Origin of the sequence: Stenotrophomonas sp. YAU14A_MKIMI4_1 (assembly GCF_003086855.1) — a bacterium.
Taxonomy (GTDB): Bacteria; Pseudomonadota; Gammaproteobacteria; order Xanthomonadales; family Xanthomonadaceae; genus Stenotrophomonas.
This window is the reverse complement of sequence record NZ_CP025998.1, coordinates 2,525,917-2,582,497: the sequence shown is the minus strand read 5'-3', so window position 1 is coordinate 2,582,497 and position 56,581 is coordinate 2,525,917. Positions and strand designations below refer to the sequence as shown.

At 65.1% G+C, this 56,581-nt stretch carries 55 protein-coding genes and 1 pseudogene (1 of these 56 cut by a window edge); 38 read left to right on the top strand and 18 right to left on the bottom strand.

What is annotated here, in order from left to right:
* Positions 1–907 carry the 5' portion of an MDR family oxidoreductase gene (locus C1931_RS11905; RefSeq protein ID WP_108756500.1) on the bottom strand. It extends 83 nt beyond the left edge of the window, so only the first 907 of its 990 coding nucleotides appear in the window; its start codon is at positions 905–907; its stop codon lies beyond the left edge, outside the window.
* A gap of 101 nt (positions 908–1,008) precedes the next feature.
* Between C1931_RS11905 and C1931_RS11900 the strand changes: the two genes are divergently transcribed.
* On the top strand, positions 1,009–1,356 hold the full coding sequence (locus C1931_RS11900) for a helix-turn-helix domain-containing protein (protein ID WP_108753418.1): 348 nt from the start codon (positions 1,009–1,011) through the stop codon (positions 1,354–1,356).
* A gap of 413 nt (positions 1,357–1,769) precedes the next feature.
* Entirely contained in the window at positions 1,770–2,177 is a 408-nt protein-coding gene (locus C1931_RS11895; RefSeq protein ID WP_108756499.1) for a hypothetical protein, read from the top strand.
* A 330-nt stretch (positions 2,178–2,507) separates the two neighbouring features.
* Here the strand turns inward: C1931_RS11895 and C1931_RS11890 are convergent, their stop codons facing one another.
* The 11 genes from C1931_RS11890 to C1931_RS11840 all read right to left on the bottom strand — a co-directional run bounded on the left by C1931_RS11890 (position 2,508) and on the right by C1931_RS11840 (position 15,435).
* Entirely contained in the window at positions 2,508–4,196 is a 1,689-nt protein-coding gene (locus tag C1931_RS11890; protein ID WP_108756498.1) for a PAS domain-containing sensor histidine kinase, read from the bottom strand.
* Between the two features lie 83 nt (positions 4,197–4,279).
* The gene (locus C1931_RS11885; RefSeq protein ID WP_108756497.1) at positions 4,280–6,430 is read right to left on the bottom strand and encodes a TonB-dependent siderophore receptor; all 2,151 of its coding nucleotides are present in this window, start codon (positions 6,428–6,430) and stop codon (positions 4,280–4,282) included.
* Positions 6,431–6,518: 88 nt separating this feature from the next.
* Positions 6,519–7,712, bottom strand: a complete 1,194-nt coding sequence (locus C1931_RS11880) for a GAF domain-containing sensor histidine kinase (protein ID WP_108756496.1) — start codon at positions 7,710–7,712, stop codon at positions 6,519–6,521.
* 65 nt (positions 7,713–7,777) lie between these two features.
* Positions 7,778–9,529: an EAL domain-containing protein gene (locus tag C1931_RS11875; protein ID WP_108756495.1), complete on the bottom strand. Its 1,752-nt coding sequence runs from the start codon at positions 9,527–9,529 to the stop codon at positions 7,778–7,780.
* A gap of 171 nt (positions 9,530–9,700) precedes the next feature.
* Positions 9,701–11,827, bottom strand: a complete 2,127-nt coding sequence (locus C1931_RS11870) for a methyl-accepting chemotaxis protein (protein WP_108756494.1) — start codon at positions 11,825–11,827, stop codon at positions 9,701–9,703.
* A 145-nt stretch (positions 11,828–11,972) separates the two neighbouring features.
* On the bottom strand, positions 11,973–12,242 hold the full coding sequence (locus tag C1931_RS11865) for a hypothetical protein (protein ID WP_108756493.1): 270 nt from the start codon (positions 12,240–12,242) through the stop codon (positions 11,973–11,975).
* 137 nt (positions 12,243–12,379) lie between these two features.
* Positions 12,380–13,123 carry an SOS response-associated peptidase family protein gene (locus C1931_RS11860; RefSeq protein WP_108756492.1) on the bottom strand — a complete coding sequence of 248 codons (744 nt, stop codon included), beginning with the start codon at positions 13,121–13,123 and terminating at the stop codon, positions 12,380–12,382.
* A gap of 18 nt (positions 13,124–13,141) precedes the next feature.
* Positions 13,142–13,330, bottom strand: a complete 189-nt coding sequence (locus C1931_RS11855; RefSeq protein WP_108756491.1) for a hypothetical protein — start codon at positions 13,328–13,330, stop codon at positions 13,142–13,144.
* Positions 13,327–13,605 (bottom strand): hypothetical protein, encoded by a 279-nt coding sequence (locus C1931_RS11850; protein ID WP_234412116.1) that lies wholly within the window; start codon positions 13,603–13,605, stop codon positions 13,327–13,329. The genes C1931_RS11855 and C1931_RS11850 overlap by 4 nt, the downstream gene beginning before the upstream one ends.
* Before the next feature lie 105 nt (positions 13,606–13,710).
* Positions 13,711–14,907 carry an MFS transporter gene (locus C1931_RS11845; RefSeq protein WP_108756489.1) on the bottom strand — a complete coding sequence of 399 codons (1,197 nt, stop codon included), beginning with the start codon at positions 14,905–14,907 and terminating at the stop codon, positions 13,711–13,713.
* A 99-nt stretch (positions 14,908–15,006) separates the two neighbouring features.
* Positions 15,007–15,435 carry an HD domain-containing protein gene (locus tag C1931_RS11840; protein ID WP_108756488.1) on the bottom strand — a complete coding sequence of 143 codons (429 nt, stop codon included), beginning with the start codon at positions 15,433–15,435 and terminating at the stop codon, positions 15,007–15,009.
* Between the two features lie 123 nt (positions 15,436–15,558).
* Between C1931_RS11840 and C1931_RS11835 the strand changes: the two genes are divergently transcribed.
* The 21 genes from C1931_RS11835 (at position 15,559) to C1931_RS11720 (ending at position 38,008) form a co-directional block, all read left to right on the top strand.
* Positions 15,559–15,816, top strand: coding sequence for a hypothetical protein (locus C1931_RS11835; RefSeq protein ID WP_108753406.1), 258 nt, complete (start codon positions 15,559–15,561; stop codon positions 15,814–15,816).
* Between the two features lie 36 nt (positions 15,817–15,852).
* Positions 15,853–17,532 carry a type IV secretory system conjugative DNA transfer family protein gene (locus C1931_RS11830; protein ID WP_108756487.1) on the top strand — a complete coding sequence of 560 codons (1,680 nt, stop codon included), beginning with the start codon at positions 15,853–15,855 and terminating at the stop codon, positions 17,530–17,532.
* Positions 17,533–17,948: 416 nt separating this feature from the next.
* Complete coding sequence (locus C1931_RS11825) at positions 17,949–18,395, top strand: hypothetical protein (protein ID WP_108749944.1); 447 nt, start codon at positions 17,949–17,951, stop codon at positions 18,393–18,395.
* Between the two features lie 88 nt (positions 18,396–18,483).
* Positions 18,484–19,563, top strand: a complete 1,080-nt coding sequence (locus tag C1931_RS11820; RefSeq protein WP_108756486.1) for a type IV secretion system protein — start codon at positions 18,484–18,486, stop codon at positions 19,561–19,563.
* Between the two features lie 49 nt (positions 19,564–19,612).
* Positions 19,613–20,392: a TrbG/VirB9 family P-type conjugative transfer protein gene (locus tag C1931_RS11815; RefSeq protein WP_108756485.1), complete on the top strand. Its 780-nt coding sequence runs from the start codon at positions 19,613–19,615 to the stop codon at positions 20,390–20,392.
* On the top strand, positions 20,389–21,663 hold the full coding sequence (locus C1931_RS11810; RefSeq protein ID WP_108756484.1) for a TrbI/VirB10 family protein: 1,275 nt from the start codon (positions 20,389–20,391) through the stop codon (positions 21,661–21,663). Before C1931_RS11815 ends, C1931_RS11810 begins: the two co-directional genes overlap by 4 nt.
* Positions 21,664–21,677: 14 nt before the next feature.
* Positions 21,678–22,721 (top strand): P-type DNA transfer ATPase VirB11, encoded by a 1,044-nt coding sequence (virB11, locus tag C1931_RS11805; protein ID WP_108756483.1) that lies wholly within the window; start codon positions 21,678–21,680, stop codon positions 22,719–22,721.
* Positions 22,722–22,724: 3 nt separating this feature from the next.
* Positions 22,725–23,693 (top strand): lytic transglycosylase domain-containing protein, encoded by a 969-nt coding sequence (locus tag C1931_RS11800; protein ID WP_108756482.1) that lies wholly within the window; start codon positions 22,725–22,727, stop codon positions 23,691–23,693.
* Between the two features lie 73 nt (positions 23,694–23,766).
* Positions 23,767–24,177, top strand: a complete 411-nt coding sequence (locus C1931_RS11795; protein ID WP_108756481.1) for a TrbC/VirB2 family protein — start codon at positions 23,767–23,769, stop codon at positions 24,175–24,177.
* The gene (locus C1931_RS11790) at positions 24,170–24,478 is read left to right on the top strand and encodes a VirB3 family type IV secretion system protein (protein ID WP_108756480.1); all 309 of its coding nucleotides are present in this window, start codon (positions 24,170–24,172) and stop codon (positions 24,476–24,478) included. The genes C1931_RS11795 and C1931_RS11790 overlap by 8 nt, the downstream gene beginning before the upstream one ends.
* A gap of 81 nt (positions 24,479–24,559) precedes the next feature.
* Positions 24,560–27,007, top strand: coding sequence for a VirB4 family type IV secretion/conjugal transfer ATPase (locus C1931_RS11785; RefSeq protein WP_108756479.1), 2,448 nt, complete (start codon positions 24,560–24,562; stop codon positions 27,005–27,007).
* The gene (locus tag C1931_RS11780) at positions 27,004–27,852 is read left to right on the top strand and encodes a hypothetical protein (RefSeq protein ID WP_108756478.1); all 849 of its coding nucleotides are present in this window, start codon (positions 27,004–27,006) and stop codon (positions 27,850–27,852) included. Before C1931_RS11785 ends, C1931_RS11780 begins: the two co-directional genes overlap by 4 nt.
* Before the next feature lie 95 nt (positions 27,853–27,947).
* On the top strand, positions 27,948–29,063 hold the full coding sequence (locus C1931_RS11775) for a type IV secretion system protein (RefSeq protein ID WP_108756477.1): 1,116 nt from the start codon (positions 27,948–27,950) through the stop codon (positions 29,061–29,063).
* Between the two features lie 1,555 nt (positions 29,064–30,618).
* Positions 30,619–30,774: a hypothetical protein gene (locus C1931_RS20530; protein ID WP_234412655.1), complete on the top strand. Its 156-nt coding sequence runs from the start codon at positions 30,619–30,621 to the stop codon at positions 30,772–30,774.
* Between the two features lie 404 nt (positions 30,775–31,178).
* Entirely contained in the window at positions 31,179–31,721 is a 543-nt protein-coding gene (locus tag C1931_RS11750) for a DUF4189 domain-containing protein (RefSeq protein WP_108757745.1), read from the top strand.
* Positions 31,722–32,118: 397 nt separating this feature from the next.
* Positions 32,119–32,661, top strand: a complete 543-nt coding sequence (locus tag C1931_RS11745) for a DUF4189 domain-containing protein (protein ID WP_108757744.1) — start codon at positions 32,119–32,121, stop codon at positions 32,659–32,661.
* Between the two features lie 224 nt (positions 32,662–32,885).
* Entirely contained in the window at positions 32,886–33,425 is a 540-nt protein-coding gene (locus tag C1931_RS11740; protein WP_108756473.1) for a DUF4189 domain-containing protein, read from the top strand.
* Between the two features lie 188 nt (positions 33,426–33,613).
* On the top strand, positions 33,614–34,630 hold the full coding sequence (locus C1931_RS11735; protein WP_108756472.1) for a hypothetical protein: 1,017 nt from the start codon (positions 33,614–33,616) through the stop codon (positions 34,628–34,630).
* Between the two features lie 349 nt (positions 34,631–34,979).
* Positions 34,980–35,516: a hypothetical protein gene (locus tag C1931_RS11730; protein ID WP_108756471.1), complete on the top strand. Its 537-nt coding sequence runs from the start codon at positions 34,980–34,982 to the stop codon at positions 35,514–35,516.
* A 57-nt stretch (positions 35,517–35,573) separates the two neighbouring features.
* Complete coding sequence (locus C1931_RS11725; RefSeq protein WP_108756470.1) at positions 35,574–36,581, top strand: XVIPCD domain-containing protein; 1,008 nt, start codon at positions 35,574–35,576, stop codon at positions 36,579–36,581.
* A gap of 575 nt (positions 36,582–37,156) precedes the next feature.
* Positions 37,157–38,008: a hypothetical protein gene (locus tag C1931_RS11720; protein WP_234412654.1), complete on the top strand. Its 852-nt coding sequence runs from the start codon at positions 37,157–37,159 to the stop codon at positions 38,006–38,008.
* A gap of 69 nt (positions 38,009–38,077) precedes the next feature.
* Here C1931_RS11720 and C1931_RS11715 read toward each other — a convergent pair whose 3' ends face one another.
* A complete protein-coding gene (locus C1931_RS11715; protein ID WP_108756469.1) occupies positions 38,078–39,388 on the bottom strand; it encodes an XVIPCD domain-containing protein in 1,311 nt (436 codons plus the stop codon).
* Positions 39,385–40,038 carry a hypothetical protein gene (locus C1931_RS11710; RefSeq protein ID WP_108753390.1) on the bottom strand — a complete coding sequence of 218 codons (654 nt, stop codon included), beginning with the start codon at positions 40,036–40,038 and terminating at the stop codon, positions 39,385–39,387. The genes C1931_RS11715 and C1931_RS11710 overlap by 4 nt, the downstream gene beginning before the upstream one ends.
* A 403-nt stretch (positions 40,039–40,441) precedes the next feature.
* Between C1931_RS11710 and C1931_RS11705 the strand changes: the two genes are divergently transcribed.
* Positions 40,442–40,951, top strand: coding sequence for an N-acetyltransferase (locus C1931_RS11705; protein WP_108756468.1), 510 nt, complete (start codon positions 40,442–40,444; stop codon positions 40,949–40,951).
* Between the two features lie 46 nt (positions 40,952–40,997).
* On the opposite strand, the gene C1931_RS11700 is transcribed toward C1931_RS11705, so the two are convergent.
* The gene (locus C1931_RS11700; RefSeq protein WP_108749926.1) at positions 40,998–41,201 is read right to left on the bottom strand and encodes a hypothetical protein; all 204 of its coding nucleotides are present in this window, start codon (positions 41,199–41,201) and stop codon (positions 40,998–41,000) included.
* A 129-nt stretch (positions 41,202–41,330) separates the two neighbouring features.
* Between C1931_RS11700 and tadA the strand changes: the two genes are divergently transcribed.
* From tadA to C1931_RS11680, 4 genes are all read left to right on the top strand, one after another.
* A complete protein-coding gene (gene tadA, locus C1931_RS11695) occupies positions 41,331–41,855 on the top strand; it encodes a tRNA adenosine(34) deaminase TadA (RefSeq protein ID WP_108749925.1) in 525 nt (174 codons plus the stop codon).
* Positions 41,856–41,933: 78 nt separating this feature from the next.
* Positions 41,934–42,506 (top strand): oligoribonuclease, encoded by a 573-nt coding sequence (orn, locus tag C1931_RS11690; protein ID WP_108753387.1) that lies wholly within the window; start codon positions 41,934–41,936, stop codon positions 42,504–42,506.
* A gap of 138 nt (positions 42,507–42,644) precedes the next feature.
* Positions 42,645–43,517, top strand: a complete 873-nt coding sequence (locus C1931_RS11685) for an EcsC family protein (RefSeq protein WP_108754824.1) — start codon at positions 42,645–42,647, stop codon at positions 43,515–43,517.
* Positions 43,518–43,770: 253 nt separating this feature from the next.
* Complete coding sequence (locus C1931_RS11680; RefSeq protein WP_108756467.1) at positions 43,771–44,886, top strand: alkene reductase; 1,116 nt, start codon at positions 43,771–43,773, stop codon at positions 44,884–44,886.
* A 71-nt stretch (positions 44,887–44,957) separates the two neighbouring features.
* On the opposite strand, the gene C1931_RS11675 is transcribed toward C1931_RS11680, so the two are convergent.
* Complete coding sequence (locus C1931_RS11675) at positions 44,958–45,851, bottom strand: mechanosensitive ion channel domain-containing protein (protein ID WP_108756466.1); 894 nt, start codon at positions 45,849–45,851, stop codon at positions 44,958–44,960.
* 135 nt (positions 45,852–45,986) lie between these two features.
* A complete protein-coding gene (ppsA, locus tag C1931_RS11670; RefSeq protein ID WP_108756465.1) occupies positions 45,987–48,365 on the bottom strand; it encodes a phosphoenolpyruvate synthase in 2,379 nt (792 codons plus the stop codon).
* A gap of 144 nt (positions 48,366–48,509) precedes the next feature.
* Here ppsA and C1931_RS11665 point away from each other — a divergent pair, with 144 nt between their 5' ends.
* From C1931_RS11665 to C1931_RS11655, 3 genes are all read left to right on the top strand, one after another.
* Entirely contained in the window at positions 48,510–49,331 is an 822-nt protein-coding gene (locus C1931_RS11665) for a pyruvate, water dikinase regulatory protein (protein ID WP_108753383.1), read from the top strand.
* Between the two features lie 147 nt (positions 49,332–49,478).
* Positions 49,479–49,991, top strand: coding sequence for a DUF1249 domain-containing protein (locus tag C1931_RS11660; protein ID WP_108756464.1), 513 nt, complete (start codon positions 49,479–49,481; stop codon positions 49,989–49,991).
* A 41-nt stretch (positions 49,992–50,032) separates the two neighbouring features.
* A complete protein-coding gene (locus C1931_RS11655) occupies positions 50,033–50,521 on the top strand; it encodes an 8-oxo-dGTP diphosphatase (RefSeq protein ID WP_108753381.1) in 489 nt (162 codons plus the stop codon).
* Between the two features lie 69 nt (positions 50,522–50,590).
* Here the strand turns inward: C1931_RS11655 and C1931_RS11650 are convergent, their stop codons facing one another.
* Positions 50,591–51,241, bottom strand: a complete 651-nt coding sequence (locus C1931_RS11650) for a class I SAM-dependent methyltransferase (RefSeq protein WP_108756463.1) — start codon at positions 51,239–51,241, stop codon at positions 50,591–50,593.
* 346 nt (positions 51,242–51,587) lie between these two features.
* On the opposite strand from C1931_RS11650, the gene C1931_RS11645 reads away from it, so the two are divergent.
* The 7 genes and pseudogenes from C1931_RS11645 to C1931_RS20525 all read left to right on the top strand — a co-directional run.
* Positions 51,588–52,202 carry a CDP-alcohol phosphatidyltransferase family protein gene (locus C1931_RS11645; protein WP_108756462.1) on the top strand — a complete coding sequence of 205 codons (615 nt, stop codon included), beginning with the start codon at positions 51,588–51,590 and terminating at the stop codon, positions 52,200–52,202.
* Positions 52,203–52,224: 22 nt separating this feature from the next.
* Positions 52,225–53,304 (top strand): class III poly(R)-hydroxyalkanoic acid synthase subunit PhaE, encoded by a 1,080-nt coding sequence (gene phaE, locus C1931_RS11640; RefSeq protein ID WP_108756461.1) that lies wholly within the window; start codon positions 52,225–52,227, stop codon positions 53,302–53,304.
* On the top strand, positions 53,301–54,368 hold the full coding sequence (gene phaC / locus C1931_RS11635; RefSeq protein ID WP_108756460.1) for a class III poly(R)-hydroxyalkanoic acid synthase subunit PhaC: 1,068 nt from the start codon (positions 53,301–53,303) through the stop codon (positions 54,366–54,368). The genes phaE and phaC overlap by 4 nt, the downstream gene beginning before the upstream one ends.
* A 45-nt stretch (positions 54,369–54,413) precedes the next feature.
* Positions 54,414–54,782 carry a YfeK family protein gene (locus C1931_RS11630; RefSeq protein WP_108756459.1) on the top strand — a complete coding sequence of 123 codons (369 nt, stop codon included), beginning with the start codon at positions 54,414–54,416 and terminating at the stop codon, positions 54,780–54,782.
* A gap of 66 nt (positions 54,783–54,848) precedes the next feature.
* Positions 54,849–55,052 (top strand): PspC domain-containing protein, encoded by a 204-nt coding sequence (locus tag C1931_RS11625; protein ID WP_108749910.1) that lies wholly within the window; start codon positions 54,849–54,851, stop codon positions 55,050–55,052.
* Positions 55,049–55,504 (top strand): hypothetical protein, encoded by a 456-nt coding sequence (locus C1931_RS11620; protein WP_108756458.1) that lies wholly within the window; start codon positions 55,049–55,051, stop codon positions 55,502–55,504. The genes C1931_RS11625 and C1931_RS11620 overlap by 4 nt, the downstream gene beginning before the upstream one ends.
* 471 nt (positions 55,505–55,975) lie before the next feature.
* Positions 55,976–56,581: pseudogene (locus C1931_RS20525) on the top strand (transposase); the annotation flags it as partial.

Here is a 56,581-nt window from a genome sequence, read left to right as displayed (position 1 = left end):
CGATCTGCTGCACCGTGCTTTCCAGCTTCTTCGGGTCCAGATCGGTGGCCAGGCGATCCCAGGCGCGCTGGCGCACGTCCTGCGGTGCGTTCACCGAATCCACGCCTGCCAGGGTCACGTTGCGCAGGATGAACGGCAGCACCGAGCCGTGCAGTGCATCGCTCTGGGCCAGGCCGCAGGCGGCCACCGCGCCGCGGTACTTGGTTTCGGCCAGGGCATTGACCAGGGTGGGGCCGCCGGCCACGTCCACCACGCCGGCCCAGCGTTCGGCGCTGATTGGCTTCTTGCGCGGCTCGGACAGCTCCGCGCGGTCGATGATCTCGGCCGCGCCCAGGCTGTGCAGGTAGTCGGCATGTTCCGGGCGGCCGGTCGCGGCCACAACGCGGTAACCCAGCTTGGACAGAATGGCCACGGCAATCGAGCCGACGCCGCCATTGGCGCCGGTTACCAGCACATCGCCCTTGTCCGGGGTCACGCCCGCATCTTCCAATGCCAGCACGCACAGCATGGCGGTATAGCCGGCGGTGCCGATGGCCATGGCATCGCGGGTGGTCAGGTTGCCGGGAATCTTGTTCAGCCACTCACCACGCACGCGGGCGCGCTGGGCCAGGCCGCCATGGTGGCCCATGCTCAGGTCCCAGCCGTTCAGTACCACGCGATCACCGGTCTCGAAATCGGCATTGCTGGATTCCAGCACCACGCCGGCCAGGTCGATACCGGGAATCAGCGGGAATTTCTGGATGACCGGGCGGCTGTTGGTCAGCGCCAGCGCGTCCTTGTAATTCAGGGTCGAATAATCGACCTGCACCAGCACATCGCCGTCCATCAGGTCGGCCTCATCAAAATCGACCAGTTCAGTGACGACGCGGTCGTCGGTCTTGCTGGAAAGTAGTGCCTTGAATGTCATCGCGGGCCTCACGGTCAATGGATGCGCCCATGCTAGGCTCGCACCGTTATTGCAACAAGAACGATGGTTTTTCGTAGGTACTATGGTTTTCCGGAGTATTCATGCGTAGCAGGCGTTGGGACAACAAAAGTGGTTGTGCCGTGGAAGTCACGCTTTCGGTGATGGGGGGCGTGTGGAAGCCGATCATTCTGTTTCACCTGATCAAGGGCAGGCGCCGGTTCATGGAACTGACGCGGCGTGTGCCCAACGCCACCCAATCGATGTTGACCAGCCAATTGCGCGAGCTCGAGGCCGATGGCGTGGTGATCCGCCATGTCTATCCGGAAGTGCCGCCGAAGGTGGAGTACGAACTGTCCGAGTTTGGCCACACGCTGGTGCCGGTGCTGCTGGCCATGCGTGAGTGGGGCGAAACCTATCGTGGTTATCAGAGCGCGCGCGATGACAGTTGACGCATGAGGTGTCGCGATTGGCCTGTCGGGGCGAGTTGAATTGCGGCTGGCGTGGATGAAGGCTGCAGGCCGGCAGCGCCATTGAAGGGGGCGCCCGTCACCGCATGACGCATGTGCCTCGACCACGCCATGGCGGCGTATTTCCCTACTTTTCATCCACGAAAGACTGCGGCAATCATCGCCACGCCAAGGCACTCGCCCTGGCCGGGATTGGCGTCCCGAACTTACGAGATACACGGCGTCGGGTTTGCACTGCAACGTGCAGTCCCGACAATGCACCGCCTGCCAGTCCATGGCGGACGGTGCGTGGGGATCTTCCGATCCGCCGGCTTCTCGTATCTCGTATCCGGCACGCCAACCCGCACCGTCCGCCACCTTGCTTTCGCAGGTGGCCACACCGTGAGGTTGCTGCCATGTCCGACCTGCTTCCCGACTATCCCCGCCTGCACGCGCTGCTGGGGAATGCCACGCGCGATCTGCCCAATGCCATCGCCGAACAGCTGGAAGACGCGCTCTGCGATTCGCCCGACAGCCTTGCGCCGTCTGCCTTCTTCGCGCACCTGAAAGGCCACGGCGGGAACCTGCGTGCCGACGGCCAACCGTGGGGCGAACATCGCCTGACCCCCGCCCGCGCATTCGATCTGGCCCTGGCCACACGCTGCGCGTCGGGCATTACCGCATTGACCGCCGTGCTGCATGCCGCCCATGTGGCACGGGAAAGTGATGATCCGGCGGGCTGTCCCTCCGCGGCCGTGGTCGATGGATTGTTCGACGCCTGCGAAGCCTTGTCGCTGCAGGTAGAACGGTGTCTGGTTGCGTGACAACCCACGATCCGCGGCCTGCCCGGTAGGTGCCCACCTTGGTGGGCACGAGCGGCAAAGCGGGACCGAGCAGGGTGGCAGGCTGCTCGGTAGGTGCCCACCTTGGTGGGCACGAGCGGCAAAGCGGGACCGAGCAGGGTCGCGGGCATCTCGGTAGGTGCCCACCTTGGTGGGCACGAAGGGTAGGCAGAGAGCCATGCCCACCAAGGTGGGCATCTACCAAAGCGAGACCGCGCAGGGTATGCAGAGAGCCATGCCCACCAAGGTGGGCATCTACCAAAGCGAGACCGTGCAGGGTAGGCGGAGAGCCATGCCCACCAAGGTGGGCATCTACCGGGCGCTGCCGTGCGCCGCTTCGGTCATCACCTGGGCCAGTTGCTTCAGCGAATACGGTTTGCGCAGCAGGGTGAAGCCATGGCCCGGGTCGCGTGCCAGCAGTTCGCTGTAGCCGCTGGTCAGGATGATCGGCAGCTTCGGGAACTGCGCGCGGATCGTGCGTGCCAGTTCCAGGCCGTTGGTGCCGGGCATCACCACGTCGGTGAACACCAGCTGGAAGCGCGCGGCGTCATGTTCCAGTTCGGCCATGGCCTCGGCCGCGTTTCGCGCCAGCACCACGCCGTAGTCCAGCTCGCGCAGCGCGCCCACGGCGAAGTCGGCCACGTCCACGTTGTCTTCCACCACCAGCACGCACAGCCCGTCGCCACTGGCCAGGCCGGGGTGCGGGGCAGGGCGCGGCACGCTGTCGGTGCATTGGGTCAGCGGCAGGTACAGGGTGAAGCAGGTGCCCGCGCCCGGCCGGCTCTGCACGTCCACTTCGCCTTCGGACTGCTTCACGAAGCCGAACACCTGGCTCAGCCCCAGCCCGGTGCCGGCGCCCACGCCCTTGGTGGTGAAGAACGGTTCGAAGATGCGTTCCAGCACCGAAGGATCAATACCACTGCCCGAATCAGTCACGCTGATCGCCGCAAAATCGCCCTTCAGCGGAATCGACTGGCGCACAGATGGCACGGTGCTGACCCGTTGCACTGCCAGTGTCACCTTGCCGTGGCCTTCGATCGCATCGCGCGCGTTCACCGCAATATTGATCAGCGCGGTATCCAGTTGGTTGCGGTCCAGCAGCACCGGCAGCGGCACGTCGGGCAAGTGCAGGTCCACATCGATACGCGCGCCCACCACGGTGGTGATGATGTCCGCCAGCGCCTGCACGCTCTCGCACAGGTCGAACACTTCCGGCGACAGGCTCTGCCGCCGCGAGAACGCCAGCAGCTGGGCGGTCAGTTTGGTCGCACGCTCGGCCGCCGATTCGATCGCCTGGGCGTAGCGCCGGCGCGGGTCATCACTGGGCCAGCCGTACAGCAGCATGTCCACCGAACCGGTGATCACCTGCAGCAGGTTGTTGAAGTCGTGCGCCACGCCGCCGGTCAACTGGCCCATGGCTTCCAGTTTCTGTGCCTGGCGCAGCTGCTCGCGTGCGCGCACCAGTTCCAGGTGCGCCTCGCGTGCTTCCTGGGTAATGGCGGCCACCTGGCGGCTGTGCAGGTCGCGTTCGATCACCCGCTCGGTCTGCTCGCTCACCACGCACAGCAGGCCGGCGATCTCGCCGTTGCCCAGCCGCAGCGGCGAATACGAGAAGGTCCACCAGGTTTCCTTCATCGTGCCGTCGCGGTCCATCATCAGGCGCAGGTTCTGGAAGCTGCGCGCGGTGCCGGCGAAGGCATCGTCGATGGCCTGGCTGACGTCGGCCCAGACATCGGCCCACACCACGTCCAGTCGTGCGCCCATGGCGCCGTGCAGCTTGCCGCCCAGCAGCGGCAGGTAAGCATCGTTGAAGAAGAACGCCTTGTCCTGCGGGCCCCAGGCAATCCACATCGGCTCGGGTGAATCGAACACCATGGCCAGCACGGTGCGCAGTTCGGCCGGCATCTGCGCGGCCTGCGCGGTCTGTGCCCAGTCACTGTCCTGCAGCAGACGGTACGCCAGCTGCTCGGGCGCAGAGACCGGAAGGGAAAAGGCGTGCATGGCCGCTCAGGGCAGGAAGGTGGCACAGCGTACCCGACGGCGTGTGTGCATGCTCTACACGCCGCCGGGTGGTCACGACGGCATTAGAAACTGTACGCCGCCTGCAGGTAGACCCGGCGCGGCTCGCCGGGGAAGTGGCCATTGCGCTCGATGAAGCCGCTGGCCGCATACACCTTGTCGAAGAGGTTCTTCACGTTGGCCTGGAACTGCCACTGCTGCCACGTGGTCTTCCAGCTCATGTCGAACACGGCATAAGGCTTCACCCGCTGGCCGTCCAGGCTGACGCGCTCACCCACGTAATCGGCGCCGAAGCCGACGGCCGAATGCAGGGCGGGCAGGTCGTAGCGGGTCCACAGGCCCAGCTTGTTGCGCGGCGCATTGGCGAAGCGGTCGCCGGAGGCATTGGTGATCCCGTTCGGGCCGGCATCCTTCACCCGCGCATCGTTGTAGGCGTAGGTCAGGTTCAGCACCCAGCGTTCGGTCACGTCGGCCAGCAGGTCCATCTCCATGCCGGTGCTGCGCACCAGGCCCAGCGCGGCAAGCTGGTTCACCCCGCCCACCACTTCGCCGGTGGCCTGCACGATGTTGCTGCGGTCGATGCGGTAGGCGGCCAGGTTCAGGGTTACCCGGTCGGCCAGCAGCGATTTCATGCCCACCTCCCACTGCTTGCTGCGCTCGGCATCGAACGGACCGCCGGCGGCTGAATTCTGGTTCGCCGCGGTCTGCGGCACGAAACCACTGGCCACGTTGGCGTACAGGTTCAGGCCGTCGCGCACGATGAAGGTGCTGCCGAGGCGCCAGCTGATGTCGTTGCCATCCACGCTGCTGTGGGCGATGCGGTCTTCGTCCTTGAAGCCGTCCCAGCGCAGGCCGGCCAGCACGTACCAGCGCGGGGTCAGGGTCAGCTCGTCCTGCAGGTAGCCGCCGTAGCGCTGGCTGCGGGTGGACGTGCTGCGCCAGGGCAGGGCGGCCAGGTTGTAGTCATGCCAGGTGCTGGCGCCGTACACCGGGTTGAACAAGTCGATGCCCTGCACCGGGCCTGCGCCACGGGCCAGGTCGGCGCTGTTGGCGGTCTGCGCGGTGAAGTCCGCATCGGTCTGGTACACATCAGCGCCGAACAGCACCTTGTGCTCGATGCCGCCGGTGCGGGTGCGCCACACCGCATTGGCGTTGGCGGTCACCGCGTCGTTGTCGCGGATCTGGTTGCGCAGCTGGCGGGTCATCCACTCGGCCACGCCGTCGCCGTCACGGTCGATCAGCCCCATCGGCTCGTGGTACATCTGGTGTTCGCTGTTCTTGAACCAGCGCGCCGCCACGTCCACGTCCAGCGCGTCAGTGGGGGCGAAGCGGTACTGCGCCAGCGCCACCTTGGCACGCATGTCCAGGAAATCGCTCGCTTCGTTGTGGTTCCAGCGGCGGTCGGTCAGGAAGGTGCCGTTGTCGTCCACTGGCACGCCGCGCAGGCGGTTGCCGCCCAGGTTCTGGGTGATATCGGTGAACTGCAGCACCAGCTCGCCGCTGTCGCCCACGTCGAAGGCCAGCGAGGCATCGCCAATCACGCTTTCACTGTCGGTGTTCCAGCGCACGCCCGATTCGGTATCGCCATAGAGGCCCGCGCGGTAGCGCACGCTGCCGCTGCGGTTCAACGGGCCGGTGCCTTCGATCGAGGCGGCGCGGAAGTCCTCGTTGCCGACCTGCAGCTCGATGCGGCGCTCGGCGCTGGCCTTGGGCTTGCGGGTCACGTAGTTGATCACGCCGCCGGCATCGCCGCCGCCGTACAGCGCGCCGGCCGGGCCCTTCAGTACTTCCACCCGTTCGATGTTGAACAGCTGCGGCACCGAAAAGCCGGCGTAGGGATCGCCGCGCAGGCCGTCGTACAGCACGTTTTCCTGGCGGAAGCCGCGCAGGGTCACGCCGGCGTAGCTGAAGAAACTGATGCCGCTGATGCTGCGGTACAGATCAGTCACCTGGCGGGCGGCCTGGTCATCGATCAGTTCGCGCGGCAGCACCTGGATCGACTGCGGCACCAGGGCCAGGGGCGTGTCGGTGCGGGTGCCGACGGCGGCGTCGTCGGCCCGGTACAGGGTCTGTGCGCGGCCGCGCACCTCTACCTTGTCCAGGTCCTGGACGCTGGAAGGCGGGCTATCGGCGGCGTGGGTAGTGTGTGCGGCAATAGCCAAGGGCAGGGCGAGCGCGGCGCACAGGGCGCGGTGGCGGGGCAAATTGACGGGCATGGGCAGTGTGGGGGTGGCTGCAAATGAGAAATATTAGCAATTGCAACACTTCGACACGCATCCCCCGTTCGGGCAATGCCGTTTCGTTTCAGAGGCGCAGGGTCAGTACCGTGCCCGAATCGCTGGCGCTGGCCACCGACAGGGTGCCGCCATGGGCCTTGGCGATCTGCGAGGCGATATACAGCCCCAGGCCGAGGCCGGAATCCAGGCGCTTCTCCTGCGGGCGCGAGAACGGCTCGAACAACGCCGCCAGCTGCGCCTGCGGGATCACCCCGGCGTTGGCCACCTCGATGCACAGGCCGTCTCCCTCGCTGCGGCCGGTCACGCGAATGGGTTCCCCGGCGGTGCCATGCACGGCGGCGTTGATGACCAGGTTGGCCAGCAGCTGGCACAGGCGCGCACCGTCGCAGCGGAACACCGGCGGCAACTGCAGATCCACCTCGCAACGGCGCTGCGGATAGGCACGCATGGCCTCGCGGCAGGCCACGGCCAGTACCCCGGAAAGATCGGACCAGTCTTCCAGCTTCAGGGCAATGCCGGTGCCCAGCCGGCCCCGGGCGAAATCCAGGGTCACATCGATCAGCTCGGCAATGCGGTCGGTGCTGTCGTTGATGTGCTCCAGCACCTTCTGCTGCGCCACGCTCAGCGCGCCCAGCGAAAGCAGGTCGGCGCCGGCACGGATGGCCTGCACGGGGTTGCGCAGATCGTGGGCCAGCACCGCGATGAACTCCTCGCGCTCCTTGCCCACCCGCAGCAGCTCGGCGTTGTTGTGCTCGGATTCGGCCAACTGCGCGTCGCGGCTGGTCCCATCACGCTTTAGGCCATCGATCAGTTCCGCATCGGCGTCGTGGCTGTGCACGGCATCGATCTGCGCGGCCACCAGCCGCGCCAGCATCGTCAGCGCCGCCACATGGCTCTCGTCCACCGGCCGGGGCAGCGGATCGAGCGTGCAGAGCGTACCGAAGATGCTGCCGTCAGCCAGGGTGATCGGCACGGAGATATAGCTGCGGAAACCATACAGGCCGGGTACCGGGCTGTGCTGGAAATCCGGGTGGGCGTGTGCGTCGGCAAACCAGACCGGGCACTGCTGGGCCTTCACGTCCCTGCAGAAGGTCTTGTTGATGTCCAGCACCATGCCGTTGCTGATGCCCAGGCCGGCGCGGTCAACGCTCTGCACGGCCCGCCAGTGCGCATCGGTTATTTCGCCCACCAGCGCCACGCGCATGCCAGTCAACTGGCAGGCGAGGTCCAGCGAGGTGCGGAAGTCGATTCGTGAGGGCATCGCAGGCAATCCGGCATCGCGTCTGGGCAGGAGCAGTATAGCGACGCGCGGCGCGCGCCAGTGGTTCAACCGGCCAGGTGGGCACCCAGCAGCGGACGGCTGTGGCCGGTGAACAGCTGATCCGGATCCATCGGCCGGGCCAGGGCAAATCCCTGGATCTCATCGCAGCCCAGTGCGCGCAGGCGGCTGACCTGGTCGGCACTCTCGGCGCCTTCGGCCACCACGCTGTAGCCCAGGCGATGGGCCAGGCCGATGATCGCTTCCACCTTCACGCTGGACCGGTTGTCCAGGCACAGGCGATCGATCAGCGACTTGTCCAGCTTCAGCGTGCTGATCGGCAGTTCGGTCAGGTAACCAAAGTTGCTGTAGCCGCTGCCGAAGTCGTCCACCGCCACGCGGATGCCCGCATCGGCCATCCGCTTCAGTTGTACGCCCTGCTGCGAATCGGCACGCAGCCATTGGCTTTCTGTGATCTCCACCTCGACCTGCGTGCAGGCCAGGCCGCGCCGGTCAATCCCGGCGATCAAGCGCTCGGCCGCGCCTTCGCGGGCCATGTCGCGGGCCGAGTAGTTGATCGACAGGTTCAGCAGCAGGCCATCGGCGTGCCAGCGTGCAAGCTGGTCCAGTGCACGGTCCACCACCCAGTCGGTAATGCCGTGCATCAATGCGGTGCGTTCGAACACCGGAATGAACTCGGCCGGGCTGACCGGTCCCAGCTGCGGGTGGTTCCAGCGGATCAGCACTTCGGCCGCGACGGGCTGCAGGTCGCGGGCGCGGAAGCGGGGCTGGTAGACCAGATGGAACTCGTCCTGCTGCAGCGCCGTGCGCCCGTCGGTGGCCAGCCGGTAGCCGCGGCGGGTACTGGCATCGTGGCCCTGCGAGTACCAGCGGAAGGGCGCGCGGGCGGACACCGCCGCGCTCAGCCCGACCAGCAGGCGGCGGATCACTTCCCCAGCGCTGTGCTGGCCCAGGGTCAGCTCGCACACGCCGGCGTGGAAGCCGGGTGACATCGGCACTTCGGCGGCCATCATCGGCCGGGTCACCCGTGCCTGCAGTTCGGCCAGCAGGGCTTCCACCGCGCTGGCCTGCTCCAGCTCCAGCACGAAGGCGAAGCGCGCCACGCCCACGTGGTAGACCTGGGCCAGCCCGTCCAGTGCCACCTTCAGGCGCACGCCGGTGCGCCGTATCAGCGTTTCCAGCGGCGCCATGCCCAGCACCTGTCCCGCCTCGGTGGAAATGGCGGTATCGAACACGTCCACCAGCACCGCATGCATGAAGGTTCCCGGCTCGCGTTCGGCCAGTGCATCGTGGTCCAGCATGAACTGCTGGCGATCAGGCAGGCCGCTCACCGGGTCGCTGCGCCCGCTCATTGCGCGCAGCTCCAGTTCGTTCATGGCCGCCCGGGCCAGCGTTTCCAACTGCCGCCGCTCGGCCTCGGACAGCGTGCGCGGTGCATCGTCCATCACGCAGAACGCGCCGATGGCCACGCCGTTGCGCGCCACCAGGGGCGCCCCGGCGTAGAAACGCAGGTGCGGCTCGCCGGCCACCAGCGGATTGCTGGCATGCCGCGGGTGCTGCAGCAGATCGTCGATCACCAGCGTTTCGGCTGAACCAATCGTGCTGGCGCAGATGGAATCGCGGATATGGGTCTGCGACATGGCCAGGCCACGGCGGGAGACCAGCCGCTGGCGGTCGATCTGCAGCAGCGAAACAAACGCCACCGGCACGTTGAAGGTGTGCGTGGCCAGCTCGGTCAGGCTGTCCAGCGAGGCGCCACTGATCTCGCCCAGCGCATTGAGGCCGGCGAGGGTGGACATTCGTTCTTCATCACGGCTGGCAGGCATGTACGGGACATCGTTACGGCGGTCGGGGCGCTACACCGCCAGCATGCCGCAGGCGGCGCGAAGGCGGTGTGGCGTCGGCTTGCACGGTGCGCCCCTGCGATCCTGCCCACTGAATCCTTCAGCTGGGCAGGGCAGGGCATGTGCTTACGCTGCGCGCTGCAACGTCGCGTGCGGTGCGCCAGCGGCTGCGATCTTGAACGTCGCTGCGGCCTGGTCCAGCGCACTGGCCTGCTCGGCCATGGCGCGCGCCGATGCACTGGCTTCTTCCACCAGCGCGGCATTCTGCTGGGTGGCCTCGTCCATCTGCGCGATGGTCTGGTTCACCTGCTCGATGCCGGATGCCTGTTCGCTGCTGGCCTGGGCGATCTGCTGGATCAGCGTATCGGTCTGGGCGGCGGCGTCACGCAGCTGCTCGATGGCCTGTTCGGACTGGCGGGCGATGCCGATGCCGGCCTGCACGCTCTCGCCGGAGGTCTCGATCAGCGCCTTGATGTCCTTGGCCGACGCTGCCGCGCGCTGGGCCAGGGTACGCACCTCGCTGGCCACCACGGCGAAACCACGCCCCTGTTCCCCGGCGCGTGCCGCTTCCACGGCGGCATTCAGGGCCAGGATGTTGGTCTGGAAGGCGATGCCATCGATCAGGCCCACCATCTCGCCGATCCGCTGGGACGAGGCATCGATCTGCTGCATCACCTGCACCACATCCTGTACTGCGCGGGCGGTGCGCTGCACGGCATCACCGGCGCTGCGCGATGCGGCGTTGGCATGCTGGGCATGCTCGGCATTCTGGCGCACCGTCGACGTCAGCTCTTCCATTGACGCGGCGGTTTCCTCCAGGTTGGCCGCCTGGCTCTCGGTGCGGCGCGAAAGATCGGCATTGCCGGCGGCGATTTCGTCCGAGCCGCTGGCAATGGACGCTGCCGCCGTCTGGATGCGTTGCACGATGCCCGACAGGTTTTCAGCGGTGCGGTTGGTGTCGCGCTGCATGGCCGCGAACACACCCTGGTAGTCGCCCTGCAGGCGTCGGCTCAGGTCACCCTCGGCCATCGCGCCCAGCACCACCGACAAGGCCTTCAGGCTGCCATCGGCGGTTTCCATCAACTGGTTCAGATCCACGATCATGCGCTGGAAGTCGTGGCGATAGGCACCGGCATCGCCGCGCGCGCTGAAGTCGCCGGCCGCTGCCGCGCGGGCCAGGCGCTGGATGTCCTGGTTGATCGCATGCAGGCTGGCCTTGGCTGCATCCATCGATTCATGCAGCATCGCGCGGCTGCCGGGCAGGCGCCGGGCGTCGCGGCGCAGATCGCCCTGGGCGTATTCGTTCAGCACCTCGATCGCATCCACGATGGCGTCCAGGTGCTCGAACACCATGGTGTTCATGCCCTCGGCCAGCTCGCCATACACGCCCGGGAAGTCGGTCGGCATGCGATGGGTGATGTCCTCGGCGGCATGCTTGTCGATCATCTGCCGGGTCTGCTGGGAAAAGCGCTGCAGCAGCTGCACCATGCCATCGGTGGCGCGCAGCATCTGGCCCACCTCGTCCTGGCTGTCATCCTGGGCGCGCACGCTCAGGTCGCCACGGGTCACCGCATTGATCGAGGCCTGCACGCGTGCCAGTGGCACGGTCAGGCTGCGCGAGATCAGCCACGCGGCCAGGATGCCCAGCGCCAGGCTGGCCACGCCGAACAGGGTCAGCAGGCCGGTGGTGCGCGCGGCCAGTGACTGCATCTCCGCCGCAGCTTCCGCTACGAGCTTCTGCTGCAGATCGGCGAACTCGCTCAGTGCCGTGTTCCATTGCGCCGCCGCCGGCGCCACTTTGTCCAGCAGCAGGGTGTCGGCGGTCTCGAAATCGCCGGCACGCATGCGTGCGTCCAGCTCGGCCAATGCGGCCTGTGTGGCCTGCTGGTGCGCGGCCACCTTGTCACGCATGGTCTGTGCCAGCGGGCTGGTGGCTGGCCGCGCAGTGAAGTGCTGCCAGATCTGGTCGTAGCGCGCGGTCTGCGCCTGCACCATGGCCAGGTCGCGGTCCAGTGCCTGGCCGCGGCGCAGCAGCATATCGCGGCGCAGCAGCAACAGTTCCTTGTTGATGATCAGCATGTCGTACAGCTCGCCCATGCGGGTCACGCGTACGTTCACCGCGTTGTCGAACTGTTGCCGCTGTTTGTAGTTGCTGTGCAGGGCGATCGCAAGAATGGTGGCGATCATCAACAGCAGGATGGAAAAACCAGCGGTAAGGCGGGTGCCTACCTTGAAGCGGCGCAGTGTGTTCAATTTGTGAAGTCCGGTAGTCGTCGTAAGCCCGACTGCCGGGCGTGTCTGCACAGGAGAGAGTCCCGGCAGGCAGTAAGAGGGTAGCGGCGCTGCAAGCCGAAGCTTTAGCGCAATGGTTCGGTTTTTTTTCGAAGGCGCCTGCGCATCAAGCAATGCAGAGCACGAACACCGCCGACAGCGCGACCATCAGCACGAACACGCGTCGGCTCAGGGCCAGGCAAGCGAGGCCTGCGGCCAATGCCCATGCACCGAGCAGGACACAGGCCAGCAGCCACAGGCCCATGCCCATCAGCGAGCCGGACACTACGCCCGACAGCGCCAGCGCCTTGAACAGGCCCACGCCCAGCACGCTGCCCAACAGCCCTGCCTGCAGGGCGACGGCATCATGGCGGGCAGGGGAGGGGCGGTGCTGCATGGCTGCACTCTGCCGCAAGCCACATCCACGCCATGTGTTTTTCAAGGGGTCGGATCCCTTTCCAGCGGAAAGGACTCTGCTTTTCAAGGGGTCGGATCCCTTTCCACAGGAAAGGGCTCTGACCCCAATCCCGTAGCTCACGCATCGTCATCCAGCGCATCGCCATCCCAATCGGGCAGCGCGCTGTCGGCACGCAGCGCATCGGGGTTCACCGGCTCCAGCAGGGTGTAATCATCGCGTTGCGGGTCGCGGATACCCAGGCCGACATAGGCAGCCTCCAGCACGGCGGTATGCGCCTGTCGTCGCAGTTGCGCCGGGGTGGTCAGCTCGCCACGCAGCCAGGCCGCCGCGGCCGCGGGTTCCACAAACACCGGCCCATCGGCAGACAGCGGTGCCGGGATCGACGGATTGCCATCGGTCAGGATCGAAAACGTGTCGCGCATGTCGCCGGCCTCGTCCTGCCAGTGTTCCCACAGCCCCGCCGCCAGCAGGGCCAGGCCATCCTGGCGCTGCACGAACATGGGCCAGGGCTGTCGTCGTTGCCGGTCCCATTTGAAATAGCCCGTCATCGGCACGATGCAGCGCCGCTTGCTCCAGGCATCGGCAAAGATGCGGCTGCGCGGGGCGCGCTCCAGCCGGGCCGTGACGGTGGTGTAGGGCGTGGACCGTTGTTTCGACCAGCGCGGCACCAGGCCCCACTGCATTTCCGCAACGACTGTCGTGGTCGCGTCATCGGCGGCGCCGGCCGCCCAGACCCAGGCGTGGCCGTCCTTGCCAATGTTGTAGTGCGCATCTCCCGTTGCCAGTGCTGCGGCCACGTCACCGGGCAGGGCAGCAGGGAAGCTGTCCGCGTCCACGAAGGCCTGCACGAAACGTCGCATGACCGCTCCGTCGCTGCCTCAGCGCGGCGGATGTGCCTGCAGCACGTCGCGTCCTCGCGGGGTCAGGTCGATGTCACCGTCCTCGGCCTGTACGGCAAGGCCTGCGGCGACCGCCCAGGTTGCGGCGTCGCTGTCTACCTGTTCCGCATCGGCAATGGCCTGCAGGATCCGTCGCTGTGCGCCGGTCAGTGACGCGTCCATGTTCATACGCCGAGCACGCGCGGCTGCCAGTCGGCCACGCGTGCATTGCTCACGGCCTGATGGCAGCCGCAGTCTTCACAGCGGAACAGGGTGCCGCCCGGCAGGTGCAGTAGATTGCCTTCGGTGGACGAGGTCGTGGCTTCGCAATGGTTGCACGTCACCGTCAGCGACGTGATGCGTTCGACCCCGCCGGCCATGTTGAAGACGGCCTCGAAGGCGCGAATGGCGAAATGACCGGTGTCCGACATGAGGGGAAGGGGGGCAGGGGAAGGTGCATTCATCGTCACACTTTCACCTGTGATGACCCCGTCAGCCCGATGCGGTGGCGAGATCAAATCCAGCTGCTGGACACAGCCCTGCCAGCGGCAAGGGCTGTGTCCAGGGCCTCAGGCGGCCTTGCGGCGGCGGTCCACCATTACCGATACGCACCACAGCAGCAGGCCGCCGATGGCGGTCGCCGCGCCCACGTAACCGGTGGTGGCCGGGCTGAAGCCGGCGCTGATGGCCATGCCGCCCAGCCACGGGCCCAGTGCATTGGCCGTGTTGAACGCAGCGTGGTTGGACGCGGCGGCCAGGGTCTGCGCTTCGCCGGCCACGTCCATCAGGCGGGTCTGCAGCACGGCCGCCAGTGCGCCCATGGTGCCCACCGTCACGATCATCGGGCCGATGGACCACACCGACTGCGCTGCAACCGGGTACAGCAGCAGCATTACGATCGACCAGGCCAGCACCACGGCGGCGGCCTTGAAGTGGAACTTGTCCACCAGCCAGCCGCCGGCAATATTGCCGATGATCGCGCCGATGCCGAACACGCCTACCGCCAGCGGCATCCACGATTCGGCCACGCCGGTCACCTGCACCAGCGTCGGGGCCAGATAGGTGAACACACAGAACATGCCGGCAAAGCCGACCGCACCGATCGCCAGTGCCAGCCACACCTGGGTGGTGTTGAAGGCGCGCAGTTCACGCATGGGCGAGGTGCGCACCTCGTCCGGATCGGGCAGCAGGAAGCGGGCAATCATCACCACGGTGGCGATGGCCAGCAGGCTGACCAGGGCGAAGGCGGTGCGCCAGCTCACCTGCTGGCCCAGCCAGGTGGTCAGCGGGTTGCCGATCAGGATGGCAATCGACAGGCCCAACAGCACCCGCGACATGGCCTGGCCGCGCTGGCCGGCCGGGCTGATTGCCGCAGCCACCAGCATGGCCACGCCGAAGTAGGCGCCGTGCGGCAGGCCGGCGACGAAGCGGGCGACCAGCATGGTGGTGTAGTTGGGCGCCAGGGCGCTGGCCAGGTTGCCCACGGCGTAGAAGCCCATCAGCGCCAGCAGCAGCTTGCGCCGCGGGAAGCTGGCGCCGACGAAGGCCAGGATCGGGGCGCCGACCACCACGCCGATGGCGTAGGCACTGATCAGGTGGCCCACCTGGGTTTCGCTGATGGACAGGCCGCGGCTGATTTCCAGCATCAGGCCCATGCTGGCGAACTCACTGGTGCCGATGGCAAAGCCGCCCAGCGATAGGGCGATGATGATCAGGGTGCGCTGGCGCGGCGTCAGCCGTGCGGCCAGGGAGGAATTGGGGCTCATGCGGGCGCGCGATGGGGCAGGGGAACGGGCCATTGTACTGCTGCGCTGCAGCAGACGGCAGCGGCGTTCAGGAAAATCAGTGTTCGGCCGGTGGCGCGCCTAGACGGCCGTCGGCCCCAGCTGCGCCCGTGCGGCGCGATACTTCCCGCGCAGGGGCTCGGCGGTGGCCGCATCCAGGGCCGACAGCCGCGTTTCGTCGGCATTGTCGGCAATATCGGCCAGCTTCACTTTCAGGGCCAGCGGGTTGGCCGCGATGCCTGCATAGTAATGAGCGGTGTCGGCGCTGTGGTTGCGGCTCAGCAGCTGCACCGCGTGCTGGATCGCCGGCGGGAAGTCCTGCACCTGGGCGGCGAAGCCCGGGCAGTCCTCCAGCACGTCGTGCAGCCAGGCCACCACTTCGGCGTCGTCATCGCCGCGTACCCGTTCCGCGACGCGGGCCACATGCCCGATGTAGGGCGCACCGGCCTTGTCGATCTGCCCGGCGTGGGCGTCGGCAGCCAGTGCGCGGGCGCGTGCAATCCAATCCATGGTGGTCTCCGAAGCGCAGACGTGTATTGTCAGGGGTGGCACCCGCGCGTTGCCAGCCCTGATCGGAGCGACGCACGGGCCCGTCGTGGGAACGACATGTGAACGCCGTCACGGAGTGAAGCAATGCAGCAGTACACACACCAACTTGAACTGCGCGGGCGCTACCGATTGGTAGCGGTGACCCACGCGCCGGTGTACGCTCCCGGCGATGTGATCGGGCATGCGGTCATCGCCGATGACGGGGAGCGTCTGTCCGATCTGATGTCGCTGGCCGAGGCGCGGCACTACCTGGAAGGGCTGCTGCGGGAAGAGGGCATCGAGCCCGGGCTGGAGGATGAAAACCACCTGCGGAAGAAGGCGTCACGCTGGCGCCGCCGCTAGTTCGTCGCGCCCTTGGGCGCATCATGGAGGATTCGGGTGTTGCCCAGTAAGAAGTATCTGCTCATCGCCATCGCCACCCTGGCGACCCTGGTGCTCGGGTTTGCGCTGTCCGGTTATCTGACCCTGCTGTTGCTCGGCCTGGATACCAAGCTCTTCACCTGGAACACCTACTACCAGTATTTCAATGCCCTGGGCCAGCCGCAGGTCGCCCCGTTCGTGGGCAAGATCAAGTGGGCCGGCTACCTGGGCTTCGGCGTGCCGCTGCTGCTGCTGGCGGTGATCGCACTGGTGGCGCTGCTGAAGAAGGACAAGCGCTCGCTGCACGGCGATGCCCGCTTTGCCACCAGCGCCGACCTGGCCAAGCACGGCATGTTCAAGAAGACCGGGCAGAGCATTGTGGTCGGCAGCCACGGCGGCAAGCTGGTGCGCCTGGATGGCCAGCAGTTCGTGATCCTGGCCGCGCCCACCCGTTCGGGCAAGGGCGTGGGCGTGGTCATTCCGAACCTGCTGGAATACGGCGAATCGCTGGTGGTGCTGGACATCAAGCAGGAAAACTTCGACCTGACCAGTGGCTGGCGCGCCAGCCAGGGCCAGGAAATCTACCTGTTCAATCCCTTCGCCGAAGACCGCCGCACGCACCGCTGGAACCCGCTCAGCTATGTGTCCGACGATCCGGCCTTCCGTGTCTCGGACCTGATGAGCATCGCCGCCATGCTGTACCCCGATGGCGCCGAGGACCAGAAGTTCTGGGTCAGCCAGGCCCGCAATGCCTTCATCGCCTTCACCCTGTACCTGTTCGAGAACTGGGACGACGAGCGCGCCAGCGGCTTCCCCGGCGGCATGGGCACGCCCACGCTGGGTTCGGTCTACCGCCTGTCCTCCGGTGACGGCACCGATCTGAAGAAGTTCCTGAAGGGCCTGTCCGAGCGGCCGTTCCTGAGCAGCAACGCGCGCTCGGCGTTCGCCAACATGCTGTCCCAGGCCGATGAGACCTTCGCCTCGATCCTGGGCACCTTCAAGGAGCCGCTGAACGCCTGGATCAATCCGGTGCTGGACAAGGCCACCAGCACCAACGACTTCCTGCTCACCGACGTGCGCAAGAAGAAGATGACCATCTATATCGGCATCCAGCCCAACAAGCTGGCCGAGAGCCGCCTGATCATCAACCTGTTCTTCAGCCAGCTGATCAACCTCAACACCAAGGAACTGCCCAAGTCCAACCCGGACCTGAAGTACCAGTGCCTGCTGCTGATGGACGAATTCACATCGATCGGCAAGGTGGACATCATCGCCTCGGCCGTGTCCTACATGGCCGGCTACAACGTGCGCCTGCTGCCCATCATCCAGAGCATGTCCCAGCTCGATGCCACCTATGGCCGGGAAACCTCGCGCACCATCATCACCAACCACGCGCTGCAGATCCTGTACGCGCCGCGCGAACAGCAGGACGCCAACGACTACTCGGACATGCTGGGCTACACGACCATCCGCAAGAAGAACGTGACCCATGCCCGTGAGAAGACCCACAGCTACAGCGAAGAGCGGCGTGCGCTGATGCTGCCGCAGGAACTGAAGGCGATGGGGCCGGACCAGGAGGTATTCCTGTACGAAGGCATCCCGCATCCGGTGAAGTGCGACAAGATCCGCTATTACAAGGATCGCTATTTCACGTCGCGTCTACTTCCGAAAGTTGACGCGCCGGTGCTCGATATTTGAGTTGTCGAGTGCTGAATGTGACGCATGCACGAATTCAGGGATGTGAATTAGTGAAGCGCGTCAAAAAAACACCATACGTTGATGGAATTCAGACTTGTCTGACATGGAATTGACGTGCGGTTGTGCGACTCTATGCACGGCTTGGGAATCCTCGTGATTCAGCTTGCTTTCAGAGTGGCCAGGAGTTTCAGCCATTGGAACAGGGATGGTTCCGACGTTGGTGAGGGCGCATGAGCGCGGCTTGGAAGAGCCGTGGTCTGCGACCTGGTTGGCAGCTTTCGGGCTGCAGGGGAACCGTGACAGTTGTGCCCTGTTAAGTGCGCTTACTGTGACGTTTCTGGCGTGCGCCATGCAGCGCCGGACGACCAGGGGACCAACATCGGGACTGCTTTTTCGTACGTCAAAGTGAAGCCCGTATGAATCAGGCGTTTATCGTGAAAATGTCCATCGCCGCAGCCGCGGCGTTGATGGTGGCCGGTTGCGCCACCAAGCCCGCACCCGATTTCGGCGGACGCTGGAAGCCGGTGAACCGGTTTGCCACGGCCCCGACCGAAATCCCGCTCTATACCAGCTACGTGTACCAGGCGTCGCCGATGGACGGCACGCTGAAGGCGATGCTTGAGCGTTGGGCCAAGGATTCCGGCCGCACCCTGGATTATCGCCTCAGCTCGGATTTCACCCTGTATGGCGCGGTGTCGGACATCGACACCACCAACGCACAGCAGGCCGTGATCGACCTCACGGCAGCCTATGCGGCACAAGGTGTTTCCGTCTCCATCGTGGGCAACCAGATTGTCGTGCAGAACGCCGGATCGACGCCCACTGCGGCGGTTCCGGCGGCTGACGCCAACAGCGGCAGCTGAGCCCCACCGAAATCATCGAACGTGCCGCACCCCGCGCCCGCCGCAGGGGCGTCACGCCCATTGATGTTTCAGCAGTACGGAAGAATCCATGTTCCGCAAGAAGGATGCAGGCAACAGCCAGAAGGTCGAGCAGTCGGTCGCCAAGGCGGTCAGCTACGAGATCACCGTGGCCGACATGGCACGACGCAGCGAGCGCCGCGCCTGGTGGGTGGCCACCGGTTCGTTGCTGATGTCGCTGGCGCTGGCGGGCGGCTACTACTACATGCTGCCGCTGAAAGAGAAGGTGCCGTTCCTGGTGATGGCCGATGCCTACACCGGCACGGCCACGGTGGCGCGGCTGACGGGCACCTTCCAGGGCGAGACCATTACGTCCAACGAAGCGGTCAACCGCAGCAACGTGGCCCAATACGTGCTGGCACGTGAGTCGTTCGACTCGGCGGTCATGGGCCTGCGCGATTGGGAACTGGTGTTCGTGATGTCCAACGGACCGGTGGCGCAGAGCATGAAGCAGCGCTATGCGGGTAACAATCCGCAGAATCCGTTCCTCATGTATGGCCGCGAAAAGGCCATCCGCATCAAGATCCTCAGCATCACCCCGCTCATGCAGCAGGCCAATGGCAGCTTCCGTGGTGCCTCCGTGCGTATCCAGCGCAGTCTGCTGGACAAGCGTACGGGCGCCACCAGTTACCTGGATAACCAGCTGGTGACGATGCGCTTCGAGTACAACCAGAATCTGGCGCTGTCCGAGCAGGATCGTGTGCTGAACCCGCTGGCCTTCCAGGTCACCGAGTACCGGGTCGACAACGACTACGCACGCGGCGTCCCGGTGCCTGACGACAGTGCCATGCAGGCGCAGGCGCAGCAGGCCGCCCAACAGGCGCAGGGCATCTACGACCCGAACAATCCCGCGGCAGCCACCATGATCGACCCGGCCACCGGGCAGCCGCTGGCCGCGCCGGCCAACGGCCAGGTGCCGCCAATGCAGGGCCAGCCAATGCAGGGCCAGCCAGTGCAGGGTGCGCCGCAGATGCAGGGGCAGCCGATGCAGGGTGTGCCCCAGATGCAGGGGCAGCCCATGCAGGGACAGCAGGCCCCCGCGCCCGCCTACCCGGGCCAGCAGCCCATGCAGGCGCAGCCGCAGGCACAACCGATGCAGGGCGGCCGATGAAACGTGTAACGAACCATTCCACCGGAAATGCTGATGGAGCAAGCAACCGATGAGTAGTCGAAAAGTCAGGGGGGGCGCATTGGCGCTGCTGTCGTTGCTGTCGCTGGTGTTTTCCACCGCGGCGATGGCGCAGGCAGTAGACCATTACGAGTATGAAAAGGATCGCATCTACCCGGTTCGCACCGGCCTGGGCCTGACCACCCAGATCGAACTGAGCCCGAACGAAAAGATCCTCGACTACAGCACCGGCTTCAGCAATGGCTGGGAGCTGACCCGTCGCGAGAACGTGTTCTACATCAAGCCGAAGAACGTGGACGTGGACACCAACATGATGGTGCGCACCGAAACCCATTCGTACATCTTCGAACTGAAGGTGGTGGCTACCGACTGGCGCCAGCTGGAGCAGGCACGCAGGGCGGGTGTGCAGTACAAGATTGCCTTCAGCTATCCCAGCGATACCGAATTTGGCGTGGCCCAGTCGGCAGTGGAGGAGGAGGCCCAGCCGCTGCTGAGCACGGAGCTGGCCAAGGATCGCCAGTACAACTTCAACTATTCGTACTCGACCAGTCGGGCGAAGAAGATGGGCTGGCTGATTCCGGTCAATGCCTACGACGACGGTCGTTTCACTTACCTGAAACTGCCGAACTCGCCGGAATACAAGACCGGCATCTTCCCGGCCGTGTTTGGCCGTGAGAAGGAATACGGTGAAGACTTCGTGGTCAATACCACCGTTGAGGGCAATACGCTGATCGTGCACGGGACCTACCCGTACCTGGTCATCCGCCACGGCGATTACGTCGTCGGTCTGCGAAGGAACGTGAAGAAATGAGCCAGCAGAACACTCCCGGAAACGATCCGAACACCGGACGCGAAGAGGGCCAGAGCCCGTACGGCTCGGTGTCCGGCAGCGCGTCGGAAAACCCGTCCAATCCCTACTTCGGTGGTAATACCCAGAACGCCTCGCCGGACCTGGATGCGGGTGCGCCACAGCTGCGCTCGGCCGAAGAGCAGCGGCTGAATCGCAAGGCGCTGTTGTTCCTCGGCGGCATTGTGGTGCTGCTGGTGGCGATGGGCTTCCTGCTGTTCCGCAAGGGCAGCGACGACGCCGATACGAAGAGCAAGCCCCGTGAGGTGGCACGCGTCTCCACGCCAGACCTGCCTAATGTCGCGCCGGCTGCACCGCAGGCCGCCCCGGCCCAGGTCGCCGAGCCGATTCCGATGCTTCCGGACAGGCCGCGCGACGAGGGTCCGCAGCTGGTGCCGATCACCGCTCGCCCTGAGCCGATGCAGCCGCGCGGTCCGACGCTTCTGGAGCGCCGCATTGCCGGTGCTGATGACGCAGCGGTCGGCGCTGGTAATCGCCCGGGTGGCCCGCAGTCGCAGCGTTCGGCCATCGACGAACAGACCCGACAGGCATTGCTGGCCAACATGATGCCCAACCAGCAGGGGCCGCAGAAGGTGCGTCGTGGCCCCGACGTGGAAGACATATCTTCTGCAACCTACATCCACAGTCCGGATGCCTTGCTGGTGCGCGGTACCTACCTGCGCTGTGTGCTGGAAACCCGCATCATCACCGACCTGGCCGGCTACACCTCGTGCCTGCTGACTGAGCCGGTGTACTCCATCAATGGTCGCAGCCTGCTGCTGCCGAAGGGTTCGAAGATCTACGGTTCCTATGGTGGCGGTCCGGCTGGCAAGCGTGTGGAAGTGATCTGGGATCGCGTCACCACGCCGAACGGCATCGACGTGGCCATGTCCAGCCCGGGCATCGACGGTCTGGGTGGGGCGGGTCATCCGGGGCAGTACAGCGCGCACTGGGGCAGCCGAATCGCGTCCGCGCTGATGATCAGCCTGATCTCCGACGTGTTCAAGTACGCCGCTGCCGAACACGGCCCGGAGTCGACCACGGTGGCCAGCAACGGGTTCGCCGTGCAGTCGCCGTATGAGAGCGCGACCGCCCGCACCATGGAGCGCCTGGCCAACGAAGCGCTCAGCGAAGGTCGTCGCCCGCCGACGGTCACCATCAACCAGGGCACCGTTGTGAATGTCTACGTCGCAAAAGACGTTGATTTCACCAACGTGCTCAACCCGCGCCGGTAATTCATAGAACGATCATGGACGCCGAAGTGTCTCCCATCGCCCTTGTTTCCAGCGAATTCCTGCGCTATCAGTACGAAGTGCTGGGCATCGCGGAGTACATGAGCTCGCCCGACGTGACGGAAATCTGCATCAACCGTCCGGGCGAGTTGTACCTGGAAACCCGGGCAGGGTGGCAGCGCGTGGACGTGCCGGGCCTGACCTTCGAGCGGGCCCGGCAGTTCTGCACCGCGGTGGTGAACGAGAGCAACACCGGCCAGCGCATCACCGATGCCGATCCGGTGGTCTCGCTCACGTTCCCCACCGGGCAGCGTGCGCAGTTCGTGATCCCGCCTGCGTGCGATGCCGGCAAGGTGTCCATCACCATCCGTCTGCCGTCCAAGCACACCAAGTCGCTCACCCAGTATCACGAAGACGGGTTCTTCAACCAGATCCTGGAGCAGGACGGCAGCCTGAGCGAGCAGGACCGCGAGCTGCTGGAGCTGCGGCATTCGCGCGAATACGCCGAGTTCTTCCGGCGTGCGGTGATGTATCGCAAGAACATCGTGGTGTCCGGCGCCACCGGTAGTGGCAAGACCACCTTCATGAAGGCACTGGTCAACCACATTCCAGACAGCGAACGCCTGGTCACCATCGAGGACGCACGCGAGCTGTTCCTGACCCAGCCCAACGTGGTTCACCTGCTGTACTCCAAGGGCGGGCAGAGTGCCAGCAACGTCACCGCCAAGAGCTGCATGGAAGCCTGCCTGCGCATGAAGCCCGAGCGCATCATCCTGGCCGAGCTGCGTGGCGATGAAGCGTTCTACTTCATCCGTAACTGCGCGTCCGGTCACCCCGGTTCCATCACTAGCTGCCATGCCGGCAGCCCGGAGCAGACCTGGGACCAGCTGGCGCTGATGGTGAAGGCCTCCACGGAGGGCTCTGGCCTGGAATTCGAGGTCATCAAGCGTCTGCTGATGATGACCATCGACATCGTGGTGCATATCAAGGCGCATGCCGGTTCGCGTTACATCACCGGCATTGATTTCAATCCTGGGCGCGCCCAGGGGCAGGAGGGTTGAACGATGTTGCCAGGCCTGGAAATGATGGCATGCCCGGAAATGGCCGTGTCCATGGACGTCATGCAGCACGTCATCAACGTGGAATCCTCGCGCAACCCCTTCGCCATCGGCGTGGTGGGCGGCGCGCTGGTGCGCCAGCCCAAGGCGCTGGATGAAGCGCTGGCCACCGTGCGCATGCTGGAAGAGAAGGGTTACAACTTCTCGGTCGGCCTGGCCCAGGTGAACCGCTACAACCTGGCCAAGTACGGCCTGGATTCGTACGAAAAAGCCTTCCAGCAGTGCGCCAACCTGCAGGCGGGCTCGCGCATCCTGGCCGAATGCTACAAGCGTTCCGGCCAGGACTGGGGCAAGTCGTTCAGCTGCTACTACTCGGGTAATTTCACCACCGGCTTCCGCCATGGCTACGTGCAGAAGATCTACGATTCGATGCGCCGTGGGCAGCAGGTGGCCAGCAATGGCGCACTGCCGATCGATGTGGTCAGCCGCGGCGAGCGTCGTACGGTGAAGGTTGAACACCATCCGCAGACCCTGTCGCCGGTGCAGTCGCGCATCGTCGCCCAGGCCGACGCGCCGGTGTACGTGCCGTCCAACGATCCGGCCCGTGCCTACACGGTCTACCCGTCGGCGGGCGCGATGGCGCGCAGCAGTGCGTTGAACCTTGCCGATCAGGCGCTGTCGCGCGTGGTGCTGGGCTCGGTGGACCGCATGATGCAGCCGCAACAGGCTGCGGCACAGGGTGCGCAGGGGCAGGCTTATCCGCAGCAGCTGCCGCAGGCAGCCGGCGCCCCCGGTCCGCAGGCAATGCCGCAACAGCTGCCGGGAATGGCGGCCTCTGGCGAGCAGCCGGTCATGCTGCGCCCCTGGGGCGAGCGCGAACAGCCGACCGCCGCCCAGGAAAACGTCTATAACGCGCCGGCCCAGCAGCTGCCGGTGCAACAGATTCCCGCAGGGGATGCGGCCTTCGTGTTCTGACGAAGTCGTGGTGCGGCCAGTCCCCCGGCTGGTCGATTCAGTTCTGTTAGTCCATCAACAAGGAAATCAATCCATGAAGCGATCCAATATTGACCTCGTCCAGGCGCAGCGCACGCTGAAGTCGCTGCTGATGGCCACCCTTTTCGTCGGCGCCGTGTTCGCGCCGCAGGTGTTCGCCGGCGGTCCCGACTACGGCGGCACCGACACCAAGGTCTGTGGCTTCTTCGACAACATCAACGGCCTGCTGAACATGGCCTCGATCGCGGTGGTCACCATCGCCGTCATCTTTGCCGGTTACCAGATCGCCTTCGCTCACAAGCGCATCTCTGAAGTGGCGCCTATCCTGATCGGTGGCGTTCTGATCGGCGCTGCCAGCCAGATCGCGCGCATGCTGCTGGGTGACGGCAGCGATGGCAACTGCTCCAACTCGGGCGGCGGCACCACCTTCCTGATCCAGAACGCCATCCAGTACTACAGTGCATAAGAACGTACTGTTTCGGGGTTGCACGCGCCCGGCCATGTTTCTGGGCGTGCCCTACCTGCCTTTCTTCATGGTGGCGGGCGGGTTGCTGTTGCTGAGCGTCTACACCAATTTCTGGTTCCTGCTCACCATACCGGTGGCCATTTTCATCATGCGGCAGATGGCCAAGCGTGACGAGATGATCTTCCGGCTGCTGGGCCTGCGGCTGCTGTTCAAGCTGCGCGCCCGCAATGTGCAGGAACACGATGGGATGTGGGTGTTCAACCCGAATCACTACCGCACCAAGCCGGCCCCCAAGGATTGAGGGCCACATGCACCGGCCGGCCGACAGGCTGGCCGGTGCAGCTTCAAACCACTTCTGCAGTACCCCTTTGGAAGCCGTCGCATGTTCAGTCCAGACACCTCCATCAGCGAATTCATTCCGTTGTCATCACATGTGGCACCGAACGTGGTGAAGACCACGGGCGGCGACTATCTCATGACCTGGCATCTGGAAGGCTTGCCGTTCGTGGGCCGTGAGGAATGGGAGCTCGAGCATCGGCACAACACCTTCAACCGGCTGCTGCAGACCCTGCGCGCGCCGGATTTCGTCAACGTCGCCTTCTGGGTGCATGACATCCGTCGCCGTCGCACGCTGAAGGGCAAGAGCGAGTACAAGCAGCGGTTCAACCAGGACGTGTCCGATCAGTACATGGGCATGCTGTCGTCGCAGCGCATCATGCAGAACGAACTGTATCTGACCATGATCTTCAGGCCGGTCGTGGCCGGAAAGCGCTTCGTCGAAAAGTCCGCCAACATCGAAAAGCTGCGCGCCGAGCAGGAGCAGGCGGTCGAGAAGCTGCTGGAACTGGCGGGCAACGTTGAAGCGGTGATCCGCGACTACGCGCCTTACCGCTTGGGCATGTACGAAGCCAAGAACGGCGTGGTGTTCTCGGAAACGCTGGAGCTGTTTGGTTACCTCATCAACCGCATTGATGAGCCGGTGCCGGTGTTGTCGGCTCCCGTGAAGGACTACCTGCCGGTCAGCCGGCACATGTTCTCGGCCAAGACCGGTGACTTCGTCATCAATACGCCCAATGGCGTCAATCACTTCGGCGCCATCCTGAACATCAAGGAGTATGCCGAGGGAACCTACCCGGGCATCCTCAACGGTCTGAAGTATCTGGACTACGAATACGTCATCACCCACTCCTTCAGCCCGATGGGGCGCCAGGATGCTCTGAAGGTGCTGGACCGCACCAAGGGCATGATGATCTCGTCCGGTGACAAGGCGGTCAGTCAGATCGTGGAGCTGGACCAGGCCATGGATCAGCTCTCCTCAGGCAATTTCGTGCTGGGCGAGTACCACTTCATGATGACGGTCTACGGCGACAGCCAGGCCAAGCTCTCGCAGAACGTGGCCACCACCCGCGCCGAGCTGTCCAACGCTGGGTTCGTATCGACCAAGGAAGACCTGGCCGTCACCTCGTCGTTCTACTCGCAGCTGCCGGGCAACTGGCGCTATCGCACGCGGCTGGCCAACGTCAGCTCGCTGAACTTCCTGGGCCTGTCGCCGTTGCACAACTTCGCCACCGGCAAGCAGCACAACAACCCGTGGGGCGACTGCGTCACCACGCTGCAGACCACCAACGGCCAGCCGTACTACTTCAACTTCCACGCCACCCATCCCTCCGAGAATTCGCTGGGTGAAAAGGCCATCGCCAACACCATGGTGATCGGTAAGTCCGGTACCGGTAAGACCGCGCTGATCAATTTCCTGCTCAGCCAGGTGCAGAAGTACGACCCGTCGCCGACGATCTTCTTCTTCGACAAGGACCGCGGCGCAGAGATCTTCGTGCGTGCCTGTGGCGGCAACTACCTGGCCCTGGAGAACGGCGCGCCGACCGGCTTCAATCCGTTCCAGTGCGAAAACAGCGAAGCCAACGTGCAGTTCCTGGCCGACCTGATCAAGGTGCTGGCCGGCAAGCGCGAATACAGCGCCCGCGAAGAGGAAGACATCTACCGCGCGGTGGAAAGCATGCTGGACACGCCCATGCACCTGCGCAGCATGACCAACTTCCAGAAGAGCCTGCCCAACATGGGCGACGACGGTCTGTACGCGCGCATGCGCCGCTGGACCTCGGGCAACTCGCTGGGCTGGGTGTTCGACAACCCCGTTGATACCGTGGACCTGAGCAAGGCCAACATCATTGGCTTTGACTACACCGACATCATCGACAACCCCGAAGTGCGCGTGCCGGTCATCAACTACCTGCTGCACCGACTGGAATCGCTGATCGACGGTCGTCCGCTGATCTACGTGATGGACGAATTCTGGAAGATCCTGGACGGCGAGGGTGGCCTGAAGGAGTTCGCCAAGAACAAGCAGAAGACCATCCGTAAGCAGAATGGGCTGGGCATCTTCGCCACGCAGAGCCCGGAAGACGCGCTGAAGAGCGACATCTCCGCTGCCCTGATCGAACAGACCGCCACGCTGATCCTGCTGCCGAACCCGAACGCCAGCAAGAGCGACTACATGGACGGCCTGAAGCTGACCGAGGCCGAGTTCCGTGTCGTCACCGCGCTGGATGAGCGCTCACGCTGTTTCCTGGTCAAGCAGGGCCACGCTTCCAGCGTGTGCCAGCTCAACCTGCGCGGCATGGACGACATCCTGTCGGTGATCTCTGCATCCACCGACAACATCGACGTCATGCACCGTGTGCTGCAGAGCGCTGCCGTGCGTGCCCGCGTAACGGTCGATGAGCTGACGCCGGAGCAGTGGCTGGAAGATTTCTACAAGAACCGGAAGGGCTCTGGAAAGCCCGCATCCAACAATAAGGAGGTTGCAGCATGACTGTCGCAACGGACGTGAACGCAGCAAGCCCCTTGATTACGATGGAGAAGAACATGGAAACCGCACCTCGCGCTCTCAAGAAGAAGTCCCTGTCCTCCCGCATCCGTACCTCGCTGATGGGTGCAAGCCTGACGGCGATGCTGGCGGCGCCTGTCCAGGCCTACACGCTTCCGGTAGTCGAGATCGGCATGCAGCTGTTCAACGGCACGATGACCGAGGTCAATACCCTGACCAGTCAGGCTGAGGCCTTTATCGAGTACGGCGAGCAGTACAAGCGCTTCTATGACACAACGCAGAACTGGCTGCAGAAGCTGGCCCAGTTCCAGCAGATCATCGCCGCTCCGAACATGCCCTCGGGCATCACGTTGACGCCTGTTCCGGATGACTGGAATGTTTCCGAACGCTGTGGCTTGGGCGTGATCGGTGGGATCGGTGATCTGCTTTCGGCGATGAAGCTCAATCCCAAGGGTGATATCGCACAGCAGCAGAAGGAGATCTGCGCGGCGATCCAGCTCATCCAGAACAAGAAATACAACGAAACCATCAGTGTCGTCCAGGATACGCTTCCGGAGATTCGCGGCGTCCTTGACAAGATCAAGAGCATTCGCGAGCTGACGTCCAAGGAAGGCGGAATGACGGAAACCATGACCAATGCCCAACTGTCCGACTCGTACATGCAGGCGGACTTCACCGCATGGGAAACGCGCATCAAGATGTATGACCGGCAGATCTCGGCCCTGGAGCGCCAACAGGAGTTCCTGACTGAGCGCGCGCTCAAGGGGACACGATCGCCGTTGGGAACCGTCGTCAAGACCGCTGCACTCAAGGCGGCGTTGTCCCTCTAATGCAGACGCCGGTTGGCCAATGCTGCGTTCTTTAATCAGGTGATGTCATGAGTCTAGGGATGGTCGGTGGTGCATTTGGCTTGAATGCACTGGATATGTTGCAGAACCTTCACGTGACGTCGTCCATTGGCGACTTCATGTTCTTCAGGCTGATCCTCGACTACCTGCATAAGGAGATCGCTGAGTTTGGCGTTGATCTGCTGGGACGCGTGATGAAGTGGGTCGGCGCCATGGCGCTGACATTGATGACTCTGTGGGTTCTCATTCAGGGCTATCGCATAGCCACCGGCCAGAGCCGGGATTCCATGATGGTGCTTGTAACCAACATGGCCAAGGCAGCGCTTATCGTATCGGTCGCCACGACGATGGCCATGTTTGGTAGCAATCTTCACAGCTTCCTCAACAAGGACGTAAAGAACGAAATCACTCATGTGATTACGGGTGAGGACGAATCGCCGGAAGACCTCATTGACCGGAACCTTGGCTACATGCAGCTTGCACTGGCGTCTGTGGATACGCTGGACGTCGTGGGTGATGTCACTCTGGACAATGCGAAAACGCGGACCATGTGGTTTATCGGCATGGGTACCGGTGGTCCTGCCGTGACTGCAGGCTCGATGTTGCTGCTCTACGAAGTAGCGCTGGCCCTCTTCATTGGCCTCGGTCCGCTGTTCATCTTGTGCCTGCTATTTGAACAGACCAAGCAGCTGTTCCAGAAATGGTTGCTGTATGGCATAGGCACGATGTTCTCAATGGCGGTACTTGCCGCAATGACGGCCATTGCAATGAAGATGGTTGCCAAGGTTGCCTTCGCGTTTTGGGGGAGCACGCTAGCCGGTGCCCTGATGGGCGAGAATTTCACCGAGGGCATGTCCAGCATGGCGCTGCAGCAGGGCGGCATGGGGCTTATTCTCACGACGCTGATCCTGACTGCGCCCCCAATGGCGGCGATGTTCTTCCAGGGCACCCTGGGTAGCTTCATGGCATATTCGCAGATAGGCGGGAGTGCCGTACCTGCATCGCCGGGCCCGAATGGGCAGCCGCCGGGTTCGCATGGGTCAGGTAGCGGCGGGACTGCAATCGCGCCCACTCCCATTGCGCACGATACCGGGCAGAGAATGAACGATTCCAGCGGGCAGCGTTCCGGTTTCGGTAGTGACTCAACTACTGGCACGGGGCAGCGAGGTGTCGCTAACAACGATAGGGGGTGAGGTCTGCTATGTCACATCGTTTGATCTGTTTTGCACTGGTAATGTTTGGGTTCTTTGCCGCTCCAGTGGTGCGGGCGGAAGGCGGATGCCCTCCGGGGATGTATCCCATTGGCGGACAGGGCGTGAGAGGCTGTGCGCCGATCCCTGGTGCACAGCAGCCTTCAGGGACGAGTGCGTCTCCTTCCGCGCCGGCGTCCGAGCGACTGACAGGAGAATGGGTCAAGACGTGGGGAGCTCTGGCCGGTGCAATTGAGGGAAAGGAGGGCGGCGCTGCAGTCGGTGCGTTCAGCGAACGCACAGCGCGGAGCAGGGCGATTGAGAACTGTGAGAAGAGGGCTGGCGGTCCATGCAAGGTTGAGTTCGTCTATCAGAATCAGTGCGTGGCGGCAGTTGTTTCAGAACTGGCTTCAACTGGAACAAACTACGTCAGCGCTGCGACCGTAAAGGAAGCGACTCAGTCTGCCCTGCAGAACTGCCGAAACAAAGGAGGATCTCAATGCAGATCGATTTATTCGGCTTGTAGTGAGCCTTTCTTCAAGCGCTATTGATGGTGGTCCCGCTCGTTCGGGGGCAGGCTGGCGCGCGTGACATTAGTAATGCCGGCGGTTAGCTCAGTTTCGTGTTCCCATGGCGGAATTTGTACTTGATCAACTCCGCGGGGCGCGAACAAACGTGCGAGGTGATGTCGGTAGGATCGATTCCGGAGGGCATGTGGGAACGCGTTTCAGTTTGAATCTGTTGGTGGCCCTCATGACGTTGTCCTCAGTGGCTCTTGCCGAGGGCAATTGTCCGGCCGGGTTCTATCCCATCGGGGGGCAGGGTGTCCAAGGCTGCGCACCGATCCCCGGCCGAGCAGTGCCGCAGGCGCAGAGCCAGCCTCGCGCAACCCCTGGCGTGTGGGAAGATCGCTGGGGGGCCATCGCAGATGACAGCGCTGATCGCCTCGGCGCGACGCTGGTGACAGGTGTCGTACGGTCCCGCGGGTCCGAAGCAGAGGCCAAACGCATGGCTTTGGCAGAGTGCGTTCGGTTGGGGGGCATGGACTGTGCTGTGCGAATGACCTATTACAATCAGTGTGTCGCAATTGCGGACCCGATGAACGTGAAGGGAGGCTCGCCGGTGGGTCAGGCGGTAATCGCGCGCGCGCCGTCTGAAGCGAAGGCCCGTGCCAACGCGGTTTCCAGTTGTTCGCGATTGAGGAATGGACAGGTTTGTGAGATTGCCTACTCCGCATGCAGTTTCGCGGAGTTCCGCGCTTACTGACTGCATGTTCGGCTCGTTCCGGCACCACAGCCGTGAAGGGGGGGCGCGTGTTGCGCGTGTCCGCCGCCCTGATCTGCCTGAGCATGTACGGCATGAATCCAGTTCAGGCTGAGGGTGACTGTCCATCCGGCATGTATCCCACAGGAGGAGAGGGCGTACGGGGTTGTGCGCCTTTCCAGGTGGATCTTCGGGTAGTAGCGGCCAGACTGAAGTCCCCGCCAACTCTCCGACCGGGCATTGGATAGAAACGTTGGGATCCATATCGGAGTCCACTACTTCAGATGATGCTGGTGTGTCTGATGGTAAGCGAACGAAGGCTCAGGCCGAGGCGGCGGCTGCTGCGCGGTGTGCGAGCGTAGGTGCCAAGAACCGTAAGATCACCATGAGCTACTACATTCAGTGCGTCTCTTGGGTGATTCCTCGTGGGCGCAGTGGGCAGGGCGCTTAGGGAACAGGGCGGGGGGGCGACGCCAGAAGATGGTCGATTTTCAGCGCAGGCGCACTGAAAGAACGACGGTCCGGGTCCCTGTGAGCAGATCTACGCGAATTGCACCACGCCGATTTCCAAGGCACGCTGGGCAGCTTCATGGCATATTCCCAGATAGGCGGCAGCCCGGTGCCTGTATCGCAAGGCCCGAACGGTCAGCCTCCGGGCTCCAGCGGTGGGCAGGGTTATAGGCCTGAAGCGCCGGCCAATAGTGGTGCTCGACCAGGTTTTGGTGGTGAGGGCTTAGCTCCTCGAATTCACGCAGGTACTGATTTGCAGCAGGGGCAGTCGGGCATGCGTGGAAACGCAAACACTAACACCGCATGACTTCGGCTTGCTGATTGAAAATCCCCAAGGTGATTGAGATGAAGTGGATGTTGGCCGTGGTGACGTGTATTGGCTCAATGTTCCTTGGAAGCGTCGGCACTGCGTCTGCAGAGGGCGGAAGCTGTCCTCCTGGCTACTACCCTATCGGTGGGCAGGGGGTTCAGGGTTGCGCTCCTATTCCTGGCGGGGCCTCGGGTGGGGCGTCTCAGTCTGAGGTCCCAGCCAATTCACCGACTGGTCGATGGATAAAGACGTGGGGATCCATATCTGAGTCCACTACTTCAGATGATGCTGGCGTGTCCGATGGTAAGCGGACGAAGGCTGAGGCCGAGGCGGCTGCTATTGCGCGGTGTGCGAGTGCAGGTGCCAAGAACTGTAAGATCACCATGAGCTACTACAATCAGTGCGTCTCTTGGTTGATTCCTCGTTGGCGCAGCGGGCAGGGCGCTTCGGGGATAGGTGGGGGGCCGACGCCAGAAGATGCTCGATTCTCAGCGCAGGCGCACTGCAAGAACGACGGCCCGGGTCCCTGTGAGGAGATTTACGCGAACTGCACGAAGCCAATTTTTGAAGAGTTTTGATGTCGCCTTGATAAGCATAAGCATTTCGCGCTTGAGTTGGCCGAAGACGGATTGATATCCACTCGATGCACGCTCAGTGCTGATGAACCCGCTTTGGGCGAGCGAGTAGCTGGTTGACCGTAGGTCCTTCATTGGCATTGGATCACGCTGGAGCTTCTGGGCTACCCTCTGGATACAGCTGTTCTGTTCGGGGCAGGACCGGTATCGCAAATCAGACCAAGAGGCTGCACGTTGATTTGCCTGATCCTGGAGTGCCTTGTAAAGGTGTATCGCGAGCGTGTGTGTGCTTTGTTGTCCCATGTCGCCACGGCAGCGCGCATGACAACTACGATTGCCGCTCGGTCGACAGGAGCGCAGCAACGCCTTTCTCCCGTGCAGACGTCGTGAGGTGATGGTGATGAAGCAGATATCGGTGGTGCTGGCGGTTGTGGTATCGCTCTTCCTTGGGAGCGCCAGCACTGCATCTGCAGAAGGTGGAAGCTGTCCTCAAGGCTATTATCCGATTGGCGGGCAAGGAGCGCAGGGTTGTGCGCCAATTCCGGGTGGTTCTTCAGGAAGTGGCGGCCAGTCCGAAGTTCCGGCAAATTCTCCGACCGGGCATTGGATAAAGACTTGGGGATCCATTGCTTCGTCCACTACCTCAGATGATGTTGGTGTTTCCGATGGCAAGCGAACAAAGGATGAAGCGGAGAAGGTAGCGTTGTCGAAGTGCACCACTGGCGGTGGCGGCGTCTGCAAGATCACCATGAGTTACTTCAATCAATGCGTATCGTGGCTAATTCCCAAGGGTCGCACTGGCCGGGGGGAGGCAGCGATTGCGAGCGGGCCGAGTCCGGAGCTTGCTCGATTTTCAGCGCAGGCGCACTGCAAGAACGACGGTCCGGGTCCCTGTGAGCAGATCTACGCGAACTGTACGAAGCCGATCTTCGAAGAGTTCTGATACTGTCGTAATTGGTCTGCCACTTTTCGAGCCTGACGGGGGCGGTGGGTGCGTGGAAACTAGCTGGACGGAGCTGGGAACCTGGTAAGACGTGGGTCCGGCATCTCGGGTCGGACCAAGACGTCTTCGGTCATAGCGCTTGGTGTTCTGGTAGATAGTGCAACCGAATTGAGGATGCAGGTACAGCATTTTGTCAGTGCCAACTGTGCGAGGTAATTGTGTTGATGTGGATAAAGGCAGTGGTTGCGGGTTTGATCCTGCTCCTCATCGGAAGCGTCGGCACCGCGTCGGCAGAAGGCGGAAGCTGCCCTCCAGGCTACTACCCCATTGGCGGGCAAGGCGTGCAGGGCTGTGCGCCTATTCCAAGTGGAACGTCGGGCACTAGTGGCCAGACCGAAGTCCCCGCCAACTCTCCAACCGGGCATTGGATAAAGACGTGGGGATCCATCGCAGAATCAGCGACGTCAGATGACGCAGGCGTTTCCGATGGGAAACGAACGAAGGGCGAGGCTGAGGCGTTGGCCGTTTCGCGGTGTGCAACCGCGGGTGCCAAAGACTGCACGGTCACCATGAGTTACTACAATCAGTGTGTGTCCTGGCTCGTTCCCAAAGGTCGCACTGGTAGGGGCAGGGGAGGTGTGGGCGGAGGTCCAAACCCCGAACTCGCTCGACGGGCCGCCCAGACGCAGTGCAGGAACGACGGCCCGGGGCCGTGTGAAGAGGTCTATGCGAATTGCACGAAGCCGATCTTCGAGGCGTTCTGATCAACATTGTGTCACCGTGCCGTAGCTGTCGCATTCAGCGCGGCCGGCTTGTCAATTGAGAACGGGCCCGCGTAGCCAAATGCACCGCGGATGCGCTTTCCCATCGGAACGAATGTCCAACCCGATCACGCATGCAATCCTGGTCAAGGCCTCGTATTGTCTGCTTCGGGAATCATCAAGGAACGATCATGCCGAACCCCCTTCGTCTGTTGCTTGTCGCCGCAGGGATGACCGTGGCGACCAACGCCTCGGCTACCGACAGCTGGGTGATCTTTGCCAGTGGCGAGAAGCCCAATCGGGAGGCCTGGGTAGTGGATGCCCAGCAATTGAGTGACAAATCCGATCTGATGGCATTCCTGGCCACAGCAACACCGGAAGAGACGAAGGCGTACAACAAGGTTCTGCTGCGTCGTAAGCCACCCAAGCCCGGCGAAGTCACAGTTGGCCCGGACCCGGTGTACGACATCGGTGTCAACCGCGTGTTCGAGAATGGTCAGAAGCCCAATCGTGTCATGGGTCGTTATACGGTGAACTGTCGGCGGAACACGGTGGCCATGAAGGACAGCATCGTGCAATGGCGCGACCGTCCCCTGCAGGATATACCTCCAGAGCAGCTGGATCTGAGGACAGAGGCAACCGAGCCGTGGCAGGTACAGATGGTTCGTTTTGTCTGTCTGGTGGGGCCTGACCCGAACGCGGCGAAGCTCCCCGAAGCGATGATGCAGCGCGGTTTCCTACCGATCGGTGATGTTGGCCAGTCCCCGGTCAACTTCATCTGGGCGCACCTGTGGAAGGATGGTACGCGCCCTGCGTTCACCTACCAGACCACCGATGCTGAACTGGACAAATCGATAAGCAATCTGGAGTCGAATCTGGCCAAGGGTTACAGCCAGAGCGAACGGGTCGTTGACGATTTCCAGCGGTCGGCCAACCGGGTTGGGCGCAATAGCCTGATGGAGATGTGGGTCGGTAAGACCGAGCATGAGTTCGTGCGCAACTGGGGTACGCCGGATCGTGTCGAGGAAGGTCCCAATGGCTCGCGTACCTTGTATCTGCATCGTGGCGCACGCATCCAGGGCTTGAACGTCTATGGTCATGTGATCAGCGACGTGAACAACCGCTGTGATATCACCGTGTTCTCGGTGGATGGGTATATCCGCGATTACGCCACCCAGGGCGCCGCCTGCACCCAACAGGTACGCTGAGTGCAGAAGAGGCGGGTGTCGCCTACAGCGCACCCCCTTCGTGAAAGTCACACTTTTTTTGTGACTGAAACCGCTCTTTCAGCGCTTACCCCTTCGACGTAACGAATGCCCTCGCGGTAAGCTCGCTTTGCGTCAGAAACATGACGCGTCGGTGCACCGCATGCAGGAGCTTTCCCGTCCATGAGGACTCTGTCTGTCCCGTCCCAGGGTGACGCTTGCCACCATCGCCGCGGCGACGGTGCCGGGGCTATGATCCGTTTCGACGGACAGGCTGGTGCAGGTGGACCTGGCGTCCGTGCCCGCGGAGCGGGTGGGCACCGGCGGCATGACATTGAAGGAGTGGGAGGGGATGGAGAACCGGACTGGCGCGCACATGGACAATGCCCTGGCATTCGTTCCGTCTGGCGCGAACCTGCTGGAAGCCGTCAGGGGCGTGTGCAACGGCGACGGTGTGCAGTATCAGCTGCTGGTGATCGACCAGCCCGCGCCGGAAGGCCTGGTGGCCGGCCAGCACGGTCCCAACCGGGTATTGCTGTTGCTGCGCGGTGACGGCGGCGGCCGCTGGCAGCTGGCCGCGCGCAACGACAAGCTGGTGCCGTGTTCGACCCGGGGTGGCCTGGCCGGCGACCCTTTTGCGTATGCAATGGTTGAGGAAGACACGTTCAGCGTTATCACCAACGGCGGCAGCCGGCAGCGCTGGAGCAGCACCTATACGTTCCGCTATGCCTCGGCGGAGCGGGACTGCTGGGTCGATACCGTGCGCCGCAAGGTGGTGGACATCGAAACCGAGGCGACCAACATCCGCGAATTCTCGGCGGCCGAAATCGGCCGGGTGCGATTCGAGGATTTCGATCCGGCCAGCGTCGCAGAGGTGACGCTTCCATGAGCCAGGCTTCAACCGGCGGGACGGAACCCGCGCTGATGACTACCCAGGAGTGGCACCGTGTCGAGGGATAGGGAGTCGCAACTGCTGCGGCAGGCGACTGCGGCAGGCATCGATTCGCCACGCGAACTGGCCAATTTCATGGCCCAGGCGGGGCACGAGTCGCGCGGCCTGTCGCGTCTGAACGAGAGCTTCAACTACACCCGGGGCATCTCGCAGATTCCGGTGGAAGCGGCGTGGCGCAACGGCAACGACGCGCTGGAGTCGGCGCGCCAGGAGGCCCTGCGTGGGCGCCCGGAGGCGCTGGCCGAGCTGATGTACGGCGGCCGGCTGGGCAACGATGCGCCAGGCGATGCGCTGACCTACCACGGGCGCGGCTATCTGCCGCTGACCGGAAAGGACGCTTACGCGCGCGCCGGCCAGGCGCTGGATCTGGATCTGTTGAACCACCCCGAGCTGGCCGCGCAGCCCGAACACGCTGGTCGCATCGCGGTCTGGCAGTGGCAGCAGCACGTACCGGAGCAGGCGCGCGAGGATGTGCGCGAGGCAACCTATGCCATCAATGGTGCGATGAACGGGGTGGAGGATCGGCTGCGGCGCTTCGATGGCTGGCAGCAGAAGCTGACCCCCGACGTGATGGAGCGCCTGGGGCGTGGCGAGGTGGGCGAACGCGCCGCGGTGGCGCGCGATATGACCGATCCCAGCCACGTCGGCCATGGCCTGTTCCTGGGCGCGCGCAACGGGTTGCAGCAGCTTGGGCCGGGCAGTGGCCTGCGCACGCCGCAGGAACTGGACAACGCGGCCGCCGCGCTGGCGGCAGGCGCGCACAAGGCCGGGCTGCAACAGATTGACCACGTGGTCGCTGGCGCGGACGGGCGCATGCTGTTTGCAGTGCAGGGCAACATGGGCGACCCGGCCATGCAGCGCTGTGCGGTGGAACGCGTGCAGGCCACCCAGCAACCGCTGGAAGAAAGCAGCCGGCAACTGGCGGCCGATGCCACTGCACGGCAGGAACAGTCGGCTTCGATCAACCGCGAGCAGGAACAGCAGCGCTCGCGAACGCTGTAAGCGCGGTCCGCCTGGGCACAGGCGTGGGATCGCATGGGTTGGGCGCCTGCGGGCGCCTTCATGGAACTTCCTTGTAGGGACACAACATGCAGAATCGTGAATCACCCGCGCGGCGTGCTGCCGCGCATCGCCCGCGCTGCGGCGTGCGCCTGGCGCCGTTGTGGGCGCTGTCGCTGGCACTGACCGCCACGCTGGCCCAGGCACAGGACGCGCCTGCGGCTGCGGAAGACGTTGCACCGGCAGTCGCATCGGCAGTGGCGGCTGAGGCCGTACCGGCTCCGGCGCCCGTGGCCGAGGCGGCACAGGCACCGGCGCCTGCTCCGGCTACCGAACCGGCAGCGGAACCTGCGGCAGCGGTAGCGCCGGCCGCACCGGTGGCGGCTGAAGCTGCTCCGGCTCCGGCTCCGGCTCCGGCTCCGGCTCCGGCGCCTGCGCCTGAAGCTGCACCCGCACCCGCACCCGCACCCGCACCCGCAGCACCTGCCGCGCCGGTAGCCGGGGCGCCTGCCGCTCCCGCCGCTCCGCCGGCACCCGTCACGCCACCCGCGCCACCAGCACCACCTGCACTGGCCGTAGTGCCGCTGCCACCGGACCAGGCTACCGAACGCCAGCTCGGCGCGCGTTGCCCGGTCGATCTGGCCGGGCGCCTGGCGCCGCAGGGCGATCTGATGATCGGCGCCTGCCAGGGCACGCCGCCCGCGCATCTGGCCGCATTGCTGGTGGCCGTGCCGGAACAGGACATCCTGCTGCCGCGCGCCTGGCGCGAACGCGAGGTGCGCCAGCGCGTGTGGTTCAAGGCGGTTGCTGGCTTCGGCCAGCGGCCGGATTTCATCGCCCGCCTGGGCGATATCTGGGTGCGTTCGTTCGAAGGCGCCGATCCGGCGGTCACCACCTATCTGGTGCAGGCACCGTTCGAGTGCGCCGACCGGGCGTTGCCGACCGACGCCCGTCCCGATCCGGTGCGCGTGCCGGCCGGTGCCTGCCAGCAGGCCTACGTCAGCCAGCGGGTGTACCAGATGGGGGCCGATGGCGTGGCCCAGGACGTCACCGCCAAGGTGATGCCGTCGGCACCGTCGATCACCGAGGCCGACCGCGCCCGCCAGCAGGCGCGCGAAGGCCGGGTGCTGCTGGACCACAGCAAGCTGCAGTACGGTCCGGCGCTGCGCTGGTACGTGCAGTATCCGGAATCGCCGCAGAAGACCGGCCCGCACGCATTCAGCGACTGGAATCGCGAACACCTGGCCTTCGTGGTCTGGAACGGGCAGAACTTCGAACTGCGCGAGCGCGTGGCGCGCAGGCAATGGCCCTGTGATCCGGTCGCGCCCGGCGATCGCGCCTGTGGTGGCTTCCCGGATTCGGGCCCGGATGTCTACGTGACGGCCGACAACGCGGCCGGCGACAGCACCGCGGCGATCTCCAGCCCGTAACGGCGCTATTGCGTGCTGCACGAACGGGAGCCGGCAGGTCCGGCCCCCGTTTGCGCAAGCCGTCGCCCGTCAGGAGGGCAGGGCGCGTGCCTGGCTCTGCAGCAGCTCCTGCTGCGGGTCGCGTTCCTGGCTCTGGCGCTGCGCGGTCTGCTGCTCGATGCGCTGGGTGCTCTGTTCCAGCGGCGTGTGGGTGGCCACTGCGGTATCCACCGATACCCGCAGATGGCCGGGATCACCACTCTGGCCCTGCACCGCAAAGCTGCGCGCGGCATCGCCGCTCATCACCACCTCGTCGATGCGCTGGCCGCCGGCGGCGTGCATTTCCGCTGCCAGTGAACCTGCCAGCTGCATACTCATCGCATCGGGCGTGCGCCCGGCACGTGCGTCCAGGGCGTGAACGCCGCGCAGGGCATCGTTGAACAGTGGATTGCCGGCATGGTCACGTTCGGTGATACCCGGCAACGGCGCCACCGGGCCTTCCCGCCGTGCCGGTTCGCCCGGCTGCAGCGGGCCGCGGCTGTGGTCGTAGATGTCGTACAGATTGCCGGTGATGCCACGCGCACCAATGGTGATGCCACGGCGCACGCGCTCCACTTCGTTGCGGTACTCGCCGATCATCCGGCTGTTGTCGCGGGCAAGCTCCTGCGTGCCCGCGGTGTTCAAGACCGAATCGTCGCCGAGGAAGTTACTGAGCTTGTGCGAGCCCAGCGATGAGGCGGCCGCGCCCAGCGCACTGTCGGGAATGAGCGCGCGGAAGCGGCTGTTGCTGAAGCCCCAGCTGCCCAGCGTGTCGATCTCCTTCTGCGTGGCGTACATGCGCACGTCACCGAAGTGCTGCGAGGCCGCACTGACCGGGTCGGCCGCCATCACGTGGTTGAGCACGTTGTGGCCGCCTTCTGGAATGCGGTAGGTCAGGCTGACCGCGCCGTAGGCGTTGAAGGTTTCGCCCTTCAGATCGAAGTGATGGGCCGAAATCTGCGCCAGCGTGCCGCCCAGCGAATGCCCGGTCACGCTTACTTCCGGGGTCTGGCCCAGGTCGCGGCCTTCCTTCTGCGCATAGGCCAGGGCGTGGCGGGTCAGTTCCAGTGCGTCGTTGGCCTGCAGGTTGCGCCGGGCCAGCACCATGCCACCGTCGGTCAGGATGCCGTCGCGGCCGATCTGTTCGGTGCCACGGTGGGCGACCACGATCTCGTGGGTATCCACGCGCTGATAGATGGTGCCCTGGTAGCCGTTGAGGCGGTTGTTGGCGTGTTCCAGCACGCGGTAGGCGTGGCCATTGAGGATGACCGGCTGCTCCTGCGCTGGATCGTGGCGGCCGACCCGTTCGTCGCGGTAGGCATCGCTGGCCAGCGCGGCGTAGTCCTGGCTGGTCACGGTCATGGGCTGACCTCGTGCGCGCTCAGGGTGGCCGAGAACAGGGCGTCGCGCAGCTCGGCGCGGAAGCGGTTGGGGTCCTGCTGGCCGCTGGCGCCGTAGTCGGGCATGTCATCCACGCGTGGGTAGTCGCCGCGCGGGTAGTGGCGGGTTTCGGTGCGCCCGCCCATGAACGGATCGGCGCCCAGGAAGGACAGGAAACGGGTTTCGCCGTCGGCGCCGGTGGCCTTGAGCATGGCGCCGGCACCGCTGAACGACCAGGTGCAGACGCCGCGGCCGTAGTAGTCCTCGTCCAGCATGCGGTCCAGGTACACCGTGCCGCGATACTCGTTGTCGGCCACCTTGCGCAGGGTCACCGGCTCCTGGCTGGTGATGCGCGCGGGGGTGCCGGTTTCCGGCTCGATGTAGCCGCACTGGTCTTCGTTGGTGACATCGTACTGGGCCACGCCTTCGACCACCGCGAAATCGCCGGGTGGGTTGGCCAACCGCAGGACCAGTTCATAGGCCTTGCGGGGGGCGGGGTTGAGCTTTGCCAGGCCGCGCCCTCCCTGGGCGACGTTGGCGGCGGCGGAATCAAACTCCTGTGACATGAGAGCCTCCGGGCTGCAGGCGATCAGCAGCGACAGAACAACGCAGGGAAATGTGCGGCCGCGCATCCTCAGGCCGCCTGTGGGGCGGGACAGGGACGGTGCGGCAACACGGCAGGCAGCGTCTGCAGATGTACAGCCGTGCGCGCGAACGCCAACGCAATGTGCACGGCAGGTCTCCTTTCCTTGGGGACGGGAGTTTTGATTATGGGAGGCCATGACGACACGCTGCCACCGCTTGCGGCCTGGTTCCGTCATGAATTTGACGCAAGCAGCCCAGCCGATGCCGTGGAAATGCCTGTTTGCACAAGGGCTTGCGCATGCTGCAGCACGCTGGAACCCGCTGCGGACGGGTGTCTCAATTCGTGAGGTGTATCAACAATTCACGCGGGGCGCATTGCGCGGTGGAGGTAACGGTTGCGTGAATCCGCGCCTGGGGCCATGGTGTGCGCGCTTCCATGGAGTTCCCCAGATGCCCTTGATCCGCCCCGAACAACCGGCCGACGTGGCCGCCATTCACGCACTGACCGAGGCCGCTTTCCGCCAGGCCGAGCACAGCAGCCATACCGAGCAGTTCATCGTGGACGCGCTGCGCGACCGGGGCGAACTGACGGTGTCGCTGGTGGCCGAGCAGGACGGTGCGATGGTCGGCCATGTGGCGGTGTCGCCAGTTGCGGTGAGCGACGGCAGTACCGGCTGGTTTGGCTTGGGGCCCATTTCCGTGCTGCCGGCCCGGCAGGGGCAGGGCGTGGGCGCGGCGTTGATGCAGGCCGCGATCGATGCACTGCGCAGCCAGCAGGCGCACGGCTGCGTGCTGCTGGGCGAGCCGGCCTACTACGGTCGGTTTGGTTTCCGCGCCGAACCGGGGCTGATCCTGCCGGGGGTGCCTGCGGAGTATTTCCAGGCCCTGTGCCTGCAGCCGCCGATGGCGCAGGGCGAGGTGCGCTATTCGCCGGCGTTCGAGGCGACTGCGCCGCTGTGATGGGGTCAGATCCGTTTTCCGACGGAGCGCGGCTCTGACCCCGGCGTCAAGGCGCCTGCCACGGGCGCGGTTCCGGCGCCGGCGGCGGAATGCGGTAGCCACCGATGTGCGTCAGCAGTTCATTGGTGCGGCGTTGTTCGGCCAGCAGTTCACGCATGAGGCTGCGCACACCGAAGATCGCGAACGGCACCAGGATCCACACCACGCTCATGACGGTGGCGAAGATGAAGAACAGAATCTGACCCCCCATTGCGGGCACTCCTTCCTTGGGAAAACGTCGAATCTAGCATTGTGGGCGGCCGGCCACCCGGCCTGCACGCGCCCGGGGCGTACAATGCCGGCCGTCCGGCGTGGCCGGGTCTTCACTGCGAGAACCACCATGAGCGATTCCCTGGGCGTGCCCGTGCACGATGCTGACGAACACTGGATGCGCCACGCGCTGGCGCTGGCCGAGCGCGCGCAGCACGTGTTCGATGAGATTCCGGTGGGCGCGGTGCTGGTGGGCGCCGATGGCCAGGTGCTGGGCGAGGGCTGGAACCTCAACATCGCCAGCCACGACCCCAGCGCGCATGCCGAAATCGTCGCCATGCGCGAGGGCGGCCGGGTGCTGGCCAACCACCGTCTGGTGGGCAGCACCCTGTACGTGACGCTGGAGCCGTGTGCCATGTGCGCCATGGCCATCGTGCATGCGCGCGTGTCGCGCCTGGTCTATGGCGCCAGCGACCCGAAGACCGGCGCCTGCGGCAGCGTCTTCGACCTGCTGGGCGATGCGCGACACAACCACCGGGTGGAGATCCATGGCGGCGTGCTGGCCAAGGAGGCCAGCCTCCGCCTGACCAACTACTTCCGCGCCAAGCGTGGCAAGCCACCGTTGCTGCTGGAAAACCACGCCGACGAGGCCTGAGCAGCGAAAGGGTATGATGGTCGCCCCTTTCCTATTCCTGCGGCGGGCCATGTGCCTGCCCGGCAACGAGACGACACGATGGCCGACAACGGCGCGAGCAACGAGCGACTGATCTGGATCGACCTGGAAATGACCGGGTTGGATACCGACAACGATTCGATCATCGAGATCGCCACGGTCGTGACCGACGCGCAGTTGAACGTGCTGGCCGAAGGCCCGGAATTCGCCATTCACCACCCGCTGGAAACGCTGGAGGCGATGGATGAGTGGAACCGCAACCAGCACCGCCGTTCCGGGCTGTGGCAGCGCGTGCTGGACAGCACCACTACGCTGGGCCAGGCCGAAGCGCAGACCATCAACTTCCTGGCGCAGTGGATTCCGGCCGGCGCCTCGCCAATGAGCGGCAACTCGATCTGCCAGGATCGCCGCTTCCTGCACCGGCAGATGCCGCGGCTGGAAAAGTATTTCCACTACCGCAACCTGGACGTATCCACGGTGAAGGAACTGGCCAAGCGCTGGGCCCCGAGCGTGGCCGCGGGCCTGACCAAGAACAGCAGTCACACCGCGCTGAGCGATGTGCATGATTCCATCGCCGAACTGCGCCATTACCGCCAGTTCATGGGGGAGCTTTCGGGCCTGCCGGTCGCCTGAGCGGGACGCCGGGCATGGCCCGGCGCTACCCATTCCCGGGGTCGGATCCCTTTCCAGCGGAAAGGGCTCTGACCCCAGTAACGGCGGGCCGCGTGGCCGCGACGATCCGTTCAACTTCCCGGCGCTATGATCGGCCCCATGAACGAGCCGATCCTGCTGCCGCGCGATATCGCCCACGACGCCCAGGACTGGGGCGACCTGCAGCGGGCGGTCGCCCTGCTGGAGGCGCCTACGATCACTGCGCGCATGGCAAACCTGGTGGGCACGCCGCTGGAATTTGCGGTGAAGGCGTTGCCGACCGCGGTGTCTGGGCGCATCCATGGCGCCGTGCAGGCCGCCTTGTCCAAGTCCGCGCAGGCGGCGTTGTGGAGCATGGGCAACACGCCGGGGAAATCCGCATCCACGCGCTGGCACAAGCTGGCCGCGGCCACGTCCGGCGCGGTGGGTGGTGCGTTCGGCTTCGCCGCGCTGTTCATCGAACTGCCGGTGTCGACAACGATCATGATGCGCGCGGTGGCCGATGTCGCCCGCAGCGAAGGCTTCGACCTGTCGCAGTTCAGCACGCGCCAGGCCTGCCTGGAGGTGTTCGCACTGGGCGGCAATTCGCCGCGTGACGATGCCAGCGAAACCGGCTATTACCTGGCGCGCGGCTTCACCACCGATGTGATGCGGCATCTGTCGGCCGAACTGGCCGGCCGCGTGGTGACCGGGCGCGACCTGACCCTGGGCGTGGCACCGAAGGAGGCCGGCAAGCTGCTGGCCAAGCTGGTGGAGAAAGTGGCGGCCCGCTTCGGCGTGGTGGTAACTGAAAAGTTCGCCGCGCAGGCGGTGCCGATTGTCGGCGCCGCGGCGGGTGCGACGCTCAATACGATGTTCACCGACTACTACCAGGACATGGCGCGCGGCCATTTCATCGTGCGCCGACTGGAGCTGAAGTACGGCGAAGATGTGGTGCGCGCGTGCTACGACCGCATTGCCCATGGCGGGGCGTTGATCGAGCCGACGCTGTAACCGTGCAGCACCGCGGGGGCGGCCTTCATCCTTGCCCGCTGTATCCGCGCAGCGTTGACGGTAGAGTCGACCGTTGGTCGACTGCTTTTGGCCGACCGGTCCTGAAAGCCCGCGCTGCGCGCGATAGTCGACCAACGGTCGACTCTACCGTTCATCCTTGCCTGAGCGGCACAACTGTTTTGCCAGACTGCGTCTGTTGCACCGTGCGCGGTACCCCCACTCTTGTGGGCAATCCCCCGCACGAGATGCCGCCATGTTGTTCACCCCCTATCGCCTGGGCCCGCTGCGCCTGCCCAACCGTATCGTGATGCCGCCGATGACCCGCTCGCGGGCGGCGGCCGGCAATGTCCCCACCGCGCGGATGGCGCAGTACTACGCGCAGCGTGCCAGCGCCGGGCTGATCGTGAGCGAAGGCACGCAGATCAGCCCGCAGGGCCAGGGCTATGCGTGGACGCCGGGCATCCACAGCGCCGAACAGGTGCAGGGTTGGCGGCAGGTGACCGACGCGGTGCACGCCGCCGGTGGCCGCATCTACGCGCAGCTGTGGCATGTGGGCCGCGTTTCGCACGTGGCCCTGCAACCCGACGGCGCCGCGCCGGTGTCTTCGTCGGCGCTGCTGGCCGAGGGCGTGAAGGTGTTCGTGGACCCCACTGGTGCCGGCCCGGACGCCGGCGTGGGAGAGATGCTGCAGCACTCGATGCCGCGCGCGCTGGCCGAGGACGAGATTCCCGGCATCATCGCCGATTACGCCCAGGCCACCCGTAATGCGCTGGCCGCCGGATTCGATGGCGTGGAGCTGCATGGCGCCAACGGCTACCTGATCAACCAGTTCATCGATTCGCAGGCCAACCAGCGCACCGATGGCTACGGTGGCGCGCTGCAGAACCGCCTGCGCTTCCTGCGCGAGGTGGTGCAGGCGGTGGTGGCGGTGGCCGGTGGTGATCGCGTGGGCGTGCGGCTGGCGCCGCTGACCACCCTGCAGGGTGCGGTGGATGACACGCCGCAGGCGACCTATCTGGCCGCTGCGCACCTGCTGGGCCAGCTGGGTGTGGGCTACGCGCACATTGCCGAGGCCGACTGGGAAGACGCACCGGAGATGCCGGTGGCGTTCAAGCAGGCGCTGCGGATGGTGTACCCGGGCACGCTGATCTATGCCGGCAAGTACAGTGCCGAGCGCGCCGAACAGGCGCTGGCCGAGGGCTGGGCCGATCTGATCGGGTTCGGCAGGCCGTTCATTGCCAACCCGGACCTGCCCGAGCGGCTGCGTACCGGGGCGGCGTTGAACGCACCGGACCGCGCGACCTACTTCGGTGGCGGAGCGACCGGCTACACCGACTACCCGGTGCTGGACGAGGTCGTCGAGGCCTGAATCCGCATCCGCCGGGCATGGCCCGGCGCTACCGATGCCGGTAGGTGCCGACCGTTGGTCGGCACTGCCGATCAGGGCTTGTCGCGCACCAGCGCGTCGGCTTCCAGCACGCCGCCGTCCTTGCCGTGCAGGTACAGGTGCATGTCCTGCTGCGGGTAGGGAATATTGATGCCGGCCTTGTCGTAGCCCAGCTTGATCTGCTCCAGCAGCGTGACCTTGGTGCCGAAGTGGTCGGCCGACTTCACGTAGCAGCGTATGCCCAGGTTGATGGCATGGGCGCCCAGTTCGTACACCACCACGTCCGGTTCGGGCGTGGCCAGCACGCGCGGGTCGGCCTTCATCAGCGCCAATGCAGTGTCGCGCGCCTGCTGGATGTTGTCCTCGTAGCCGATGCCCACCACCAGCTCCACGCGGCGGGTAGGTTCGGCGGTCAGGTTGATGATCGGCGCGGCGGTGATCAGCGTGTTGGGAATGGTGGTGTGCTGGTTGTCGGCGCCGGTGATGACGGTCTGGAAGATGCGCACTTCGCGCACGGTGCCGGTCTGCCCGGCCACGGTGACCACGTCACCCACGCGGAACGGGCGCAGGGTCACCAGCATCACCCCGGAGGCGATGTTCGACAGCGAATCCTTCAATGCCAGGCCGACGGCCAGGCCGGCGGTGCCCAGCACGGCCAGCAGCGGGGTGATCTGCACCCCCAGGGTGCCGATGGCCAGGATTACCACGATCACCAGCGAGGCGGCGTAGACGACGTTGCGCAGGAAGCTGCCCAGCATCGGGTCCACGCCCATGCGCGCGGTAGCGCGCGGCATCGCGTTGGACAGGCGGCGGGCCAGCCACATGCCGATCAACAGCACCACGATGGCGGCCAGCAGCGGCACCCCGTATGTTTCCAGCAGGCGCTCCCAGTCCAGCGAGTGGAACCAGGACGCAGTGGCGGGGGCGGGTGGGGCAGTGGCGGTCATGGGGGCTCCTTGGCAGGGACGGCAACGGCGTGCGCGCACGCCAGAAACAACAAACCCCGCAGTAGCGGGGTTTGCATGTGCTGCCAGTATGGGCTGGCGCCGATGAACACGACGTCAGCCCATGCCACTACGGCATCAGCCGTTGGCCTTCAGCTTGGCCAGGCGCAGCCAGGTGTCGACCACGGTGTCCGGGTTCAGTGACACCGACTCGATGCCTTCCTGCATCAGCCATTCGGCCAGATCAGGATGGTCGGACGGGCCCTGGCCGCAGATGCCGACGTACTTGCCCTTGGCACGCGCCGACTTGATGGCCATCGACAGCAGCTTCTTCACCGCCGGGTTCCGCTCGTCGAACAGGTGCGCAACGATGGACGAATCGCGGTCCAGGCCCAGGGTGAGCTGGGTCAGATCGTTGGAACCGATCGAGAAGCCGTCGAAGATTTCCAGGAACTCATCGGCCAGCAGTGCGTTGGACGGCACTTCGCACATCATGATGATCTTCAGGCCGTTTTCGCCCTGCTTCAAACCGTTCTGGGCCAGAACCTCGACCACCTTGCGGCCTTCTTCCAGGGTGCGCACGAACGGAATCATGACCCACAGGTTGTCCAGGCCCATTTCGTTGCGCACGCGCAGCACGGCCTGGCATTCCAGCGCGAAGGCGGCGCTGAAGCTGGGATCGACGTAACGGCTGGCGCCGCGGAAGCCGATCATCGGGTTCTCTTCGTGCGGCTCGTAGTTGCTGCCGCCGACCAGGTTGGCGTACTCGTTGGACTTGAAGTCCGACAGACGCACGATCACCGGGTTCGGTGCGACCGAGGCGGTGAGGGTGGCGATGCCTTCGGCCAGGCGGTTCACGTAGAAGCTGACCGGATCGCCGTAGCCGGCGATCTTCTCGTCGATCTTCTTCTTGGTGGCCGCATCCTGGCGGTCGTATTCCAGCAGCGCATTCGGGTGGATGCCGATGTGGCTGGCGATGATCATTTCCAGGCGGGCCAGGCCGATGCCGGCGTTCGGCAGCTGGCCGAAGTCGAAGGCACGTTCCGGGTTGGCCACGTTCATCATGATCTTCAGCGGCGCCGCCGGCATGTTGCCCAGGTCGGTGGTGGTGCGCTCGAACTTCAGCTGGCCTTCGTAGATGAAGCCGGTATCGCCTTCAGCGCAGCTGACGGTGACCGGCTGGCCATCTTCGATGACCTTGGTCGCGTTGCCCGAACCGACCACGGCCGGCACGCCCAGTTCGCGGGCGATGATGGCCGCGTGGCAGGTGCGGCCGCCGCGGTTGGTGACGATGGCCGAGGCGCGCTTCATCACCGGTTCCCAATCCGGGTCGGTCATGTCGGCGATCAGCACGTCGCCGGGCTGCACGCGGTTCATGTCGTCCAGGGTCTTGACCACGCGGGCCACGCCCGAGCCGATCTTGGCGCCGACGGCGCGGCCTTCAGCCAGCACGTTGCCGCCCTTTTCGGTCAGCGCGAAGCGCTCGATCTGGGTGGCGTGGCTGCGCGACTTCACCGTTTCCGGGCGCGCCTGCACGATGAACAGCTTGCCGCTGACACCGTCCTTGGCCCACTCGATGTCCATCGGGCGGCCGTAATGCTTTTCGATCACCAGCGCCTGCTTGGACAGTTCCTGCACGTCCTCGTCGCTGATGGAGAAGGTGCTGCGCAGTTCGGCCGGGGTGTCTTCGATCTTGACGCGCTCACCGGGCACGTCCGAATACACCATGCGGATCGCCTTGCTGCCCAGCGAGCGGCGCAGGATCGCCGGCTTGCCGGCCTGCAGGGTGGGCTTGTAGACGTAGAACTCGTCCGGGTTCACCGCGCCCTGCACGACCATTTCGCCCAGGCCGAACGAGGAAGTGACGAAGACCACATCACGGAAGCCCGATTCGGTGTCCAGGGTGAACAGCACGCCGGAGGAACCGACGCCTGAACGCACCATCAGCTGTACGCCAGCGGACAGGAACACGTCTTCGTGCTTGAAGCCGTGGTGCACGCGGTAGGCGATGGCGCGGTCGTTGTACAGCGAGGCGAACACTTCCTTGACCTTGTGCACGACATCGTCGGCACCGGTGACATTGAGGAAGGTTTCCTGCTGGCCGGCGAAGGAGGCATCGGGCAGATCTTCGGCGGTGGCCGAGGAGCGCACGGCCACGGCCACATCGCCGCCGCCGTTGTCGGCGCTCAGCTTGGCGTAGGCACTGCGGATGTCCTGGTCCAGCTGCGGCTGCAGCGGCGCATCGATCACCCAGCTGCGGATCTCCTTGCCGGCCGCGGTCAGCGCGGTCACGTCTTCGACGTCCAGCGTGGCCAGCTTGTCGAAGATGCGCTTGGACAGGTCGTTGTGTGCGATGAAGTCCTTGAAGGCTTCAGACGTGGTCGCATAGCCTCCGGGAACGGAGACGCCCAGACCGGCCAGGTTGCCGATCATCTCGCCCAGCGAGGAATTCTTGCCGCCCACGCGGGCCAGATCGGCCAGACGCAGTTCGTGCAACCACAGGATGTTCTCGTTCAAGCGCGATGCTCCGTTTGGCCATCGCCCGAGGCGGGCTGAGTGGCCGCGTCCGTAGGAAGAAGTCGATATGATGCCGGGCAGACCACCGTCGGCACAAGCTTGTGCTGGCGGCCCTTTTAAGCTTCGTAGGGGGTAAAAGCGCGCATGTCGACCATTCGACCGGTGTTCTACGTTTCCGATGGAACCGGTATCACCGCTGAAACCATTGGGCATAGCCTGCTCACCCAGTTCACCGGGTTCAGCTTCATTACCGACCGAATGTCTTTTGTCGATGACCCCGAAAAAGCGCGTGAAGCCTGTGCCCGGATCCAGGCGGCGGGGGAGCGCTACCAGGTTCGGCCGATCGTGGTGAACAGTTGCGTGGACCAGAGCCTGAGCCTGATCCTGGCCGAAAGCGGGGCGCTGATGCTGGATGTGTTCGCCCCGTTCATCGAGCCGCTGGAGCGGGAACTGGCCAGCCCGCGCCTGGCCCGGGTCGGCCAGGCCCACGGCATGGTCGACTTCGACACCTACCACCGCCGCATCAATGCGATGAACTTTGCCCTGACCCACGATGATGGGATCGCGGTGAACTATGACGATGCCGACGTGATCCTGGTGGCGGTGTCGCGGGCCGGCAAGACCCCCACGTGCATCTACCTGGCCCTGCATTACGGGGTACGCGCGGCCAATTACCCGCTCACCGACGAGGACCTGGAAAGCGACCGCCTGCCGCCCCGCCTGCGCAACTACCGGCGCAAGCTGTTCGGCCTGACCATCGACCCGGACCGCCTGCAGCAGATCCGCCAGGAACGCCGGCCGAATTCGCGCTACGCCAACCTGGACACCTGCAAGCGCGAGGTGGCCGCGGCCGAGGTGATGTTCCAGATGGAGCGGATCCCGACCCTGAGCACCACCCATACCTCGATCGAGGAGATTTCCAGCAAGGTGCTGGCCACGCTGGGGCTGCAGCGCGAGCTGTATTGACCAACGGACGTGCCCGGTAGCGCCGGGCCATGCCCGGCGGTGGTTGATGGCCGCGGTTCGCGCTCGCCGGGCATGGCCCGGCGCTGCCAGGGGTTGGCCTTCGCTGGTCAGCCCCCACGTTGTATGGCCAACGTGTAGGATCGACCCATGGCCCAAGCCTCGCCCCGAACCGAACGCATTCCCCGCCTCAGCCGGCTGAGCTGGCTGATGGGGCTGTACGCCGAGAATTACCGGCACCTGGTGCGCCTGTTCGCGCCGGCCGAACTGACCGCTGGCAGTTATGTGTCCTCGGTGGGCGACGGCCTGGACGTGCGCCTGGACGTGATCGAATGCCACCGCTACACGGTGGAGCTGCGCCTGACCTACGACCTGGCCGACCCGGTGACCGGCGAACCGGACCCCTCGGCCTATGTGCGCCTGTACCGTGATGCCCGCCAGGCCGAGACCACCCACTGCTACGTGGGCCGGCGCTGGCAGGACACTATGGGGCTGTATCCGCCGCCGGCCGAGCTGATCAACCACCGCATGCGCATGAACACCTTCCTGGGCAAGTGGCTGGAATACCTGGCCGAGCGCGGCCATGGCGTGGCCACCCTGCGCCGCGACCCGGACGGCCCGGCAGCGGTTTCGGCCGAGCGCCGCCTGTCGCTGGTGCGCTGATCGGCCATAATCGTGGGCTGACCCGCCGCCGGATCCGCCCCATGCCGTATACCCCGATCGTCGCCACCCTGGGCTATGTGCTGTCGCCCGATCGCCGCCAGGTGCTGATGATCCACCGCAATACCCGGCCCGGTGACCACCACCTGGGCAAGTACAACGGTTTGGGCGGCAAGGTCGAACCCAGCGAAGACGTGGCCGCCGGCATGCGCCGTGAGATCGCCGAAGAGGCGGGCATTGACTGCACCGCCATGCGCCTGCGCGGGACCATCAGCTGGCCGGGCTTCGGCAAGCACGGCGAGGACTGGTTCGGCTTTGTGTTCGTGATCGACAGCTTCGAGGGCACCCCGCACGGCGGCAACCACGAGGGCACCCTGGAGTGGGTGGACGTGGACAAGCTGGACACGCTGCCGATGTGGGAAGGCGACCGCAACTTCCTGCCGCTGGTGTTCGATGCCGACCCGCGGCCGTTCCACGGGGTGATGCCCTACCGCGACGGGCGCATGCAGAGCTGGTCGTTCAGCCGGCTGTGAGGTGGTCGCGCGCCGCAGTGCTCGCCGGGCATGGCCCGGCGCTACCGATCTGACACCGGCGGGGGTGGCTCAGCGGCGCTGGGCCAGCAGCAGGTGGAAATACTTGTCCCGCGTCTGCCCATCATTGCCGGCGGCCGTCTCGCGGTGCGCGCGCCAGCCGCACACACTGAACCCGGCCACGCGCAGGGCCAGCTCCACCGCGTCCAGTTCGTGCAGGTGGAAATCATCGGTGAAGGGCAGGGTGCGCATGAAGGCGGCATCGCCGAAGGCCAGGCACACGCGGCCACCCCGGCGCAGCACGCGGGCCAGCTCGGTCAGTACCGGGGCCAGGTCCGGCCAGAAGTACAGCGTGTTGACCGCCAATGCGGCATCGATGCTGGCATCGGCGACCGGCAAGGCGTGGGCATCGCCCGTGCGCAGCGCGGCGCGGCCGGCCAGCCCTGCCGACGCCAGGCGCTGGTTGCCGGCCTCGACCATGGCCGTGGACAGTTCAATGCCCAGATAGCGGCTGCCCTGGGCCTGCAGCAGCAGCGGCACGAAGGCCGCGTTGCCGGGGCCGATTTCCAGCACCTGTTCGTGATCGGCAACGGCCAGCAGGGCGATGGCGGTCTGGTTCAGTGCCGCGTTGCTGCGGTTCATCGATTCGGCCACGGCCAGCGCGGCCTCGCCATGGGGCTGCCGCAACTGCGCGGCCAGCGTACGTGCATCCAGCATCAACATCGTCCGTCAAGGGGGGAACTCGGACGTGGCGGCGGCGGGTCCGCCGTTGACCATAGCGCTGCGCGCCCGGGTTGGGAAGTAGGAAAACCCCGCAGCGTGGTGATGAGAAAATAGCCAGCGTCGCAGCCTCTGCGACCGGGTTGTCCACAGGGGGTGTGGATTACGCGTGGGCAACTTTGTGGATAAGCCATGGCAGGCGCCACCCCCCTAGGCTGTCAAGATGGGTGGCGAAAAATTCACCGCAGGTGAGTGCGTGTGATGCCGGGGTGAAGGCGGGTCATCGCCGCGCTGTTGTCCGCGCCGGTGGTCGCGGTACCCTGTGGCCCTTGATGCCCCGTGAGATTCCATGAAACGTCATTTCTCGATGCTGCGCGAATTCCAGCTGGCCGATTGGTTCACCCTGGCCAATGCGTTCTGCGGCACCGGCGCGGTGTTTGCCGCGATGCGCTTCCTGCAGGACGGCGAGCGTGGCTACCTGCTGTTTGGCATGGCGCTGATCCCGCTGGCCTTCATCTTCGACGCGCTGGATGGCCGCATCGCACGCTGGCACAAATCCAGTTCCACCCTGGGCCGCGAACTCGATTCGCTGTCCGACGTGATCTCCTTCGGCGTGGCGCCGGCGGCGCTGGCCTATGCCTGTGGCATGCAGGGCGGCTGGGACTGGCTGGTACTGAGCTATTTCGTCTGCTGCGGCGTCAGCCGCCTGGCCCGCTACAACGTGACCGCCGAGGCGCTGGCCGGTGACGAGGGCAAGGTGAAGTACTTCGAGGGCACGCCCATTCCCACCAGCCTGGCGCTGGTGATCGTGCTGGCCATTGCCGCCGGCACCGATGCCATCGGCCGGGACATCTGGTTCGGGCAGTGGCAGATCGGCCCGTGGCAGCTGCACCCCATGGTGCTGTTGTTCGCACTGTCCGGTTCGCTGATGATCAGCAAGACCCTGCGCATTCCCAAGCCCTGATGCAGCCCCGCGGAGGCGCACGATGACCAGCTCGGCCCACGACGCCGGCAGCAGCGATTTCGAAGCCCTGGCCCGGCAGTACTTCGGCGCCTGGGGCGATGCCCTGCGCCACGCCGGCGCACCGGGGGCACCGGCCGGCGATGACCCGGCCAGCTGGCAGCGCCTGTTCGACTGGTGGGGGCAGCTGTTGCCCGAACAGGGGCAGGGTGCGCCGGAAGACGCGCTGCGCCGCTTCCGCGAACAGGCCGGCAGCTGGTACGGCACCATGCAGGAAGTGGCCGCGCGCTTTGCCGGCCGCGACGCCAGCAGCGCCGATGTGGCCCAGGCCTGGCGCGAGGCGGTGAACGGGCAGGGCGAGGGCATGCTGCAGTGGATGCTGCAGGGCGCGCGCGGCAGCACCCAGGCCGGCGCGTCGGTGCCCGAATTCGCCGCCTGGCTGCAGCAATGGCAGCTGCAGGCCGGCCCCTGGCTGCAGAGCCCGGCCTTCGGCCCGGGCCGCGAGCACCAGGCGCGCTGGCAGTCGCTGCTGCGTGCGCAGGAGGAATACCAGCAGCACTCGCGCGCCTATGTGGAACAGATCAAGCAGGCGCTGGAAGAAGCCTTCACCCTGTTCGAGCAACGCCTGGCCGAGCACGAACAGCCCGGCAGCCAGCTGACCAGTGCGCGGGCGATGTTCGACCTGTGGATTGAAGTGGCCGAAGAGGCCTATGCCAAGGTCGCCCTGTCCGAGCCGTTCCAGCAGGTGTACGCCTCGCTGGGCAATGCGCAGATGCGCCTGCGCGCAGGCCTGCAACGCGAGGTGGAACAGATGAGTGAACGCATCGGCCTGCCGACGCGGAGTGAGATGGATACCGCGCACCGGCGCATTGCCGAGCTGGAGCGCAGCCTGCGCCGCCTGCAGGCGCAGGTGGCGGTGCTGGCCGGAACTGAAGCCGTGGACCCGGTGGCACAGCCGGCGGCGGCCAAGGTGAAGCCGGCGCCGCGCAAGGCTGCGAAGAAGGCGGCGCCGATGAAGAAGGCGCCGGCAAAGAAGGCACCTGCAAAGAAGGCACCGGCCAAGAAGACCACCGTGCGCGCGACGCCGAAGGTACGTGGGCGATGAAAGGGCCGCTGGGCTTCAATGCCGACGATCTGATGCAGGAAACCCTGGCCATGCAGCGCAAGCTGATGGAAGGGTTGAAGCTGCTGCCGCAGGTGGAGGACGTGGACTACGGCGCCACCGCCCGCGAGGAAGTCTGGCGCGATGGCAAGGTGGTGCTGTACCGCTTCGTGGGTGAGCAAGCGCCCACCCGGCGCCGGCCCCTGCTGATCGTCTACGCGCTGGTGAACCGGCCCTACATGGTCGACCTGCAGGCCGACCGCTCGCTGGTGCAGAAACTGCTGGCACTGGGCCAGGATGTGTACGTGCTGGACTGGGGCTACCCGGACCGCTCCGAGCGTTTCCAGACGCTGGAAGACTACCTGCTGCGCTATATCGACGGCGCCGTGGATGCGCTGCGCGCGCGCAGCGGCGAGCCGGTGGACATGCTGGGCATCTGCCAGGGCGGTGTGTTCGCCCTGTGCTACGCCGCGCTGCGCCGACAGAAGCTGGCCAGCCTGATCACCATGGTCACCCCGGTCGATTTCCATACCGCCGACAACATGCTGTCGCACTGGGCCCGGCAGGTGGACGTGGACCTGCTGGTGGATACGCTGGGCAACATCCCGGCCGACCTGATGAATGCCAGCTACCTGATGCTCAAGCCGTTCCGCTTGAACGTGCAGAAGTACGTGGGCCTGCTCGACATCCTGGATGACAAGGCGGCGCTGGAGGATTTCCTGCGCATGGAGAAATGGATCTTCGACTCGCCGGACCTGGCCGGTGAGGCATTCCGTGACTTCATCAAGCAGTTCTACCAGGGCAACGGGCTGGTGAACGGCACCGTGCGCATCGGCGAAGAGGCGGTGGATCTGTCGCAGGTGACCCTTCCGGTGCTGAACATCTACGCCGAGCAGGATCACCTGGTGCCGCCCGATGCCTCGCGCGCGATGCGCGGGCGCCTGGGCACACAGGACTACACCGAGTCCAGTTTCCGCGGCGGCCACATCGGCATCTACGTCTCCGGCCGCGCCCAGCGCGAAGTCCCGGCTACCATCGACGGCTGGCTTAACGCCCGCGACCGGTAGCGTCGAGCTTGCTCGACTGCCCTTGGCCACGACCCGGAAACCACGATGTCCCGACGAACCCTTCTGATCCTCGCTGCAGTGCTGGCCGCCCCGCTGGCCCATGCCGCCCCCGATCCCCAGGCCCAGCGTGAGATCGCCCAGCTGATCGGCAGCCTGGACGGCTCGACGTGCCAGTTCCAGCGCAATGGCAGTTGGCATGACGCCGCCGCCGCCCGTGCGCACCTGCAGCGCAAGTACGACTACCTGCTGAAGAAGAAGCTGGTCGATACCCCCGAACAGTTCATTGAACGGGCTGCCAGCCAGAGCAGCATGAGCGGCAAGCCGTACCGGATCCGCTGCCCGGGCCAGCCGGAGCAGACCGCAGCGGCCTGGTTCGGCGCCCGCCTGCAGGCGCTGCGCCAACGCACGCCGTAGACATGGCCCGGGTGTAGAGTCGAGCTTGCTCGACTGCTTTTCGCCCGTGACCCAGGAGGTGCCACCATGAACACCACGCCGAAAACGCTGTCGCGTTCACTGAACGACCGCATGATCGCCGGCGTGATGGGCGGCATCGCCCACCGTTTCGGCTGGAGCCCGACGCTGCTGCGGGTGGTCTATGTGCTGGTGTCGCTGGCGTCGGCCGCGTTCCCCGGCATCCTGGTCTATCTGATCCTGTGGCTGCTGATTCCCAACGAGGCCGATTGAACGCGGCCGCGTCCCGACCGGTGCCGTTGTGGCTGCGCGCCGTGCAGGTGCTGGGTGCGCTGTGGACCCTCCCCAATTCGTTGATCGGCCTGCTGGCCGGGCTGGCGGGCCTGCTGGGTGGCGCCAGGCCGCGCTGGAGCGGCCGCGACTGCGCGCTGGTGTTCGACCGCTGGCCGTGGGGCCCGGGCGGGGCGATCACCCTGGGCAATGTGATCCTGCACACCGGCCACGATCTGGGCATGTGCTGCCGCACCTATGCGCACCAGGCGGGGTGGGGCGTGGAGCCGTTGATCCGGCTGGATGACCACGAGCGGGCGCACGTGTACCAGTACCTGGTGCTGGGGCCGCTGTACCTGCCGGTGTACCTGCTGTGCGGGGGCGTGAGCGCGCGTAATCCGTTCGAGCGCGCGGCCGATCACTACGCCCGGTTCGGGCACGGCTGGTGGCCGTAGGTTCCAGCCAACGGCGCAGCCCCTCGTGGCTGGAGACAGCGGGTCGCCATCTGCAACCTTGTCGCGCTGGTCGGTCGGGTTGGGTTCGCGGGGGACGCCGTAAACCCGTCCATGGGGGCTTGGCCGCGGCATCCATGCCGCGGACACCCCCGCGAACCCAACCCGACCGACCCCTGACAGTTGGCCGCGATCTCCAGCCACGGAAAAGAAAAAGAAAAGCAGAAGCGGGTCGCGCGCTGCGCTTGCTCGCAGCCGAGCATGCCTTCGGCTCTACAGGGGGCAAAGAGCCGCCGGACCGGCTGCTCTGCTCTTGATCTTCTTTTTTCTCTTCGTGGGCGTGAGCACCCGGAAACTGTCGGGGGACGGGCGGATTGGGGGCGCGGGACCGCAGGCGCCATGGACGGCGCCTACGAGCCCCCAAGTTGAAGTGACCCCCGGGAGTTGGACACCTAATCCGACCCCGAGGTTTGCATGAATAGATATGAGGTTTGTTTCAAATTGCAGGTCGCCGAAGAGGCCTGTAACACCTCCACATCGGTCAAGGCCGTTGCCCGCCGCCATGGCCTGGAGTTCTCCACGGTGAGGCGCTGGGCAGCGACCTACCGGCTGCATGGGCGACCGGGGTTTGAGCGCAAACCCCGGTCCTACGATCTCCAGTTCAAGCTGGCCGTCTTGGAGAAGATGAGTCAGGACGGCATGTCCGCGCGTGAGGCCACCACTTTCTTCCAGATCGGCAGCGCCGGCGCGGTGGGTGAATGGCGGCGGTTGTATGCTGACGGGGGTGCCCAAGCGTTGGCACTGCCACCATTACCGCCTCAAAAGCCGATGAAAAAGACCCGCTCGTCCAAGCCCGCCGAGGACATGAGCCGCGATGAGCTCCTCAAGGAAGTGGCCTACCTGCGTGCGGAGACCGCTTACCTAAAAAAACTCGATGCCTTGATCCGGGAAGAGCAGGCGGCGCAGCGCGCAAAGCGCAAGCCATCCAAGGATTGAGGCAGACCTACGCGCTGCCGCTGTTGCTCGAGGCGGCTGAGCTCTCTCGCAGCACGTTCTATTACCAGATCAATGCCTTGGCCC

Bases quoted from the DNA above. Each gene is read 5' to 3' on its own strand.
- C1931_RS11650 (WP_108756463.1), bottom strand. From the start codon at position 51,241: ATGTTGATGCTGGATGCACGTACGCTGGCCGCGCAGTTGCGGCAGCCC.
- C1931_RS11785 (WP_108756479.1), top strand. From the start codon at position 24,560: ATGTTCAGTCCAGACACCTCCATCAGCGAATTCATTCCGTTGTCATCA.
- C1931_RS11705 (WP_108756468.1), top strand. From the start codon at position 40,442: ATGCCCTTGATCCGCCCCGAACAACCGGCCGACGTGGCCGCCATTCAC.
- C1931_RS11710 (WP_108753390.1), bottom strand. From the start codon at position 40,038: ATGCGCGGCCGCACATTTCCCTGCGTTGTTCTGTCGCTGCTGATCGCC.
- phaC (WP_108756460.1), top strand. From the start codon at position 53,301: ATGAAAGGGCCGCTGGGCTTCAATGCCGACGATCTGATGCAGGAAACC.
- C1931_RS11780 (WP_108756478.1), top strand. From the start codon at position 27,004: ATGACTGTCGCAACGGACGTGAACGCAGCAAGCCCCTTGATTACGATG.
- C1931_RS11840 (WP_108756488.1), bottom strand. From the start codon at position 15,435: ATGGATTGGATTGCACGCGCCCGCGCACTGGCTGCCGACGCCCACGCC.
- virB11 (WP_108756483.1), top strand. From the start codon at position 21,678: ATGGACGCCGAAGTGTCTCCCATCGCCCTTGTTTCCAGCGAATTCCTG.
- C1931_RS11645 (WP_108756462.1), top strand. From the start codon at position 51,588: ATGAAACGTCATTTCTCGATGCTGCGCGAATTCCAGCTGGCCGATTGG.
- C1931_RS11630 (WP_108756459.1), top strand. From the start codon at position 54,414: ATGTCCCGACGAACCCTTCTGATCCTCGCTGCAGTGCTGGCCGCCCCG.
- C1931_RS11895 (WP_108756499.1), top strand. From the start codon at position 1,770: ATGTCCGACCTGCTTCCCGACTATCCCCGCCTGCACGCGCTGCTGGGG.
- tadA (WP_108749925.1), top strand. From the start codon at position 41,331: ATGAGCGATTCCCTGGGCGTGCCCGTGCACGATGCTGACGAACACTGG.
- C1931_RS11665 (WP_108753383.1), top strand. From the start codon at position 48,510: ATGTCGACCATTCGACCGGTGTTCTACGTTTCCGATGGAACCGGTATC.
- C1931_RS11825 (WP_108749944.1), top strand. From the start codon at position 17,949: ATGAATCAGGCGTTTATCGTGAAAATGTCCATCGCCGCAGCCGCGGCG.
- orn (WP_108753387.1), top strand. From the start codon at position 41,934: ATGGCCGACAACGGCGCGAGCAACGAGCGACTGATCTGGATCGACCTG.
- C1931_RS11685 (WP_108754824.1), top strand. From the start codon at position 42,645: ATGAACGAGCCGATCCTGCTGCCGCGCGATATCGCCCACGACGCCCAG.
- C1931_RS11860 (WP_108756492.1), bottom strand. From the start codon at position 13,123: ATGCGACGTTTCGTGCAGGCCTTCGTGGACGCGGACAGCTTCCCTGCT.
- C1931_RS11775 (WP_108756477.1), top strand. From the start codon at position 27,948: ATGTTGCAGAACCTTCACGTGACGTCGTCCATTGGCGACTTCATGTTC.
- C1931_RS11810 (WP_108756484.1), top strand. From the start codon at position 20,389: ATGAGCCAGCAGAACACTCCCGGAAACGATCCGAACACCGGACGCGAA.
- C1931_RS11855 (WP_108756491.1), bottom strand. From the start codon at position 13,330: ATGAACATGGACGCGTCACTGACCGGCGCACAGCGACGGATCCTGCAG.
- C1931_RS11815 (WP_108756485.1), top strand. From the start codon at position 19,613: ATGAGTAGTCGAAAAGTCAGGGGGGGCGCATTGGCGCTGCTGTCGTTG.
- C1931_RS11750 (WP_108757745.1), top strand. From the start codon at position 31,179: ATGAAGTGGATGTTGGCCGTGGTGACGTGTATTGGCTCAATGTTCCTT.
- C1931_RS11715 (WP_108756469.1), bottom strand. From the start codon at position 39,388: ATGACCGTGACCAGCCAGGACTACGCCGCGCTGGCCAGCGATGCCTAC.
- C1931_RS11875 (WP_108756495.1), bottom strand. From the start codon at position 9,529: ATGTCCACCCTCGCCGGCCTCAATGCGCTGGGCGAGATCAGTGGCGCC.
- C1931_RS11835 (WP_108753406.1), top strand. From the start codon at position 15,559: ATGCAGCAGTACACACACCAACTTGAACTGCGCGGGCGCTACCGATTG.
- C1931_RS11735 (WP_108756472.1), top strand. From the start codon at position 33,614: ATGCCGAACCCCCTTCGTCTGTTGCTTGTCGCCGCAGGGATGACCGTG.
- phaE (WP_108756461.1), top strand. From the start codon at position 52,225: ATGACCAGCTCGGCCCACGACGCCGGCAGCAGCGATTTCGAAGCCCTG.
- C1931_RS11660 (WP_108756464.1), top strand. From the start codon at position 49,479: ATGGCCCAAGCCTCGCCCCGAACCGAACGCATTCCCCGCCTCAGCCGG.
- C1931_RS11700 (WP_108749926.1), bottom strand. From the start codon at position 41,201: ATGGGGGGTCAGATTCTGTTCTTCATCTTCGCCACCGTCATGAGCGTG.
- C1931_RS11680 (WP_108756467.1), top strand. From the start codon at position 43,771: ATGTTGTTCACCCCCTATCGCCTGGGCCCGCTGCGCCTGCCCAACCGT.
- C1931_RS11675 (WP_108756466.1), bottom strand. From the start codon at position 45,851: ATGACCGCCACTGCCCCACCCGCCCCCGCCACTGCGTCCTGGTTCCAC.
- C1931_RS11900 (WP_108753418.1), top strand. From the start codon at position 1,009: ATGCGTAGCAGGCGTTGGGACAACAAAAGTGGTTGTGCCGTGGAAGTC.
- C1931_RS11820 (WP_108756486.1), top strand. From the start codon at position 18,484: ATGTTCCGCAAGAAGGATGCAGGCAACAGCCAGAAGGTCGAGCAGTCG.
- C1931_RS11845 (WP_108756489.1), bottom strand. From the start codon at position 14,907: ATGAGCCCCAATTCCTCCCTGGCCGCACGGCTGACGCCGCGCCAGCGC.
- C1931_RS11880 (WP_108756496.1), bottom strand. From the start codon at position 7,712: ATGCCCTCACGAATCGACTTCCGCACCTCGCTGGACCTCGCCTGCCAG.
- C1931_RS11885 (WP_108756497.1), bottom strand. From the start codon at position 6,430: ATGCCCGTCAATTTGCCCCGCCACCGCGCCCTGTGCGCCGCGCTCGCC.
- C1931_RS11800 (WP_108756482.1), top strand. From the start codon at position 22,725: ATGTTGCCAGGCCTGGAAATGATGGCATGCCCGGAAATGGCCGTGTCC.
- C1931_RS11850 (WP_234412116.1), bottom strand. From the start codon at position 13,605: ATGAATGCACCTTCCCCTGCCCCCCTTCCCCTCATGTCGGACACCGGT.
- C1931_RS11865 (WP_108756493.1), bottom strand. From the start codon at position 12,242: ATGCAGCACCGCCCCTCCCCTGCCCGCCATGATGCCGTCGCCCTGCAG.
- C1931_RS11795 (WP_108756481.1), top strand. From the start codon at position 23,767: ATGAAGCGATCCAATATTGACCTCGTCCAGGCGCAGCGCACGCTGAAG.
- C1931_RS11625 (WP_108749910.1), top strand. From the start codon at position 54,849: ATGAACACCACGCCGAAAACGCTGTCGCGTTCACTGAACGACCGCATG.
- C1931_RS11890 (WP_108756498.1), bottom strand. From the start codon at position 4,196: ATGCACGCCTTTTCCCTTCCGGTCTCTGCGCCCGAGCAGCTGGCGTAC.
- C1931_RS11655 (WP_108753381.1), top strand. From the start codon at position 50,033: ATGCCGTATACCCCGATCGTCGCCACCCTGGGCTATGTGCTGTCGCCC.
- C1931_RS11730 (WP_108756471.1), top strand. From the start codon at position 34,980: ATGGAGAACCGGACTGGCGCGCACATGGACAATGCCCTGGCATTCGTT.
- C1931_RS11740 (WP_108756473.1), top strand. From the start codon at position 32,886: ATGTGGATAAAGGCAGTGGTTGCGGGTTTGATCCTGCTCCTCATCGGA.
- C1931_RS11745 (WP_108757744.1), top strand. From the start codon at position 32,119: ATGAAGCAGATATCGGTGGTGCTGGCGGTTGTGGTATCGCTCTTCCTT.